The following is a 56,716-nucleotide window of genomic DNA, read 5'->3' as shown; positions in this document are numbered from 1 at the left end:
TTCCACCGCCCTTGGCGAGAGTTCTCCGGCGTCGCTCAGGGTGGCAGGCAGGTCTATGCCCCCGATCGGAGCGCCCGGAGGGGCGCGGGGGGCGCGCCCTATTCGCTGACGCAATGCAGGTTGACGCGGGCCACGGCGGGCTGTGCTGCGCGCATGTGCCGGGTGATTTCGGCCTCCAGCTGGCTTTGGCGGGGGCGGTCCGCGTCGCACAGATGCGCCACCAGATCGACGTTGATGCCCTCATCGAAATAGCCCAGGCGGATCTCGCGCAGGGTGATGGCCGGCCAGTGACGGCCAAGCAGGCCGCGCAGCGTCTGCTCGATTTCGGCGCGCAGGGGGGCGGCCATGGCGCCGAAGCCCTCGGCATGGCCGTCAGGCTCGATGTGCAGCACGATGTGATCCAGCGCGCGGATCGCCGCGACGGCGCGGGAATGGGCGGCCTCACTGATGCGGTGGCCTTCGGTCACGGTGATTTCGGGGTCTACCAGAAGGCTGGCATCGGCGGAAAGCGCGTTGCCATGCTGGCGCACGCGCAGCGCGCGCAGCCCCGTCACGCCGGGGGTGGCACGCAGGACACGGGCGATGGCGCGGGTGTCTTCCTCGGTCGCCTGGGTGTCGACAAGCTCGTGAACGGCGGGGCGCCCCTGGCTCCAGGCGACGCGCAAAAGCATCGCCGCGATCACCGCCGCTGCCAGCGGGTCGAACAGTGGCAACCCGGCCATGCCCCCGGCGATGCCCAGTGCCGCCACCACCGATGACAGCGCGTCCGAGCGATGATGCCAGGCATTGGCCACGACCAGCGCTGAGCCGCTGACCCGCCCGACCCGCACCGTGAGGTGATAGAGCGCCTCCTTGAGCAGCAGCGAAAGCCCCGCCACGGCCAGCGCCAGCAACGTGGGCGGCGGTGCGGGCGTCTGGGCGAGCAGCCGCGCCCCGGCATCGAACAGGATTCCCACGGCCGCCAGTGCCAGCGCTGCCGCCACGGCCAGGGTGGCCAGCGTCTCGAACCGGCCATGGCCATAGGGATGTTTGCTGTCGGGGCCGCGCGCCGAGTGTTTCAGCGCCCAGAGCACGGTCACATCCGAGGCCAGGTCGGCCAGCGAATGCACGCCATCTGCCACCAGCGCCTGACTACCCGCGGTCCAGCCCGTGACGATCTTGCCCAGCGCAAGCGGCAGGTTCACCAGAAGACCCACCCATGTGACCCGGCGCTTGGCGCGGGCCTGCGCGGCATCGGGCCGGGAGGATGGCAGTTCGGGCGTATCGGCTGTCGGGGTCATGGATGCGTCGTCAGTGCAAATGGGCGCGGCAGTGGAATCGGCCGCAGGGCCGGCGATAATGTCCCCCGGCGGGGGGCGGGTCAATTCGGGTGGCGGGCGCGCTTGTTTTCGCTGCGCCATCTGCCCTTGCCGGCCCCGTCGGCCCGGCCAGATGCGCGGCGCGTCATCGGCGCAAGCGGCGCGTGCATTTCGAGCCGCGCTTGTGTCGGGGGGCGTTGTTGCTAGAGTTGCGCGGGCAAGACCGCCCGGCAGGGCGTATCGAGGAAGAGCATGGTTGCACGCGTCATTCCGGTCGAACCTTTCGACCTGGTCATATTCGGGGCCACGGGCGACCTGGCGCGGCGCAAGATCCTGCCCGGCCTCTACCGCCGTTTCCGCGACGGGCAGATGCCGGATGACGCGCGGATCATCGGTGCCGCCCGCGGCAGGATGGACAGCGCAACCTACCGCCGCGAAGTGGCCGCCCTGCTGAACGAGTTGGTGCCTCCCGCCCGGCGCGACGCGCAAAGCTTGCGCGCCTTTTGCAGGCGGATCGAGTATGTTGCCCTCGACGCCGCCGGTGATGGGGGCTGGCCGCAACTGGCCGCGCTGCTGCGCGAGGATGTGGTGCGGGCGTTCTACTTCTCGGTCGCGCCCGCGCTGTTTGGCGAACTGGCCGCGCGGCTGCACGAACATGGCATCGCCAATGCCGACAGCCGGGTGGTGGTGGAAAAGCCCTTCGGCCACGATCAGGAAAGCGCGCGCGCGCTCAACGCGACCCTGGCGCGGCATTTTGACGAGGCGCAGATCTACCGGATCGACCATTACCTAGGCAAGGAAACCGTGCAGAACCTGATGGCGGTGCGTTTTGCCAACACCCTGTTCGAGCCGCTGTGGAACGCGCGCTTCGTCGACAACGTGCAGATCACCGTGGCCGAAACCGTCGGCGTGGAGGGGCGCGGCGCGTATTACGATGGCGCCGGCGCCATGCGCGACATGATGCAGAACCACCTGATGCAGCTTCTGTGCCTGATCGCGATGGAGCCGCCCTTCCGTTTCGAGCCGGACGCGGTGCGCGATGAAAAGCTCAAGGTGATCCGTGCGCTCGATCCGGTGGATGGCCGCGACGTGGTGCGCGGGCAGTATCGCGCGGGGCAGGGCCTGGCAGGGTATGCCGAGGATGCCGGCTGCGGCGCGAGCGACACCGAAACCTTCGTCGCGCTCAAGGTGCAGATATCGAACTGGCGCTGGAAGGGCACGCCCTTCTATCTGCGCACCGGCAAGCGGCTGAGCGCCCGCGCCAGCGAAATCGCCGTGACCTTCCGCGCGCCGCCGCATTCGATCTTCGGCGAAAGCGAGCGCTGGCAGGAAAACGTGCTGGTCATACGTCTGCAACCCGACGAGGGCATGAAGCTGCATGTGATGATCAAGGAGCCGGGGCCGGGCGGGATGCGGCTCAAGGATGTTCCGCTTGACATGTCATTCGCCGAGGCCTTGGGTGAAGAGGGGGCCGACATCCCCGATGCCTATGAGCGGCTCATCATGGATGTGATCCGGGGTAATCAGACGCTCTTCATGCGCGGCGACGAGGTGGAAGCCGCCTGGGCCTGGACCGACCCGGTGATTGCGGGATGGGCCGCTGCCGGGCCGCCGCACGGCTATGGGGCGGGCAGTGCCGGGCCGGAGGACGCAGAGCGCCTGCTGCACCGCGATGGCCGCCGCTGGAGGGAGATCGCGCCATGACATTCCAGGAATATCCTGACCGCGAGATGATGTTTCTGTCGCTGGCCGACCGGCTGGCGGGCGAGTTGAGCGATTTCCTGCGCCGGCAGGATCGCGTGACCTTTGCGGTGCCCGGCGGCACCACGCCGGGGCCAGTGTTCGACGTGCTTTCGGGGATCGAACTGGACTGGGAGCGCGTCACGGTGGTGCTGACCGATGAACGCTGGGTGCCTGCCGACGCGCCGCGCTCTAACACACGGCTGGTGCACAAGCGGCTGTTGCAGGGCAATGCGGCGCAGGCGCAGCTGGTGCCGATGATCGCAGACGACCCCACGCCGCAATCTGCCCTGCCGGGCCTGACCGAGGGGCTGACACCGTATCTGCCGCTGACCGTGCTGCTGGCGGGAATGGGCGGCGATCTGCACACGGCTTCGCTTTTTGCCGGCAGCGCGGAACTGGCCGAGGCGCTGGCAAGTGACGCGCCCCCGCTGGTGGCGACGCGCCCCGCCGGATCGGAGGAATGGCGCGTGACTCTCAGCGCGCCGGTGCTGCGCAAGGCGATGACGACCCATGTGGTGATCACCGGCCCGGAAAAGCGCGCGGCCCTTGAGCGCGCCGCCGACATGACGGTGGAAGAGGCGCCGATCCGGCTTTTGCTGGATCAGGCCACGGTGCACTGGGCCGAGTGAGGCAGCGCATGAACGAACAGGTGGAAACGATCTGGGCCGGTCTGGCGGCATATCACCGGACGGTGGCGGATCGGCCTCTGCGCGGGCTTTTCGAGGATGCGGGCGATCGTGCCGACGATTTCTCGGTGCGCTGCGGCGAGATGCTGTTCGACTACTCGAAAACCGGTCTCGACGGGTGGTCGCGGGCGCTTTTGCTGGACCTGGCGCGCGCGGCCGGCGTCGAGGCGCGGCGCGCGGCCATGTTCGACGGTCAACGCATCAATGTCACCGAAGGCCGCGCGGTGCTGCACACGGCCTTGCGCAACCCCGGCCGTGCGGTGCGGGTGGATGGCGAAGACGTCAGCCCCGGCATTCGCGAAACGCTGTCGCGGATGAAGGGCTTTGCCGAGGATCTGCGCGCGGGCTGGTTGGCGGGGCAGGGCGGGCCGATCACCGATGTGGTCAATATCGGCATTGGCGGCTCGGACCTCGGCCCGGCCATGGCAGTGGCGGCGCTGGCCCCATATCACGATGGGCCGCGCTGCCATTTCGTGTCCAACGTGGACGGCGCGCATATCCATGACACGCTGGCCGGGCTGGACCCGGTGCGCACGCTGGTGATCGTGGCCTCGAAAACCTTCACCACCGCCGAGACAATGGCCAATGCCCGGGCTGCGTGGGTGTGGATGGCCGCGCAGGCGGCCGACCCCGGCGCGCAGTTCGTCGCGCTATCCTCGTCGCCCGAACGCGCGGCGGAGTTCGGCATCGCGCCCGCGCGGGTGTTCGGCTTTGCCGATTGGGTGGGCGGGCGCTATTCGCTGTGGGGGCCGGTCGGGCTGAGCCTGATGCTGGCCATCGGGCCAGAGCAGTTCGAGGCGTTCCTTGCCGGCGGCGCGGCGATGGATGCGCATTTTCGCGAAACGCCGCTGGAAGACAACATGCCCGTGATGCTTGCGCTGGTGGGCATCTGGCACGCGCAGGTTTGCGGCTACCCGACCCGCGCGGTGTTGCCCTATGACCAGCGGCTGGCGCGGCTTCCGGCCTATCTGCAGCAACTCGAGATGGAGAGCAACGGCAAGCGCGTCGCGCTTGACGGCACGGCGCTTGAGCGCGACTCCGGCCCTATCATCTGGGGCGAGCCGGGCACCAACGGGCAACACGCTTTCATGCAGCTTGTGCATCAGGGCACGCGCGTGGTGCCTTGCGAGTTCCTGCTGGCCGCGCGGGGGCATGAGCCCGAGCTTGCCCATCAACACCGGATGCTGTTGGTCAATTGCCTGGCGCAGGCCGAGGCGCTCTTGCGTGGGCGCAGCCTTGAGGAGGCCCGCGCCCAGGCTGCTGCAGCCGGGTTCGAGGGCGCGGCACTGGAAACCCAGGCCCGCCACCGGGTGTTTCCCGGCAATCGCCCCTCCACCACGCTGATCTATCCGCAGCTTACCCCCGAAATGCTGGGCCGGATCATCGCGCTTTACGAGCACCGCGTGTTTGTCGAAGGGGTGATCCTGGGGATCAACTCCTTCGATCAATGGGGGGTGGAACTGGGCAAGGAACTGGCGCAGCGCCTGTTGCCCGCCGTGGAGGGCGGGCCGCTGCCCGAAACCGACGCCTCCACCCGCGCGCTGCTGCGGTATCTGCGCGCCCATGGCGGCAGCCCGGATCACCAGTTGTAGCGGGAGTTGACGGCAGGTGTTTAGGGGCTGCCGGGGGGCGTTGAAGTGACGCATCGGTTCAAGGCTGTCACGAGCCGCGCTTGACCATGGGGAACTGCTTTGCAGCGCGTGCGCCAGGCGGTTTGCCTCGCAAGCTCGAAAGAGCCGCCCATGGGCGCGATTACCACTGGTCGAATCATTGGCCAAAGATGCCCCGCCCGTGCCGCAAGCACGGGCAGCGCCCGACCGCCCCCCCGGGCGGGCGCTTCGCTTCCGCCCGCAGTCGGGCACTGCCCGCGCCATCATGCGGTGCGTTTCAAGCAGAGCCGGTCACGCCTGCGCCGTGAGCGCCTCAAGGCCAATGCGGCGCTTTGCCCGCGGTTGCAGCGCCTGTCGGTAACGGACCGGCCCGCCGTCACGTCACGCCATCAGCTTCGGGTGCCTTGCGACCAGCCACTCAGGCCGGCGAAAGCACGCGGACCGGCTCGCCCGCCTGCCATGCCTTGATCGCCTCGGCCGTCTGGCCGTAGAAGACGCGGAAGGTGGCTTCGGTCGTGTAGCCCAGATGCGGGGTCAGCAGCAGCTTTCCCTGGTCGATCAACGCGCGGTCGATCATCGGGTCATCGGCGGCCAGCGGCTCGCGGTCGAACACGTCGATCCCGGCCTTGGCCGGTTTGCCCGCGCGCAACCCCTCCAGGAGCGCGGCGCTGTCCACGATCGGCCCGCGCGAGGTGTTCACGAAGACCGCGCCGGGTTTCGCCGCCTCGAAAGCCTGCGCGCCGATCAGCCCGCGCGAACGCTCCGACAGGATCAGATGCACCGAAACCACATCCGATGTGGCCATCAGATCCTCAAGGCTGGCGCAGCGCTTCACGTCCAGCTCGGCACAGCGCGCCTCGGTCAGGTTCTGCGACCAGGCGGCGATGTTCATGCCGAAGGCCCGCCCCAGCCCGGCCATCTGCGCGCCGATGGAGCCAAGCCCCACCAGGCCCAGTGTCAGCCCGTTCAGGTCACGCCCCAGCCCGCTTTGCCAATTGCCGTCCTGAAGGCTTTGCGCCTCGGTCACGATCTGGCGGTTGAGCGCGAGGATCAGCGTCATTGCCAGTTCTGAGGTGGTGGTCTTGCGGGTTTCGGTGCCGCAAACGGGGATGCCGCGCGCCCGAGCCGCCGCCATGTCGATCGAGGCGTTGCGCGGCCCGGTGGTGACGATCAGCTTCAGGTTCGGCAGCGCCTCGATCACGCTGGCGGGCAGGGGGGTGCGCTCGCGCATGACGCAGACGATGTCGAAAGGCTGCAGGGCCTCGGTCACCTTCTCGGGGCCGCCGATGGGCTTGCTGAACACGGTGACTTCGCCCAGCCCGGACCAGTCGGCCAGGCTGGTCGCGACGCCTGCGTAATCATCAAGAATGGCAATTTTCATGGCTTTTTCCTCTGCTTGTGCTCCGTGGCTGGCAGGGTGGCCGCGCCGACGGGCGGTGTTCGCCGTGCAATGGAGGGCCTTTTGCCCCCGTTGCAAGAGTGGTCGTGAAGATCGCGCGCCCGTGCTTTCCGCTGGATCCGGGGCGCCCCGGCCGGGCGCCCGCGGATGCTGTTTTCCTTGCCGCGCGCCATCCGCCCGAGCGGGCAGGCGGGGCGGGCGGCCTCAGCCGATGATCCCGTTCAGCGTGGCCGAGGGGCGCATCACCTTTGCGACCTTGGCCGGGTCGGTCTTGAAATACCCGCCCAGATCGGCGGGTTTGCCTTGCGCGGCCAGAAGCTCGCCGGTGATCTTTTCCTCGTTCTCGGCCAGTGCCCTGGCGAGGGGCGCGAAATGCGCGGCCAGTTCGGCATCCTTGTCCTGCGCCGCCAGCGCCTGCGCCCAGTAGAGCGCGAAGTAGTAATGGCTGTCGCGGTTGTCGGGCTGGCCGACCTTGCGGCTGGGCGAGCGGCCCTGATCGAGAATGCCCTGCGTCGCGGCCTCGACCGCTTCGCCCAGCAGCGTGGCCTTCAGGTTCGACCGGCTGCGGCCCAGGAGCTTCAGGCTTTCGCCCAGGGCGCAGAACTCACCCAGGCTGTCCCAGCGCAGGTGGTTTTCCTCCATCAGCTGCTGGACATGCTTGGGCGCCGAGCCACCGGCGCCGGTCTCGAACATGCCGCCGCCATTCATCAGCTTGACGATGGAAAGCATCTTGGCCGAGGTGCCCAACTCCAGGATCGGGAAGAGGTCGGTCAGGTAGTCGCGCAGCACGTTGCCGGTGATGGCGATGGTGTTCTTGCCGGCGCGGATGGTTTCCAGTGAACGCCGCGTGGCCGCGCGCGGGTCGAGAATGAGGAACTTGTCGGCCACGCCTGCGGCCTCGAGCATCGGCTTGACCAGCGCGATCAGCTGCGCGTCATGGGCGCGCGTCTCGTCCAGCCAGAAGATGGCCTCGCAGCCCTCGGCGGCCTGACGTTCGATGGCCAGCTTTACCCAATCCTCGATGGGCGCCTTGCGGACGCTGGACGAACGCCAGATATCACCGGCCTCGACCGCGTGTTCGTGCAGGATGTCGCCATTGGCGGCGACCATGCGCACCACGCCGGCATGGGGCACCTCGAAGGTAGTCGGGTGCGAGCCGTACTCCTCGGCCTTTTGCGCCATCAGCCCGACATTCTGCAGCGCCCCGGCTGTGGTCGGATCGAGCGCGCCGGTTTCCTTGAAATACTCGATCGTCTCGTCGAACACCGGCGCATAGCAGTTGTCGGGGATCAGGCAGGTGGTGTCGGCGGCCTTGCCGTCGGGCCCCCAGCCCTTGCCTCCGGCGCGGATCAGCGCGGGCATCGAGGCATCGATGATCACGTCGGAGGGCACATGCAGGTTGCTGATGCCCTTGTCGGAATCAACCATGTACATCGGCGGCCGGTCACCCATGACGGCGTCGATGGCGGCCATGATCTCGGCCTTTTCGGGCATCTGCTCGATGCGCTCGAACATGTCGCGCAGGCCCGAGTTGGGGTTCACCCCGGCCGCCTTGAGCTGTGCGTCATACTTGTCGAAGACCGGCTTGAGGAAGGCCTTGACCGCATGGCCGAAGATGATCGGGTCGGAGACTTTCATCATCGTGGCCTTGAGGTGGAGCGAGAACAGCGTGCCATCCTTCTTGGTCTTCTCGATCTCCTCGGCGAGGAAATCGCCCAGCACACGCACCGACAGGTAGGTGGCATCCACCACCGTGCCCGCCGGGTAATCGACGCCATCCTTGAGCACGCTGACGCTGCCGTCATCCGCGACCAGCTCGATCCTGGCGGGGCCGGCCTGTGCGGCGCTCAGCGTGACCGATTTCTCGTTGGCGAAAAAGTCGTTGCCAGGCATCGAGGCCACGCGCGTCTTGCTGTCCGCCGACCATTCGCCCATCGAATGCGGGTTCTTGCGCGCGTAGTTCTTGACCGCCAGCGCGGCGCGGCGGTCGGAGTTGCCCTCGCGCAGGACGGGGTTCACCGCCGAGCCCTTGACGGCATCATAGCGCGCGCGAATGTCGCGTTCCTTGTCGGTTTGCGGGTCTTCCGGGTAATCGGGCAGGGCATAGCCCTTTTCGCGCAGTTCGCGCACCGCGGCCATCATCTGCGGCACCGAGGCCGAGATGTTGGGCAGCTTGATGACATTTGCCTCGGGGGTCTTGACCCATTCGCCCAGCGCGGCGAGGTCGTCGGTCTGGCGCTGGTCTTCGCTCAGCCATTCGGGGAAGGCCGCGATGATGCGCCCGGCCAACGAGATGTCGCGCATGCCGACCTCGACGCCGGCAGCCGAGGCGAAGCTGCGGATGATCGGTAGAAGCGAGGCCGAGGCGAGTTCGGGCGCTTCGTCGACCTGGGTGTAGACGATGTCGGGAAACTTCTGGTCTGCCATGTTTTTCAAGCCTTTCTTGCAACTGAATTGGCTATAGTCGACCCATGAGGGCGGGTCTAGCGAGTCAGCGCCGTCACCGGGCGCCGGGAAGAACGGGAGGCCGCGCGCCCGTTTCGGGCGGGGGCCTTCGGCGAGGATATTTTCGCCAAGAAGAAGCGCGGGAATGCCCATTTTGGCCGCCATGGGCGCGGGGTGCGGCGTGACGCCGGAGCACCAAGGCGGGAGGGTGTCAGGGCGGTCATTCGCGCAGGATGAAGGGCAGGGACTGCCGGGCCTGCCCCCCTTCGATGAGGATTTCCCAGCGGCCATGGGCGGTGAACTGGCCGGTGGCGCGCAACTGGCCGGGGGCGGGCTCGCTCAGGTCGGGGAGCACGGGCTGGCCGCCGCTTGCCGGGTGAACGAGTGCCACCTCGGGGCGCGCCGCCGAGGGCCGCAGGGTGATCAGGATGTCGAAACGGTACGAGCCGTCGAGCGAGACTTCGGCGCCCGCGGCAGGGCCGGGGCCTTCGGCAGCCAGTGTCACCGGCATCCGCGGCGAGGCGATGGGCAGCGGATCGCGCACGAAGAAGGTCACGCTGGCCATCACGGCGATCAGCCCGAGAAAGAAGACGGCAATCAGGATCGCGACGAATCTCTGGGTCATCGGTATCTCCGGATCGCGGGCACGGCGGGGGCGGAGCCGCAGGGTGCGGTCTGAACCCCGGCGCCTGCCATCGGGCGGCGCCGGGGCGGGGCGGGCGTTCATGCCCGGGTTTCAGGCCTTGCCCGCGGGGAGGGTGCGGGCCAAGGCCCATGCGGCAGGTGCGCCCCGGTGGCGGCCCGCCGCATGGGGCTTCAGGCGGCGGCCAGGTTGCGCAGCACGTATTGCAGCACGCCGCCATGGCGCAGGTAGTCCAGCTCGACCTCGGTATCGACGCGGCACTTGAGCGTGATCTCGGTCTTGGAGCCATCGGGGCGGGTAATCGTGCAGGGCACTTCCGACAGCGGCTTGAGATCGCCCTCGAGGCCGGTGATGTCGAAGGTCTCGTCACCGGTCAGCTTGAGCGACTTGCGGCAGTCGCCGCCGGTGAACTCGAACGGCACCACGCCCATGCCCACCAGGTTGGAGCGGTGGATGCGTTCGAACGACTCGGCGATGACCGCCTTGACGCCCAGCAGTGCCGTGCCCTTGGCCGCCCAGTCGCGCGAGGAGCCCGCGCCGTATTCCTGACCGGCGACGATCACCAGCGGCACGCCCTGATCCTGCCAGGCCATCGCGGCATCGAACATGGCCATTTGCGACCCGTCCGGCCCCTTGGTGAAGCCGCCCTCGACGCCATCAAGCATCTCGTTTCGGATGCGGATATTGGCGAAGGTGCCGCGCATCATCACCTCGTGGTTGCCGCGCCGCGCCCCGAAGGAGTTGAATTCGCGCGGGGCGACCTGGCGTTCGACCAGGTATCGGCCGGCCGGGGTGTTTTCCTTGAAGGAGCCTGCCGGGCTGATGTGGTCGGTGGTGATCATGTCGGCCAGCATCGCAAGCATCCGCGCGCCGGTGACATTCTCGATCTCGCCGGGTTCGGGCTTCATGCCGCGGAAATAGGGCGGGTTCTGCACATAGGTCGAGGTCGAGGGCCAGTCATAGGTGAGGCTGTCGGGCGTTTGCACGCCTTGCCATTTTTCGTCGCCCTTGAAGACATCGGCGTATTTCGACTGGAACGCCTCGCGGGTGACGGTCTTGTGCACCAGATCGGTGATCTCGGCGTTGGTGGGCCAGATGTCTTTCAGGTAGACGGGGTTGCCGTCCTTGTCGGTGCCCAGGGGGTCGCGGGCGATGTCGATGTTGAGATCGCCGGCGATCGCATAGGCCACCACCAGCGGCGGGGAGGCCAGGTAGTTGGCGCGCACGTCGGGGCTGATGCGGCCCTCGAAGTTGCGGTTGCCCGACAGGACTGCCGTGGCGATCAGGTCGTTGTCGTGGATGCATTTCGAGATCTCGGGCGCCAGCGGCCCGGAGTTGCCGATGCAGGTGGTGCAGCCATAGCCCACAAGGTTGAACCCGAGCGCGTCGAGGTCTTTCTGCAGATCGGCGGCCTCGAGGTATTCCGACACCACCTGGCTGCCCGGCGCGAGCGAGGTCTTGACCCAGGGCTTGGAGGTGAGGCCCAGCTCATGCGCCTTGCGCGCCACCAGGCCCGCGGCAATCATCACATAGGGGTTGGAGGTGTTGGTGCAGGACGTGATCGCGGCGATCACGATCGAGCCGTCATGCAGCGTGTAGTCCTGCCCTTCGACCTTGCCCATGCGGTGATGGCCGATATCGCCGGGGATGTCGTTGGGGGCGGGCTGGCCGCCCTCGCTGGCCCATTCGGACTTGTCGCCATTGTCGGCGCGCTTTTCCGGGCGCTGGCCCGAGATATATTCGCCGAACGCCTTGGAGGCCTGATCGAGCGCGATGTAGTCCTGCGGGCGCTTGGGGCCGGAGATTGCCGGCACGATGGTGCCCATGTCCAGGTGCAGCGTGTCGGTGTAGACCGGGCGATAACCCGCATCACGCCACATGCCGTTTTCCTTGGCATAGGCCTCGACCAGCGCGATGCGGTCCTTGTCGCGGCCGGTCTGCTCCAGATAGCGCAGGGTCTCGTCGTCGATGGGGAAGAAGCCGCAGGTGGCGCCATATTCGGGCGCCATGTTGGCGATGGTGGCACGGTCGGCCAGCGGCAGGTGATCGAGCCCTTCGCCGAAGAATTCGACGAACTTGCCCACCACGCCCTTCTTGCGCAGCATCTCCACCACTTTCAGCACCAGGTCGGTGCCGGTGGTGCCCTCGACCATCTGGCCGGTCAGCTCGAAGCCCACGACCTCGGGGATCAGCATCGAGATCGGCTGGCCCAGCATCGCGGCCTCGGCCTCGATGCCGCCCACGCCCCAGCCCAGCACGGCCAGGCCGTTGACCATGGTGGTGTGGCTGTCGGTGCCCACCAGCGTGTCGGGATAGGCGACTTCCTCGCCGTTCTGGTCGGTGTCGGTCCAGACGGTCTGGGCCAGGTATTCAAGGTTCACCTGGTGGCAGATGCCGGTGCCCGGCGGGACCACGCGGAAGTTGTTGAATGCGTTCTGCCCCCATTTAAGGAAGGTGTAGCGCTCCATGTTGCGCTGGTATTCGCGGTCCACGTTCATCTGGAACGCGCGCGGGTTGCCGAACTCGTCGATCATCACCGAGTGGTCGATCACCAGATCGACCGGGTTGAGCGGGTTGATCTTTTCGGCATCGCCGCCCAGCTCGATGATCGCGTCGCGCATCGCGGCCAGGTCGACCACGGCGGGAACACCGGTGAAGTCCTGCAGCAGCACGCGGGCCGGGCGATAGGCGATCTCGCGCGGGCTGCGGCCGCCGTTCTTGGCCCAGTCGGAGAAGGCCTTGATGTCATCGGTCTTGACGGTCTTGCCGTCTTCGAACCGCAGCATATTCTCGAGCACCACCTTCAGCGCGGCGGGCAGTTTCGAGAACTCGCCGAGCCCGGCCGCCTCGGCGGCGGGAATCGAGTAGTAGGCGACGCTTTTGTCGCCTACTTTCAGGGTCTTGCGCGCCTTGGCGCTGTCGTGTCCGGTAACGATGGGCATGGGTGTGGCCTCCCTCATGTGGCAACAGGGGTCTCGCTGGCCACGCTCATGCCCGATTGTGGGGATGCGTTCAAGGGGGAAGGAGAAAGTTTTGTATACCATAGTGCACTATACTGGCGGGGCAGGACGAAACGGACCGTAAACCGCCGGAAAGCCACACTTGACCAGGTAGTGTGGGGCGCGACCCTCGCAAAACCTTGATTGGCAAAGCGGTTATGGCATGTCTAAATCGCTGTCACCGCAACTGCGAAAGTCTGCCTCCATGCGTCACGTTCCGAGCGCCGCCCTTGCCTTTTTGCTGTGCCTCTTTGCCGCAGTGGGGGCCGCGCAGGTCAGCGCGCAGCAGAACGGGGCGCAGGCTGACGAGGGCGTTGTTGTCGAACTTTTCACCTCGCAGGGGTGTTCGGCCTGTCCACCTGCCGATGAGTTGCTGGCGCGTCTGGCGCAGCGCCCCGGCGTGATCGCGCTGGCGCTGCATGTCGATTACTGGGATTACATCGGCTGGCGCGACAGGTTTGCCAAACCCAAGTTCAGCGCCCGGCAAAAGGCCTATGCCCGTGCCGAGGGCAGCCGCAGTATCTACACTCCGCAGATGATCGTCGCCGGGACGCACCGGGTGGAGGGGCTGCGCCCGATGGACCTGGCCGACCTGATCCTGGAAGAGGGGCGTCGGCCGCCGCAGGTCGAATGGCAGCTGAAGCGGTCCGGGTCGATGCTGGAAATCCACATCGAGGCCGAGCCGCCGCTGGAAGGCGACGTGCTGGTGGAACTGGTGCGCTACCGCGAACGCGAGACAGTCGATATCCGCGCAGGCGAAAATGCGGGCCGGCGCGTGACCTACCATAATATCGTGACAGCCTGGACAACCCTGGGCGAGTGGAGCGGTTCGGGCACCATCGCCTTTCATGTGCGCGCCGAAGGCGAAGAGCCCATCGTCGTGCTGGTGCAGGAACCCGGACCGGGGCGCATCCTCTCGGCGGCGCGCCTGCGCTAGGGGGCTGACACAAGATACCCGTTGATGGTGTTGAGGCCGGAGCGGACGGTCGACCAATCCCAGGCGCTGCAGTTGCTGCCAGTCTGAGGCGGGACAAGGTATTTCGATGAAGGTTGACTAGAAACTACTGGAGATTTGAGCGACTGTTAGGTTCTCCGAGATTTCGACCGTAGCAGGGGTGCCAATGAGCCAGCAGGTATTTGTGGAAGAGTTCGACACACCGAAACACTCCAAGGAACATGAAGCCCTTCAAGCGCTTTCACTGTCACTTCATCGGGCCAATGTTGCATTGATCTTGGTGGGCGCAACAGAAGCCTCTGAAGAACGAAAGCAGTTGATTCGCGTCGCATCCACACACCTGCTTTCTGGGGTTAATACTTTAGTCTCCATCTTGTCTCTGACAAAAAAACTAAGTTTGAAAGTGAAAGAGGCGACCGCACTAACTCGGGGTTTTTATGAGACCTTGCTCGTAGCAGCCTTCACATGTGTTGGGGGACCCGAACGTGCGAGGCGTGCGGAACTTTATTCGGTCTACAAGACGTTTAGAAACCAGACCCAGGCGCATCAAGCAGGTAAATTTGTTCTTCGCGTTTCTCGTACCCCTCGTTTGTCAAGGAAAGACCCCCAAGTTGTCGCCGCATTGGAAATGTTCGGTGGAAGCTCGGGCATCCGTCCTTGCTTCGTTGAAAGTAGGGCAGAGATGCTGGAGCAGGTGGCAGCGTTTGACGCGAGAGCAGGACTGTTTTTTGGTGGTGTGGAAGGAATGATTCACGACGTGAGCTCTGAGATCATTCATGGTTCGTTTCACGGCTATGCTCTCTTTGCCTCGCGCCATAACGGCAAGCGTGAAATGATCGATAATTTGTCGGCCCACCACGAAATGGTATTCTTTTCTGTAAATCTATCGGTTGCTGCGCTGTCACGAGTCCTTGGAAAGACATTCGATACGCAAGATGCAATGGCAGACATTGAACGCTCCTGTGTTTCCTCGTTTATGCCATATGTCCCGGATGATATGGCGACGCAGTTGCGTGCTCTATATCCGGAGTAATATTGTTTTCCGAGGATTTCCGACGCTCAGGCCAGCCCATGCTGCAACCGTAGCGAACGCCCACCCCGCCCCGTAACCCGGTGTCTCGCAATGTCATCCATACAGGCAAAGCCGCGATGGAAGGGCAATGAGAACGATTTGTCAGGTGGCGAATGCCAGGGCTGAACATTCTGGTTGATGCGCCGCCATGTGCCGACGCGCGACAACGGCCCGACCCGCGCCCACGCCCCCGATCACCGCGCGGCTTGCAGTGCGCCCGCGCGCGGTCTATCAGGCGCGCGTCTCTTCCCAGCAAGTGAAAGGCCGCGCCCCATGATCCCGCGCTATTCCCGCCCCGAGATGGTCGCCATCTGGTCGGCCCAGACCAAGTTCCGCATCTGGTACGAGATCGAGGCCCATGCTTGCGACGCCCAGGCCGCGCTCGGTGTGATCCCCAAGGCCGACGCCGAAACCATCTGGAAGGCGCGCGATGCCGAGTTCGACGTGGCCCGCATCGACGAGATCGAGGCCGTCACCAAACACGACGTGATCGCCTTTCTGACCCATCTGGCCGAAATCATCGGCGACGATGCCTCGCGCTTCGTGCATCAGGGGATGACCTCGTCGGATGTGCTCGACACCACCTTCAACATCCAGCTTGTGCGCGCCGCCGACATCCTGCTGGCCGATCTGGATGCCCTGCTGGCCGCGCTCAAGCGCCGCGCGTTCGAGCATCGCGATACCGTCTGCATCGGCCGCAGCCACGGCATCCATGCCGAACCGGTGACAATGGGCCTGAAATTCGCCCGTTTCTACGCCGAGATGGACCGCAACCGCACCCGCCTCGCCGCCGCGCGCGACGAGGTCGCCACCGGCGCGATCTCGGGCGCGGTGGGCACATTCGCCAATATCGACCCGTCTGTCGAGGCGCATGTCTGCGAAAAGCTGGGCCTGCGCCCCGAGCCGATCAGCACCCAGGTCATCCCGCGCGACCGGCATGCGATGTTCTTTGCCACGCTGGCGGTGATTGCAAGCTCGGTCGAGAACGTCGCGACTGAAATCCGCCACCTGCAGCGCACCGAGGTGCTGGAGGCCGAGGAGTTCTTCTCCAAGGGGCAGAAGGGCTCCAGCGCGATGCCGCACAAGCGGAATCCGGTGCTGACCGAGAACCTCACCGGACTGGCGCGGCTGGTGCGCTCCATGGCGCTGCCCGCGATGGAGAACGTGGCGCTCTGGCACGAGCGCGACATCTCGCATTCCTCGGTCGAGCGCAACATCGGCCCCGACGCCACCGTGACGCTCGATTTCGCGCTGGCGCGGCTGACCGGGGTGATCGACAAGCTTGTCGTCTACCCCGAAAACATGGCCACCAACATGAACAAGTTCCGCGGGCTGATCCATTCGCAGCGGGTGATGCTGGCGCTGACGCAAAAGGGGGTCAGCCGCGAAGACTCCTATGCCATGGTGCAGCGCAACGCGATGAAGGTCTGGGAACAGGGCCGCGACTTCATGGAAGAGCTCAAGGCCGACACCGATGTATGCGCCGCGCTCAGCGAGGCCGAGATCGAGGCCAATTTCGACCTCGAGTATCACACCAAGCATGTTGGCACGATCTTCGCGCGGGTCTTCGGCGAAAGCTGAGCCTGCCGCGCTGCCCCTGCCATAAAGCCGCGCCGCCGCCGCCAGCTTGCGCCGGTGGGGTCCTCTCTCAACCCGTCATTAACCCGGCCCGCCGCATTCTGCGCCGGGGTCAGGCAACACGGGCGGAACGGATGAACGCGGGCGCGGCAGGTGAATTTGCGGGAACCGGCGCGGAAAGGGCCGAGATTCTGGATGCACAGCATCCGGGGCCGCGCCGGGCCAGCCAGTTGAGCGGGCGGCAGAAGGCCGCGATCGTCGTGCGGGTGCTGCTGGCCCATGGCGGGCGTCTGCCGCTGACCACGCTGCCCGAACATGTGCAGGCCGCGCTGACCGAACAGATCGGCACCATGCGCCTTGTCGACCGCGCCACCGTGCAGCAGGTGGTCGAGGAATTCATCGCCACGCTCGATGCGGCCGGGCTGGCCTTTCCCGGCGGCATCGATGGCGCGATCACGCTGCTCGACGGGCATATCAGCGCCTCGGCCGCCAGCCGTCTGCGGCGGCTGGCCGGGGTCGGCTCCAAGACCGACCCGTGGGAGCGGATCGCCCGCCTCGATGCCGAACGCCTTGCACCCTTCCTTGCCGAGGAAGGCGTCGAGGTGGGGGCGGTCATGCTTTCCAAGCTCAGCGTGGCGCGCGCGGCTGACCTGTTGGCCCGCCTGCCCGGCGAAAAGGCGCGCCGCATCGCCCATGCCATGGCGCGCACCGGCCGGATCGACCCGGAAACCGTGCGCCGCATCGGCCTGTCGCTGGCCGCGCAGATTGATGCCCAGGCCCATCGGGCCTTCGATGCCGGGCCGGGTGAGCGGGTCGGGGCGATTCTCAACTCTGCGCCCTCGCGCACCCGCGAAGACGTGTTGCGCGGCCTAGACGCGGATGCCCCCCGTTTCGCCGCCGAGGTGCGGCGCGCGATCTTCACCTTCGTCCATATCCCGGTGCGCATCGCCGCGCGCGATGTGCCCCGGATCGTGCGGCAGGTGGCAGACGATGTGTTGCTGCGCGCGCTTGCATCCGCCGGATCAGGCAGCGAGGCAGAGCGCGCCGCGGCCGAGTTTCTGCTGACCCATCTGCCGCAGCGCATGGCCCAGAACCTGCGCGACGAGGCCGAGGAACTCCCCGCGGTCAGCCCGCATGACGGCGAGGCCGCAATGAGCGAAGTGATCGCCGCGATTCGCGCGCTTGATGCCGAGGGCGAAATCACCATCGTCACCCCCGAGGACGCGGCGGCCTGAGCCTCCGCCACCGCGCCGCGCGTGCCTTGTGGCACCGGTCGGCGCGGCACCTGCGCCCCATGCCCCGCCCCCCGCGCGCCGCGAACCCGCGCGGATCGCGCCAGGCGCTCTGCGATCCGGCGCTTGAGCTTGCGCGGGGCGCGCACTATGACTGCGCCCGACCCTGGGCCGCGCCCGCCGCGCCGGCCCCTGCGACGCAACCGGCAAGAGGCAGGCGGTTTGGCCAGATTCCCGAAAATGCGGACCGTTCGCGACTATGTTTTCGCCCGGCTGGTGGCCGGGCTGCTCTGGGTGGGCTTCCGTCTGCCCTACAGAACCCGGCTGCGGCTGCTGGGGGCGATTGCAGGGCGCATCATCGCGCCTGCGGTGGGCTTTCGGCGGATCATCCGGCGCAACCTGGCGCTGGTGTGCCCGGACCTGCCCCGCGCCGAGGTCGCGCGCATCGCCCGCGAGGTGCCCGACAACGCCACCCGCACCCTGATCGAGATTTTCTCGGGCGAGGAGTTTCTGAAGGTTGCCGCCGCCGCCGAGATCCACGGGGCAGAGGGCCTTGCCGCCCTCGAGCAAGCCCATGCCAGCGGGCGGGGGGTGATTCTCGTTTCGGGGCATTTCGGCAATTACGACGTGCCGCGCGGCGTGCTCAGCCAGCGCGGCTTTCGCGTAGGCGGGCTTTACCGCCCGATGAGCAACCGGTTCTTCAACCCGCACTATGTCGCCGCAATCTCGCGCATCAGCCAGCCGGTGTTTCCGCGCAGCCGTCGCGGCCTGGCCCAGATGGTGCGCTTCCTGCGCGGCGGCGGCATGGTCGGGATGCTGATCGACCAGCGCATGCGGCATGGCGCGCCGCTGAAATTTTTTGGCCACACGGCCTATACCGCGCTCTCGGCGGCCGAGATGGCGCTGAAATACAATGCGCTCGTGGTGCCCGTCTACGGGCTGCGCCGCGCCGATGGCGTCAATTTCGACCTGCTGATCGAGCCGCCCATCGCCCATACCACGCCCGAGCAGATGACCCAGGAACTCAACGACAGCCTCGAGGCGCATGTGCGCCGCCACATGACCCAGTGGCTCTGGCTGCACAACCGCTGGAAGCCCGTGCATGCGCGCGACCGCAGGAAAAAGCGCGCCGCCACCTGACAGGGTGCGATCCGGGCGCGCCCGCCCGCTATTGGGCACAGGCCCGCCCCTTCACTGTGATGAAAATATCCACGACGCAACGTCGGCCAAAGGCGCGTGGCCGCGACAGGGGCGCGCCGATTTGCAGCAATTCGGATTTTCGTTGAAACACCGAATTTTCGCAGCTTCATGTTCTGGCGCAATGTTCGAGCCGTCAGGCCATTCCACCTGACTTGAAATTGCTCTAGCCGCCCGTGTGGCTCATGTGGCGGGTCATCTGGCCATCGACCTTCTGGCGCGAATAGTCGAAATCATGGCCCTTGGGCTTGCGCGCGATGGCGGCGCGGATGGCCTCTTCCAGTTGCCCGTCACCCTCGCTGGCGCGCAGCGGCGCGCGCAGGTCGGCCATGTCCTCCTGCCCCAGGCACATGTATAGTTCGCCGGTGCAGGTCAGCCGCACGCGGTTGCAGCTTTCGCAGAAATTATGGGTCAGCGGCGTGATGAAGCCGATCTTCTGCCCGGTCTCTTCAAGCTGCACATAGCGCGCCGGGCCGCCGGTGCGCTCGGCCAGGTCGTGCAGGGTGAAGCGTTCGGCCAGTCGGCCGCGCAGGTCCTTCAATGACCAGTACTGGTCCAACCGGTCCTCGTTGCCCAAATCGCCCATCGGCATGACCTCGATGAAGGTCAGGTCCATCCCGCGCTCGGCGCACCATTCCTGCAGGGTGAACAACTCGTCTTCGTTGAAGCCCTTGAGCGCGACGGTGTTGATCTTGATGCGCAGCCCGGCCTCCTGCGCGGCGTCGATTCCGTCGAGCACCTGCGCCAGCCGCCCCCAGCGGGTGATGTCGGCGAATTTCTTCTCGTCGAGCGTGTCGAGCGAGACATTGATGCGCCGCACCCCGCAATCGGCAAGCTGCCGCGCGAATCGGCGCAGTTGCGAGCCGTTGGTGGTGACCGTCAACTCCCGCAGCGCACCGCTTTCCAGATGCCGCGTCATCTTGGCGAAGAACGACATGATGTCGCGTCGCACCAGCGGCTCGCCGCCCGTTATCCGAAGCTTTTCGACCCCGAGTCGGACGAAGGTGGAGCACATGCGATCCAGTTCTTCGAGCGACAACAGTTCCTTCTTCGGCAGGAAGGTCATGTTTTCCGCCATGCAATAGACACAGCGGAAATCGCAACGGTCGGTCACCGAAACCCGAAGATAGTTGATCGGGCGGGCGAATGGGTCGATCAAAGGTGTGCTCATGCCTGAAACCTAGCCACGCGGATGTGTTCGGGCAAGTGCTGACCGTGCATTGATCGGGCAAAATTCGCGGGCTAAGCAGGAATCATGGCACCGATCCTGAAATATATGGCTTTGGCGGGCGGTCTTGTGCTGCTGAGCGGATGCGGTGCGTTCGATCGGTTTCAACGCGGCGGCGCTGGCGGCGCGGAGGTCGCGCTGGCCTCGCCCGTTGCCGATACTCCGCGGCCCGCGGCGCGGCCGGGCAGCGGGGGCGTGCGCCCGCCGTCCGGGGCACGCACCGCCGAGGCATTCGACACCACCACCCAGGCCGAGCGTGTCGCGGCGCTGGCTGCGCCGGCGGCGCAGGGGCGGGAGCTGGGGCGCACCACGGCCAGCCTCGGCCCGCCGGGCGAGCCGGGCTTCTGGCTGCGCACCGGGCTGGTCACGCAAGCGGCCGAGGGGCGTGTGCTGCATGCGCCCAGCGGCGCCTCGGTTCAGGTGGAGCTGCGCCCCTCCGGTGCGGCGCCGGGTTCGGGCAGCCAGCTTTCGCTGGCCGCGTTCCGCGCGCTGGAACTGCCGCTTACCGCGCTGCCCGACCTGATAGTATTTGCGCAGTAGCACGGCGCGCTGCCAGGCCTTTTGCGGTCACTCCACCGTGACCGATTTCGCCAGGTTCCTGGGCTGGTCCACATCGGTGCCCTTGGCGACCGCAGTGTGATAGGCGATCATCTGTGCGGGCAGGGCATAGAGAATGGGCGCGGTGAGGGCAGGGGCCTCGGGCATCCTGACCGATTTCCAGACCGCGCTGCCTGCCTCCGCAATGCCCTCGGCATCCGAGATCAGAACCACCGGCCCGTGCCGTGCCATGACCTCCTGCATGTTCGAGACGGTCTTGGCAAACAGCGCATCGCGCGGTGCCATGACGATGGTGGGCACCTGGGTGTCGATCAGTGCGATTGGGCCGTGCTTGAGTTCGCCAGCTGCGTAAGCTTCAGCATGTATATAGCTGATTTCCTTCAGCTTTAGAGCACCCTCCAGGGCAAGGGGATACATCGTTCCGCGGCCCAAGAACAGCACATCGCGATAGCCGGCCAGCGCCTCGGCCAAGTCGGCGATCGTCTCGTTTAGGCCCAAGGCGCTGTTCATCAGCCCCGGAAGCGCGCGCAGGGCGGTCGTGTGTTCGGCCAGCGCCGTCTGATCCAGCCTGCCACGCTGCTGCCCGGCCCGCAGCGCCATCAGCGCCAGCACGCCAAGCTGCGCGGTGAAGGCCTTGGTCGAGGCCACGCCGATTTCCGGCCCGGCATGGATGGGCAGCACCAGATCGGCCTCGCGCGCGATCGAGGATGTGGGCACATTGACCACCGCGACCACCTGTTTCACGCGGTCCTTCACATGGCGCAGCGCGGCCAGCGTGTCGGCGGTCTCGCCCGACTGGCTGACGAAAATGGCAATCTCGCGCGGGCTGGTGACCGGGTCGCGGTAGCGAAACTCGCTGGCGATGTCGATCTCGCAGGGCAGCCCGGCAAGCTGGCCGAACCAGTATTTGGCGACATGGCAGGCATAATGCGCAGTGCCGCAGGCCACCAGCGTGACGCGGTCGCAATCGGTGAAATCCAGCGCCTCGGGCAGGGCGATGCGGGCTGCCTCGTCTGCGGGCAGGTAATGTTCCAGCAGCCCGGCCATGACGCGCGGCTGCTCGGCGATCTCCTTGGCCATGAAATGCCGGTAGCCCGATTTCTCGACGCGCGCGGCGTCCATCTCGATGCGCTGAACCGCGCGGTTCACACGGCGGCCTTCGGCGTCGAATATCTCGGCGCCCGCGCGGGTGATGACGGCGCGGTCGCCCTCTTCGAGATAGGTGATGCGGTCGCTCAGGGGGGCGAGCGCGATCGCGTCTGAGCCGACATACATCTCGCCGTCGCCATGCCCGATGGCCAGCGGCGAGCCCTGCCGCGCGACGAACAGCAGATCGTCCTCGCCTTCGAACAGCAGGGCCAGCGCAAAGGCACCTTCGAGCTGCCCCAGTGTGGCCTCGGCGGCGTCGCGGGGGCTGGCGCCCTTTTCCAGCTCGCGCCGGACCAGCAGCGCGATGGTCTCGGTGTCGGTTTGGGTGGTGAAGCCGACCCCTTCGGCGGCCAGCTCTTCGCGCAGCGCCGCGAAATTCTCGATGATGCCGTTATGCACCACCGCGACCGGCCCCGCGCGGTGGGGGTGGGCGTTTTCCAGCGTGGCCGCGCCATGGGTCGCCCAGCGGGTGTGGCCGATGCCCGCGCGCCCGCGTAGCGGCTCGTGCACCAGAAGGTCCGAGAGGTTGACCAGCTTGCCCACGGCGCGGCGGCGTTCCAGCCGCCCGTCCTGCACGGTGGCGATCCCGGCGCTGTCATAGCCCCGGTATTCCAGCCGCCGCAACGCCTCAAGGATGACCGGCGCCACCTCGTGACGGCCCAGAATGCCGACGATGCCACACATGATCTGCCTCGATCCCTTCGATCTGCCCGTGATGCGGTGCGGTGCAGCCGCGAAATCGCCGGCGCGCCGCGCAGCCAGCGAAAGACAAGCCGCCCGCGAACGGGCTTAACATTGCTTGCAGGCCGTTTTACTTAGACAGTGGCCGGCTGCAATAGCCGCATGAGTCACTATTGATTTCGCAGCCGTAATATCCGCCGCACTGGCGGAAACCCGCCGGGAGGGCCGATGCGCACGGTGATTTTCGATCTCGACGGCACGCTGGTCGATACCGGCGCCGACCTTATCGCGGCGGCGAATGCCTGTTTCCGCGTGCTCGGGCATGGCGACATGCTTCACCCTGTCGGCGATTGCACGGCGGCCTTCGCGGGGGGGCGGGCAATGCTGCGGCTGGGGTTCGAGCGGCTGGGCCGCCCCTGGAGCGATGCCGATATCGATGCGCAGTATCCCTTCCTGCTGGAGTCCTATGCCGCCAATATCGACCGGCACAGCCGGGTCTACCCGGGCGCCGAGGCGGCGGTGGAGCGGCTGCGCGCGGCGGGTTACGCGGTGGCGATCTGCACCAACAAGCCCGCGCGCCTGGCCGAATTGCTGCTGTTCCGCCTGGGGTTTCGCGATGCTTTCGGCGCGCTGGTGGGGGCCGATACGCTGCCCGTGCGCAAACCCGACCCGGCACCGCTGCGCGAGGCCGTCCGCCTGGCGGGGGGCGATCCGCGCCGCGTGCTGATGGTGGGCGACACGATCACCGACCGTGACACTGCGCGCGCCGCCGGGGTGCCCGTGGCGCTGGTCACCTTCGGCCCCGAGGGGCGCGGGGTGGAGCGTCTTCAGCCCGACGCGCTGCTCGACAGCTACGAGGCGCTTTACGACCTGGCCGAACGACTCACCTGAGCCCAGGGCGGGCGTTAGCGGTCACAGGAGCACGTGTCGCTTGTGCGGCCTGCGCGCTGCGGTGCGGCAAATGCGGGCTTGCCGTTGCGAAACCCGCCATTTCCGCGCTTTCGGGCAGGGGGCTTTGGTTGACCCTGCCCCAAGGCAGGAGTAAACCCGCTGCAAGTGCGAGCGTGCATTTCAGAGCCAGCCGAGGAGCCGACCGTGGACGCCCTTCTCAGAGAGTATCTGCCCATCATCATCTTTCTCGGGATCGCCGTGGCGCTTGGCCTCGTGCTGCTGCTTGCGGCGGTGGTGATCGCGGTGCGCAACCCGGACCCCGAGAAGGTCTCGACCTATGAATGCGGGTTCAACGCCTTCGACGATGCGCGCATGAAGTTCGATGTGCGGTTCTACCTGGTGGCAATCCTGTTCATCATCTTCGATCTCGAAGTTGCGTTCCTGTTCCCCTGGGCGGTCGCCTTCGGGGAAATATCTATGCTTGGGTTCTGGTCGATGATGGTCTTTCTGCTGATCCTGACCGTCGGCTTTGCCTATGAGTGGAAGAAAGGTGGCCTGGAATGGGAGTGAGCACGAGCACCAACGCCGCCGGCCCCGACCGCGAGGTCGCGACGCAGGAGTTGAACCGCGAGTTGCAGGACAAGGGGTTCCTCCTGACCGCGACCGAGGACATCATCAACTGGGCGCGCAACGGCTCGCTGCACTGGATGACCTTCGGCCTGGCCTGCTGCGCCGTCGAGATGATGCAGACCTCCATGCCGCGCTACGACCTGGAGCGTTTCGGCACCGCGCCGCGGGCAAGTCCGCGACAGTCGGACCTGATGATCGTGGCCGGCACGCTGACCAACAAGATGGCGCCGGCGCTGCGCAAGGTCTATGATCAGATGCCCGAGCCGCGTTATGTGATCTCGATGGGTTCCTGCGCCAATGGGGGCGGGTATTACCACTACAGCTATTCGGTTGTCCGTGGATGCGATCGGATCGTGCCGGTCGATATCTATGTGCCCGGCTGCCCGCCGACCGCCGAGGCGCTGCTTTACGGAATCCTGCAGTTGCAGCGGAAGATCCGCCGCACCGGCACCCTGGTTCGATAAGGAGGCGCGTCAATGACCGAGGCCCTGAGCCAGCTGGCCGCACATATCGGCCTGAAAAGGCCCGACCTGGCCGAGGATGCCTGCAGCATCGCCCATGACGAGCTGACCGTGAAGATCGGCCTGTCCGATCTGTTCGAGTTCGTCCGCTTCCTCAAGGCCGATCCGGCCTGCCAGTTTACCACGCTGGTGGATATCACGGCGGTGGATCACCCCGAGCGGGTCAAGCGCTTCGACATGGTCTATCATTTCCTGTCGATGTGGCAGAACCAGCGCATCCGCGTGAAGTTCGAGCTGCGCGAGGATGAAATGGTGCCCTCCATCACCGAACTGCACCCATCGGCCGGCTGGTTCGAGCGCGAGGTGTTCGACATGTTCGGCATCCTGTTCTCCGGCCACCCGGACCTGCGGCGCATCCTCACCGATTACGGCTTTCGCGGGCATCCGCTGCGCAAGGATTTCCCCACCACCGGCTATACCGAGGTGCGCTATGACGAGGCGCTCAAGCGCGTGGTCTACGAGCCGGTCAACCTGGTGCAGGAATACCGGCAATTCGATTTCATGTCGCCCTGGGAAGGGGCCGAATACATCCTGCCCGGCGACGACAAGGCGCAGGGCGAAAAGGGCGGGGGGCAGTAAGCCGATGGCGCAGGCCACGCTCATGTTCGGGCTGGGGGCGACGCGGGCGGGCACAAGCTGGCTCAACCGTTACCTCACCGACCACCCCGAGTGCCACCTGCGCGAGGTGAAGGAAGCGCATTACTTCGACACGCTCGAACGCGGCAGCCATGACTGGCGGATCAGGCAGCTATTGACGCGCCGTGCTGAACTGGCCGCGCGGCTACGCGATGCGGGCGCCGCCGCGCAACGCGCCCGGCTGGAGCGCAACATCGCCGCCCATGACGCGCTGATCGCGCTGTTCGAGCGGCGGCAGGCCGATCATGCGGCCTATTTGGCCTATCTGGAGAACGGGCGCGCGGCAGAGGCGCGCGTGATCGGAGAGATCACCCCCGCCTACAGCCTGCTGCCCGAGCCCCGCCTGCACGAGATGCGCCGCCTCGCGCCGGTCGTGCGCTTCTTCTATGTGCTGCGCGACCCGGTGGCGCGGCTGTGGTCGAACATACGGCAGACGGCGCCGACGCGCCCCGAGGGCCGCGCCGATCCGGCCGGCGCCGCGCGGGCGATGATGGATCGCTGGCTTGCGGGCGGCGAGGCCGAAATCGACCGCCGCTGCGACTATCGCGGCGCGCTTGAGCGCATCTTTGCCGCGATCCCGGCGGGCGAGCGGCTGATCCTGTTTTACGAGACGCTGTTTTCCGAGGCGTCAATCCGCCGCCTGACGGGGTTCCTGGGCATCGGCTATGTCGTGCCCGACACCGCCCGGCGGGTCTATGAGGGGGTGTCGCTGGCGCTCGACCCGGCCCTGGCCGCGGCGGCGCGCGAGAAACTTGCCCCGCAATATGCTTATGTGCGCGACACGTTCGGCGAGCTTCCGCCGGGCTGGGCCGCGCAACAACCCGAGGTCTGACATGATGGACGGCAGTGCAAGCGGCGATGTTCTGACCAAGGAGCAGAAGATCCGCAACTTCAACATCAACTTCGGCCCGCAACACCCTGCGGCGCATGGTGTTTTGCGTATGGTGCTTGAGCTTGACGGCGAGGTGGTCGAACGCGCCGATCCGCATATCGGGCTTTTGCATCGCGGCACCGAAAAGCTGATGGAAAGCCGCACCTACCTGCAGAACCTGCCCTATTTCGACCGGCTCGATTATGTCGCGCCGATGAACCAGGAACACGCCTGGTGCCTCGCGATCGAGCGTCTGGCCGGGATCGAGGTGCCGCGCCGGGGCTCCATGATCCGGGTGCTCTATTCCGAGATCGGGCGCGTGCTGAACCATCTGCTCAATGTCACCACCCAGGCGATGGACGTGGGCGCGCTGACCCCGCCGCTCTGGGGGTTCGAAGAGCGCGAAAAGCTGATGATCTTCTACGAGCGCGCCTGCGGGGCGCGGCTCCATTCGGCCTATTTCCGCCCCGGCGGCGTGCATCAGGATCTGCCGCCCGACCTGATCGACGACATTGAGGCCTGGACCGAGACCTTCCCCAGGGTGCTGGACGATATCGATACGCTGCTGACCGAGAACCGCATCTTCAAGCAGCGCAACGCCGATATCGGCGTCGTCACCGAGGAAGACATCCAGAACTGGGCGTTTTCCGGGGTGATGGTGCGCGGCTCGGGCCTGGCCTGGGACCTGCGGCGCGCCCAGCCCTATGAATGCTATAACGAGTTCGACTTCCAGATCCCGGTGGGCAAGAACGGCGATTGCTACGATCGTTACCTCTGCCGCATGGCCGAGATGCGCGAGAGCACGAAGATCATCCGCCAGGCCATCGAGAAGCTGCGCCGCGAGCCCGGCGACGTGCTGGCACGCGGCAAGGTCGCGCCGCCGCCCCGCGCCGAGATGAAGACCTCGATGGAGGCGTTGATCCATCACTTCAAGCTTTACACCGAGGGCTTCCGCGTGCCCGCGGGCGAAATCTACGCCGCCGTCGAGGCGCCCAAGGGCGAATTCGGCGTTTACCTGGTGGCCGATGGCACCAACAAACCCTATCGCGCCAAGATCCGCGCGCCGGGCTATCTGCACCTGCAGGCGATGGACCATGTGGCCAAGGGGCATCTGCTGGCCGATGTGGCCGCCATCATCGGCACCATGGATATCGTTTTCGGGGAGGTTGACAGATGAAGCGTATTGCAATCGCGAGCCTTGTTGCGGCGTGCCTGCCTTTCGGGGCGCAGGCGCTGGAGCCGGAAATCTCGGAGTTCCGCCATCTCGGAGAGCTGGCCGCCGATGGGTTCGAGCCTTTTGCCACATCGGGTGTTGGCTACGCGCTGTTCGGGATGCGCAAGGAGGCCGAGATGTATCTCTGCTTCATCGCCGATACCGAGGAGGCGCTGGAGCGGCGCCAAGCCGTGCTGCTCGATGAAATCCTGCATGGCGGAGCCGAAAGCCGCGATGTGCCCAATATCCCCGTGATCTGCATATTGACCCAGTAGGACCGAGAATGCTTCGCCGTTTGCACCACGAACAGCCCGAAAGCTTCGCCTTCACGCCGGCCAACCAGGCCTGGGCCGAGGCGCAGATCACCAAGTATCCCGAAGGGCGTCAGGCCAGCGCGATCATCCCGCTGCTGTGGCGCGCGCAGGAACAGGAGGGCTGGCTGAGCCGCCCGGCGATCGAGCATGTCGCCGACATGCTGGGCATGGCGTATATTCGCGCGCTTGAAGTTGCGACATTCTACTTCATGTTTCAGCTTCAACCCGTTGGTTCTGTTGCGCATATTCAGGTTTGCGGAACAACTACCTGCATGATTTGCGGGGCCGAGGATCTGGTCGCCGTGTGTCGCGAAAAAATCGCGCCGCATGCGCATCAACTGTCCGAAGACGGCAAGTTCAGCTGGGAAGAGGTGGAATGCCTGGGCGCCTGCGCCAACGCGCCGATGGCCCAGATCGGCAAGGATTACTACGAGGATCTGACCGCCGAGCGACTGGCCGGGATCATCGACGAACTGGCCGCCGGCCGGGTGCCGCAGGCGGGGCCGCAGAACGGGCGCTATGCCAGCGAACCGGCAGGCGCGCTGACCAGCCTGACCGCGCACGAGCAGGGCCGGGCCGAACATAACGCCTCGGTTGCGCTGGCGGTTGCGCAGGGCGACACGATCAAGCGGATCAACGGCAGCGAGGTGCCGCTGATCACGCCCTGGCAAGGCAAGGTCAGCCCGGCGCAAGGCAAGCAGAAAGAGCCGAAACCCGCCGCGGGCAAGCCCGTCGACGGCACCGGCGTGAGCGTGCAGCAGGCGCGCGCCGCAAAGGCCGCCGTGCCGGCCGCAAGCGCAAAAGGCGCCGAGGCCGTCCCCGGCCACGCGCCGGAAATGCTCAAGGCGCCGCGCAAGGGCGGCGCCGACGATCTCAAGCAGATCAGCGGGTTGGGGCCGAAACTTGAGGCATCGCTCAACGCGATGGGGGTTTTCCATTTTAACCAGATCGCCGCCTGGGACGAGGCCGAACTCGACTGGATCGAGGCCAATGTTGCAGGGCTGCGGGGCCGCGCGCGCCGCGACGACTGGCCGGGTCAGGCAAAGGCTCTGGCCGGGATAAAGGGTGACAAGGGCAAGAGCTGAGAGCAGCGTTAGGGAGACGAGAGCAACCAGAATCGCCACGAAAAGGAGCCACATCATGAGCAACAACCTGGAATCCATGAGCTGCGAGATGAAATCGTGGCTGATCGCCGCGGCGGTCGGGGTGGTTGCGTTCATCCTGATGGCCGGCCTCTGGGGCTGGGGATGGTTCTTTTCGGCCCTCCTGGGGCTTGCCGTGGCCGGGGTGCTGGGCTTTCTGATCGTTCAGTTCCTTTGCGATGCCGCCGGCGCCGCGGTTTCGGCGCCGCCCGAGGAAAAGCCCGCACCCACCGCCGCGCCGACGCCGCAGAACGCGCAGGCTGGCGCGCAGGCCGCCGGGGTACAACCCGAGGAAAAGCCTGCACCCACGGCCACCCCGACACCCGCCGAGGGCGAAACCAGCGCCGCGCCCGCCACCGGCGACCATCCCGCGGGCGCGCAGCCGGATGCCACGCAGGCGCCCGCCGTGCTGGACGCGCCGCGCGGGGGGGCAGCCGATGACCTGAAGAAGATCAAGGGCCTCGGCCCCAAGCTTGAGGAAAAGCTGAACGCGCTGGGTATCTGGCATTACGACCAGATCGCCGGCTGGACCGGAGCGCAGGTCGCCTGGGCCGATGAACAGCTTGGCGCGCGTGGCCGGATCGAACGCGATGACTGGGTGGGTCAGGCGCGTGAGCTGGCGAACGAAGGTGGCGCCTGATGCGTGATCCTGACCGCGATCGCCGATTGCAGCGACAGGGCCGGATCGCCGCACTGGTCATTGCGGTCTCCGGGCTGGCTGCGATCTTCGCGCCGTTGCTCGTGCAGGTCGCCGGGCTGCCGGTGCGGTTCGAGTTCCTGATCTATCTTCTTGCGCTGGCGGGCTTTGCCTGGGCGCTGATCGTGACATTCCAGATCTGGCGCGCGCGCCAGGACAACTGAACGGATAAGGCAGATGCTGAAGGACGAAGACCGGATTTTCACAAATCTCTACGGCATGGCCGACCGCAGCCTGAAGGGCGCGCGCGCGCGCGGGCACTGGGATGGCACGGCGGGAATCATTGCCAAGGGCCGCGACTGGATCGTGGACGAGATGAAGCAGTCGGGCCTGCGCGGGCGCGGCGGCGCGGGCTTTCCCACCGGGCTGAAATGGTCGTTCATGCCCAAGGAAAGCGACGGGCGCCCGGCCTATCTGGTGGTCAATGCCGACGAGTCCGAGCCCGGCACCTGCAAGGACCGCGAGATCATGCGCCACGATCCGCACACGCTGATCGAAGGCTGCCTGATCGCCAGCTTCGCGATGGGGGCACATGCCTGCTACATCTACATCCGCGGCGAATACATCCGCGAGCGTGAGGCGCTGCAGGCGGCCATCGATGAGGCCTATGAGGCCGGGCTTCTGGGCAAGAACGCCGCCAAATCCGGCTGGGATTTCGACCTTTACCTGCATCACGGCGCCGGCGCCTATATCTGCGGCGAGGAAACCGCGCTGCTGGAGAGCCTCGAGGGCAAGAAGGGGATGCCGCGGATGAAGCCGCCCTTTCCGGCGGGCGCAGGGCTTTATGGCTGCCCGACCACGGTGAATAACGTCGAATCCATCGCCGTAGTGCCCACCATCCTGCGGCGCGGGGCCTCGTGGTTCGCCGGTTTCGGCCGGCCCAACAACGCGGGCACCAAGATCTTTGCCATCTCGGGCCATGTGAACCGGCCCTGTGTGGTTGAAGAGGAAATGTCTATTCCCTTCGAGGAACTGATCGAGCGGCACTGCGGCGGCATTCGCGGCGGCTGGGACAACCTCAAGGCTGTGATTCCCGGCGGCTCTTCGGTGCCCTGCGTGCGCGGCGAGAACATGCGCGACGCGATCATGGATTACGACCACCTGCAAAAAGAGCTGCGCTCGGGCCTCGGCACGGCAGCGGTGATCGTGATGGATCAGCAGACCGACATCATCAAGGCGATCTGGCGGCTGGCCAAGTTCTACAAACACGAAAGCTGCGGCCAGTGCACGCCCTGCCGTGAAGGCACCGGCTGGATGATGCGGGTGATGGAGCGGCTGGTGCGCGGCGAGGCCGAGATCGAGGAAATCGACATGCTGTTCGACGTGAGCAAGCAGGTCGAGGGGCACACCATCTGCGCGCTGGGCGATGCCGCGGCCTGGCCGATCCAGGGGCTGATCCGCAACTTCCGCGACGAGATCGAAGACCGCATCAAGGCCAACCGTGCCGGTCGCGCAAGCGCCGTTGCCGCCGAGTGATGGAGAGAGCCATGCGCATCCTGACCCTGTCTGCCGCGCTGAGTGTCGCGATGGCGCTGGCCGCACCGGCGGCGCCGTCCGACACCAACACGGCGCTGCGCAGTAACGAGCGAATCTATAACGGCCTTTTCGCAATCGCGGTGGCCGACCAGGTGCGCAAGAATTGCGACGAGATCGCCCCGCGTCTGCTGCGCGCCTACAGTTTCCTGCATTCGCTGCGCGCCCATGCCAATGCGCTTGGGTTCTCGGATGAGGAGATCACCAATTTCATCGAGGACCGCGCCGAGAAGGATCTGATGCGCGCCCATGTGATGCGTTATTTCGACGCCAATGGCGTCGTCGAGAACAAGCCCGAAACCTATTGCGCCCTTGGCCATGCGGAAATCGCCGCAGGCAGCCAGGCCGGCGCGCTTCTGAGAGCCAGGTGAGCATATGACCGATCTGCGCAAGATCATCATCGACGACACCGAGATCGAGGTCGATCCGGCGATGACCCTGATCCAGGCCTGTGAACTGGCCGGCAAGGAAATCCCGCGGTTTTGCTATCACGAGCGGCTGTCGATCGCGGGCAATTGCCGGATGTGCCTGGTCGAGGTGGTGGGCGGCCCGCCCAAGCCCGCCGCATCCTGCGCGATGCAGGTGCGCGATCTGCGCCCCGGCCCCGAAGGCGCGCCGCCGGTGGTGCGCACCAACAGCCCGATGGTGAAGAAGGCGCGCGAGGGGGTGATGGAGTTCCTGCTCATCAATCACCCGCTGGACTGCCCGATCTGCGACCAGGGCGGCGAATGCGACCTGCAGGATCAGGCCATGGCCTACGGTGTTGATTTCTCGCGCTTTCGCGAAGCCAAGCGCGCGACCGATGATCTGGATCTTGGCCCGCTGATCGAGACCCACATGACGCGCTGCATCTCGTGCACGCGCTGCGTGCGCTTCACCACCGAGGTGGCGGGCCAGACGGTAATGGGCCAGACCGGCCGCGGCGAGGATGCCGAGATCACCACCTATCTGGGTGCGCTGATCGACAGCGAGCTTTCGGGCAACATCATCGACCTGTGCCCGGTGGGCGCGCTGGTTTCCAAGCCCTATGCCTTCACCGCGCGCCCCTGGGAGCTGAAAAAGACCGAGACCATCGACGTGATGGATGCGCTGGGCTCGAACATTCGGGTCGATACCAAGGGCCGCGAGGTCATGCGCATGCTGCCGCGCAACCATGATGGCGTGAACGAGGAATGGATTTCCGACAAGACGCGCTTTGTCTGGGACGGGCTGCGCCGCCAGCGGCTCGACCGCCCCTATATCCGCGAGAACGGCAAACTGCGCCCTGCCACCTGGCCCGAGGCGCTGGCAGCGGCAGCGCAGGCCGTTAAGGCCGCGAAGAAGCTTGCCGGGCTGGTGGGCGATCTGGCCCCAGTCGAAGCGGCGTTCGCGCTCAAGCAACTGGTCGAGGGGCAGGGCGGCGTGGTCGAGTGCCGTGTGGACGGCGCCAGGCTGCCTGCAGGCAGCCGTTCGGCCTATGTCGGCACGGCGGCGATCGAGGATATCGACAGCGCCAAGACCATCTACCTTGTCGGCACCAATCCGCGCGCCGAGGCGCCGGTGCTCAACGCACGCATCCGCAAGGCCTGGCTGGCGGGCGCCGAGGTGCACCGTTTCGGCGCAGCCGTCGATCTGACCTATGACGTGACCGAGCATGGTGACGATCGCGCCGCGCTGGCCGGTCTCGCGGCCGGGGCGCAGGCCAGCGATACGCCCGGCCTGGTGATCGTGGGGCAGGGCGCGCTGACCGGTGCTGATGGCGAGGCCGTGCTGGCGCAGGCGATGAAACTGGCCGAGGTGAGCGGCGCGGGCCTGCTGGTGCTGCACAGCGCCGCCGGCCGCGTGGGGGCGATGGATGTCGGCGCCACCTGCGAGGGCGGCATCGAGGCCGCGCTCGACCGTGCCGACGTGGTCTACGCGCTGGGTGTCGACGAAGTCGACCTGCCCGAAGGCCCGCTGGTGATCTATCAGGGCAGCCATGGTGACCGGGGCGCGCATCGCGCCGACATCATCCTGCCGGCTGCTGCCTGGACCGAAGAGCCGGGGCTGTTCGTCAATACCGAGGGGCGCCCGCAGATTGCCCTGCGCTGCGGATTCCCGCCGGGCGACGCGCGCGAGAACTGGGCGATCCTGCGCGCGCTATCGGGCGAGCTGGGCGCGCCGCTGGCTTACGACTCGGTCGCGGCGCTGCGCCGGGCGCTGGTCGCGGCGGTACCGCATCTGGGCGAGATCGATGAACTGCCGGTCAATGACTGGCAACCCCTGCCGGCGGCCCGGCCCGAAAGCGGCCCCTTTGGCAGCGCGGTCAGCGATTTCTACCTGACCAACCCGATTGCGCGGGCGTCTGAGAAGATGGCCGAACTGAGTGCGCTGGCCCATGCGCGGCGTATCGCGCCGCTGGCGGCAGAGTGATACGGCATGGTGGCACGCGGCAGCCTTTTCGGCCTGGTCCTTGCGGGGCTTGTGCTGGTCGGCTGCAACGCGCCGCCGCGCGGCAACGGCGCGGAATTCGCGCCGGAATACCTGGGGATCGAGACGCGGCTGATGGATGGTGAACTGGTGAATTTTCAGGTGGCGATGCGCGGCGCGCGTGACAATGCCGACGTGGCGGATTATGCACGCTGCGCTGCAGCGCGTTACTCGCTGATCCGTGGCTACGGTTTCGCGCGTCACGTGCGGACGAATGTGCGCCGCGAGGGTGGTATCTGGCGCGGAGATGCTGTTTACACCATCTCGTCGGCACTGCCGCGCGGCGCATTGACGATCGACGCCGAGGTCACGGTGGCCGATTGCGAAGAACAGGGCATACCGACGGTCTGAGGGTAAGGACAAGATGGCTGAGTTTCTCAACACAGGGTTCGGCACGTTTCTTCTGATCGTGGCCCAGAGCCTGCTGGTCGTCGGCTTCGTCATGATTTCGCTGCTGTTTCTGGTCTATGCCGACCGCAAGGTCTGGGCGGCGGTGCAGATGCGGCGCGGGCCGAACGTGGTTGGCCCCTGGGGGATCCTGCAATCGGTGGCCGATGCGCTGAAATATGTGGTGAAAGAGGTCGTCGTGCCCGCCGGCGTGGACCGGCCGGTGTATTTTCTGGCGCCGCTTCTGTCGTTCGTGCTGGCGGTGACTGCCTGGGCGGTGATTCCGTTCAACGATGGCTGGGTGCTGGCCGATATCAACGTGGCGATCCTGTTCGTCTTTGCCGTGTCGTCGCTCGAGGTCTACGGCGTGATCATGGGCGGCTGGGCGTCGAACTCGAAATACGCTTTCCTCGGTAGCCTGCGTTCGGCGGCGCAGATGATTTCCTATGAGGTGTCGCTGGGGCTGATCATCATCGGGGTGATCATCACCACCGGGTCGCTCAATTTCGGGCAGATCGTGGCCGCGCAGGATGGCGCTTATGGCCTGTTCTCGTGGTACTGGCTGCCGCATCTGCCGATGGTGGTTCTGTTCTTCATCTCGGCACTGGCCGAGACCAACCGCCCGCCATTTGATTTGCCCGAGGCCGAGTCGGAACTGGTGGCGGGCTTCATGGTCGAATACGGCTCCACGCCGTATCTGCTGTTCATGGCGGGCGAATACATCGCCATCTTCCTGATGTGCGCGCTGATGAGCCTGCTGTTCTTCGGCGGCTGGCTGTCGCCCATTCCGGGGCTGCCCGACGGGTTCCACTGGATGTTCCTGAAGATGGCGTTCTTCTTCTTCATGTTCGCCATGGTGAAGGCCATCGTGCCGCGCTACCGCTATGACCAGCTGATGCGGATCGGCTGGAAAGTGTTCCTGCCGCTGTCGCTGGGCTGGGTCGTGCTGGTGGCCTTCTTCGCGAAATTCGAGCTGTTCGGCGGGGCCTATGCCCGCTGGGCGATTGGGGGCTGAGATGGGCATCGATATCCGGCGTGCCGTCAAATACTTCCTGCTGGTCGACTTCCTGAAAGGGTTCGGGCTGGGGATGCGCTATTTCGTGGCGCCCAAGCCGACGCTGAACTACCCGCATGAGAAGGGCTATCTCTCGCCGCGTTTTCGGGGCGAACATGCATTGCGGCGTTACCCGAACGGCGAGGAACGCTGCATCGCCTGCAAACTGTGCGAGGCGATCTGCCCGGCGCAGGCCATCACCATCGATGCCGAGCCGCGCGAGGACGGCTCGCGCCGCACCACGCGCTATGACATCGACATGACCAAGTGCATCTATTGCGGCTTTTGCCAGGAGGCCTGCCCGGTGGATGCCATCGTCGAGGGGCCGAATTTCGAATTCGCCACCGAAACCCGCGAAGAGCTTTTCTACAACAAGGAAAAGCTGCTGGAGAACGGCGATCGGTGGGAGGCGGAAATTGCCCGCAACCTGGAAATCGACGCGCCCTATCGCTGAGGCGCCAAAGCGACAGCCGGGCCAACACGCGGCCCGAGGAAAGGGAAAAAGCCAATGGGTGTTGCCGATTACGCCTTTTACGCCTTCGCCATCGTGGTGGTCGCGGCCGGCTTTCTGGTGGTTGTCTCGCGCAACCCGGTGCATTCGGTGCTGTGGCTGATCCTGGCTTTCCTGTCCTCGGCGGGGCTGTTCGTGCTGCTGGGGGCCGAGTTCATCGCGATGCTGCTGATCATCGTCTATGTGGGCGCGGTGGCGGTGCTGTTCTTGTTCGTGGTGATGATGCTGGACGTGGATTTCGCAGCACTCAAGGCGGGGATGGCGCGCTACATGCCGCTGGCCTCGCTGATCGCCGTGGTGATCCTGATGCAGATGGCGCTGGCTTATGGCGCCTGGGTCACCGCCGATGGCGCGATGGGGCTGCGTCAGGCCGTAACCCCCGACATGGCCGAGGTGCACAACACCAAGGCGCTGGGGCTGCTGATCTATGACCAATATGTGTATCTGTTCCAAGCGGCGGGGCTGATCCTGCTGGTGGCGATGATCGGGGCGATCGTGCTGACGTTGCGCCACCGCGAAGGGGTGAAGCGCCAGGACGTGCTGGCGCAGATGTATCGCGACCCGGCCAAGGCGATGGAATTGAAGGATGTGAAACCGGGGCAGGGGCTGCGCTGAGTCGTGCGCCGGGGCCGGTGAAACGCAAGGTATAAGGGCGCGGCCGGCAAGGGCCGCGCGTGCCGGAAGCAAACGAGGGACGGCATGGTTGGACTGGAACATTACCTGACGGTGGCGGCGGTGCTGTTCGTCATCGGGATCTTCGGCATCTTCCTCAATCGGAAGAATGTCATCGTGATCCTGATGTCGATCGAGCTGATGCTGCTGTCGGTCAACATCAACCTGGTGGCCTTCTCCAGCCATCTGGGCGATCTGGTGGGGCAGGTCTTCACCATGTTCATCCTGACCGTGGCCGCGGCCGAGGCGGCGATCGGGCTGGCGATCCTGGTCTGTTTCTTCCGCAACCGTGGCACCATCGACGTCGAAGACGTCAATGTGATGAAGGGCTGAGGGCATGGCGCAGATCGTTCTTTTCGCACCGCTTATCGGCGCGCTGATCTGCGGCTTCGGCTGGCGGATCACCGGCGAGCGCGCAGGCATGATCCTGACGACGGGGCTGCTGTTTCTGGCCGCCTTCCTGTCCTGGGTGATTTTCCTGACCTTCGATGGCGACACGCAGCAGATCCAGATCCTGCGCTGGGTGGACTCCGGCACGCTGACGGCCGACTGGGCGATCCGGTTGGACCGGCTGACGGCGGTGATGCTGGTGGTGGTGACCACTGTGTCGGCGCTCGTCCATCTCTACAGCTTCGGCTACATGGCGCATGACGAGAACTGGCGCGAGGGCGAGCCCTACCGCGCGCGGTTCTTCGCGTATCTGTCCTTTTTCACCTTTGCGATGCTGATGCTGGTGACGGCCGACAACCTGCTGCAGCTTTTCTTCGGCTGGGAAGGGGTCGGCGTGGCCTCGTATCTGCTGATCGGCTTCTACTATCGCAAACCTTCGGCCAACGCGGCGGCAATCAAGGCATTTGTCGTCAACCGGGTGGGCGATTTCGGGTTCCTGCTGGGGATCGCGGCGCTGTACTTCCTGGTGGATTCGATCAGCTTCGACGTGATCTTCGCCAGCGGCGCGGAGCTTTCGGAGACCACGCTCACCTTCCTGTGGACGGAATGGAACGCGGTGAACCTGATCGCCTTCCTGCTGTTCATCGGCGCGATGGGCAAATCGGCGCAGCTTTTCCTGCACACCTGGCTACCCGACGCGATGGAAGGCCCGACCCCGGTTTCGGCGCTCATCCACGCCGCCACGATGGTCACCGCAGGCGTGTTCCTGGTGGCGCGCATGTCGCCGATCATGGAATACGCCGACACTGCCATGCTGTTCGTGACCGCCATCGGCGCCTTCACCGCTTTTTTCGCGGCAAGCGTCGGGCTGGTGCAGAACGACATCAAGCGGGTGATCGCCTATTCCACCTGTTCGCAGCTGGGCTTCATGTTCGTGGCGGCGGGTGTGGGCGTCTATTCGGTGGCGATCTTCCACCTGTTCACACACGCCTTCTTCAAGGCGCTCTTGTTTCTTGGCGCGGGCTCGGTCATCACCGGGATGCATCACGAGCAGGACATGCGCAACTATGGCGGGCTGCGCAAGAAATTTCCCGTCACCTTCTGGGCGATGATGATCGGCACGCTGGCGATCACCGGCGTGGGCATTCCGCTGACGATGTATGGCTTTGCCGGGTTCGTCTCCAAGGATGCGATCATCGAAAGCACCTATGCCGCCGGGGCGGAGTATGCCTTCTGGATCCTGGTGGTGGGCGCGGCGATGACCTCGTTCTATTCCTGGCGGCTGATGTTCATGACCTTCTGGGGCGAGCCGCGCGGCAACCGCAAGACCCATGAGCACGCCCATGAAAGCCCGCAGGTGATGACCATCCCGCTGATCGTGCTGTCGGTGGGCGCGGTGCTGGCCGGGATGGTCTGGTACGGGCCGTTCTTCGGCTCGATCGAGCAGGTGAACGAGTGGTTCGCCGGCGCCATCTTCATGGCCGAGGGCAACACCGTGCTGGACGATGCGCATTACGTGCCCGACTGGGTCAAGGCCGCGCCCTTTGTGGCCATGCTGCTGGGCCTGGCGCTGGCGTATCAGTTCTATATCCGCCGGCCCGACCTGCCCGGCAAGCTGGCCGAAAGCCAGTGGCCGCTCTACCAGTTCCTGCTGAACAAGTGGTATTTCGATGAAATCTACGACTGGGTTTTCGTGCGCCCGGCAAAGGCGCTTGGCCGCTTCCTGTGGAAGAAGGGTGATGGCACGGTGATCGACGGGGCCATCAACGGGCTGGCCATGGGGGTCGTGCCCTACCTGACGCGGCTCGCCGGGCGGGCGCAGTCGGGCTACATCTTCCATTATGTGTTCGCCATGGTGATCGGGATCGCGATCCTTGTCACCTGGGTCACGCTGAGCGGGGGGGCGCAGTGATGGCGAACCTGCTTTCCATCATCACCTTCACTCCGCTGGTGGCCGCGCTGATCCTGGCCTTCTTCCTGCGCGGCGATGACGCGGCGGCGCAGCGCAACGCCAAATGGCTGGCCTTCATCGCCACCTCGGCCACGTTCCTGATCTCGCTGATCCTTCTGTTCGGGTTCGACCCCTCGGATACGGGCTTTCAGTTCGTCGAGGAACGCGACTGGATCATGGGGCTGACCTACCGGCTGGGGGTGGACGGCATCTCGGTGCTGTTCGTGATGCTCACCACCTTCCTGATGCCGATCACCATCGCGGCGTGCTGGAATGTCACCCACCGGGTCAAGGAATACATGATCGCCTTCCTGGTGCTGGAAACCCTGATGATCGGGGTGTTCGTGGCGCTGGACCTGGTGCTGTTCTACCTGTTCTTCGAGGCAGGCCTCATTCCGATGTTCCTGATCATCGGCATCTGGGGCGGCAAGGCGCGCATTTATGCTGCGTTCAAGTTCTTCCTCTACACCTTCCTCGGCTCGGTGCTGATGCTGGTGGCGATGATCGCTATGTATGTCGATGCCGGCACCACCGACATGATCCATCTGCTCAATGAGCACAGCTTCTCGGCGGGCACGATCGAGCTGGCGGGCTGGCAGATCGTGGGCGGGATGCAGACGCTGCTGTTCCTGGCGTTCTTTGCCAGCTTCGCGGTCAAGATGCCGATGTGGCCGGTGCATACCTGGCTGCCCGATGCGCATGTGCAGGCACCCACGGCAGGCTCGGTGGTGCTGGCGGCGGTGCTGCTGAAGATGGGCGGCTACGGCTTCCTGCGCTTCAGCCTGCCGATGTTTCCCGTGGCCTCGGACATGCTGGCGCCGCTGGTGCTGTGGCTCTCGGCCATTGCCATCGTCTACACCAGCCTTGTCGCGCTGATGCAGGAGGACATGAAGAAGCTCATCGCCTATTCATCGGTGGCGCATATGGGCTTTGTCACCATGGGCATCTTTGCCGCCAACCAGCAGGGCGTTGATGGCGCGATCTTCCAGATGATCAGCCACGGCTTCATCTCGGGGGCGCTGTTCCTGTGTGTCGGCGTGATCTACGACCGGATGCACACGCGCGAGATCGCCGCCTACGGCGGGCTGGTCAACCGGATGCCCGTCTATGCGCTGATCTTCATGCTGTTCACCATGGCCAATGTCGGGCTGCCGGGCACCAGCGGTTTCGTGGGCGAGTTCCTGACCATCATGGGGGTTTTCCAGGTCAATACCTGGGTGGCGGTGGTGGCCGCGACTGGGGTGATCCTGGCGGCGTCCTATGCGCTGTGGCTCTATCGCCGGGTGGTGTTTGGTGAGCTGATGAAGGAAAGCCTGAAGACCATCACCGACATGAACCGCCGCGAGCGCGCGATCTTCGCGCCGCTGGTGGTGATGACGCTGCTCCTGGGCATCTATCCCGCGCTGGTGATCGACATCATCGGGCCGTCGGTCGAGGCGCTGGTGGCCAATTACGAACTGGCGCTTGCCGAATTCGACCGCGCCGTGCGGCTGGCACAGAATTGAGGACCGGAACATGATAACCGCCGATCTCTCTACCGCCCTGCCGGAAATCCTGCTTGCCGTCTATGCGATGGCGGCCCTGATGTTCGGGGTTTTCACGGGCAAGGACCGTGTCGCGCAATTGCTTGTCTGGGTGACAGCAGGGGTGTTCGTTGCCCTGGCCTTCTGGATCGCGGCCATGCCCGCCGGCAGCGCGACGGCCTTCAACGGCATGTTCGTCAACGATGCCTTCGCGCGTTTTGCCAAGGTGCTGGTGCTGGGCGCGGCGGCGGCGGTGCTGCTGATGGGGCAGGATTTCATGCTGCGGCGGAACATCCTGCGGTTCGAGTATCCGGTGCTGGTGGCACTGGCGGTGCTGGGCATGATGATGATGGTCTCCTCGGGGGATCTGATCGCGCTCTACATGGGGCTCGAGCTGCAGTCGCTGTCGCTTTACGTCATTGCCGCGATGCGCCGCGACAATCTGAAATCGACCGAGGCGGGGTTGAAATACTTCATCCTTGGTGCGCTGGCTTCGGGGCTGCTGCTGTATGGGGCCTCGCTGATCTACGGTTTTGCTGGCACGACGCTGTTTTCCGGCATCATCACCACCGTGGCCGAGGGCGAGATGCCGCTGGGCGTGCTGTTCGGGCTGGTGTTCCTGCTGGCGGGGCTGGCGTTCAAGATTTCGGCGGTGCCCTTCCACATGTGGACCCCGGATGTCTATGAGGGGGCGCCGACACCGGTTACCGCCTTCTTCGCCACCGCTCCCAAGGTGGCGGCGATGGCGCTGCTGGCGCGGGTGCTCTATGATGCTTTCGGCACCGCGCCGGGCGACTGGGGGCAGATCATCGCCTTCCTCGCGGTGGCATCGATGTTCCTGGGGGCGATCGCCGCGATCGGCCAGCGCGACATCAAGCGGCTGATGGCCTATTCCTCGATCTCGCATATGGGCTTTGCGCTGGTCGGCCTGTCGGCCGGCACCGAGCAGGGCCTGCAGGCGATGCTGGTCTACATGGCCATTTACGTGACGATGAATGTCGGCGTCTTCGCCTTCATCCTTTCCATGGAGCGTGACGGCCGCCATGTGACCGACATCACCAGCCTGAACCAGTATGCCCGGGCCGAACCGACCAAGGCGCTGGCGATGCTGGTGCTTCTGTTCAGTCTGGCGGGCGTGCCGCCGCTGGTGGGCTTCTTCGGCAAGTTCTATGTGCTCTGGGCCGCGGTCGAGGCCGGCATGACCTGGCTGGCCATCGCCGGGGTGATCGCCAGCGTGATCGGCGCCTTCTACTACCTGCGGATCGTCTACTACATGTATTTCGGCGAAGAGGGCGAGGCGCTCGACGGCGCAATGCCGCCGGTGCAATACGCGCTGCTGCTGGCCTCGGCGGTGATCATGGTGGTCGGTGTCGTGAATCTCTTCGGGGTCGAGGGCTTCGCGGCGATCGCGGCGGATTCCCTTGCCCGCTGATCCGGCATGGCCGCGGGGCGTCGACCGGGTCATCCTGGACGAGATCGACAGCACCAATGCCGAGGCCGCGCGCCGCGCGGGCAGCTACGCCGGGCCGGTCTGGATACTTGCGCGGCGTCAGACGGCCGGGCGCGGGCGCCGCGGGCGCCCCTGGGTTGATCCGGAAGGCAATTTCGCCGCGACGCTGCTCTGCCGCCCCGATGGCCCGCCCGATCAGGTTGCGCTGCGCTCGTTCGTGGCTGCGCTGGCCCTGTTTGACGCGCTGGTCACGGTGACGGGCGAGGCCGGGCAATTCGCGTTGAAATGGCCCAATGACGTGCTGCTGAACGACGGCAAGCTTGCCGGGATCCTGCTGGAGAACTTCGCGGCGGGGGCCGGGGGCGCGCGCTGTCTCGCGGTGGGCGTGGGGGTCAACCTGCGCAATGCCCCGCCGCCTGATCCGCACCCGCCGGTGCAACCGGCGCCGCCGCGCCCGGTCAGCCTGAAGGGTGAAACCGGGCACGAGGTGACGCCCGAAGCCTTTCTCGACCTGCTCGCGCCGGCCCATGCCCGCTGGGAGGCGCAGCTTGAACAGTTCGGGTTCGCCCATGTCCGCACCGCCTGGCTGGCGCGCGCAGCGCGGCTGGGCCAGCCCTTGACGGCGCGCGCGGGCAACGACACCTTTACCGGCACTTTCGAAACGCTCGACGACAGCGGCGCGCTGGTGCTGAACACGCCGCAGGGGCGACGCCACATCCCTGCGGCGGATGTGTTCTTTACCTGATCGGAAAGGTCCGGCCATGCTCTTGTGTGTCGATTGCGGAAATACCAACACGGTCTTCTCGATCTGGGACGGCGCGCGCTTTGTCGCCACATGGCGCGCCTCGACCGAGCATCAGCGCACTGCCGATCAGTATTACGTCTGGCTTTCGTCGCTGATGGCGTTGCGCAAGATCGACGCAAAGATCACCGAGGTGATCATTTCCTCGACCGTGCCGCGCGTGGTGTTCAACCTGCGGGTGCTGTGCAACCGTTACTTCGACTGTCGCCCGCTTGTGGTGGGCAAGCCCGAATGCCGCCTGCCGGTAGATGTGCGCGTGGATCCCGGCACCCTGGTCGGGCCCGACCGGCTGGTCAACACGGTGGCGGGGAATGACCTGCACGGCGGCGACCTGATCATTGTCGATTTCGGCACGGCGACTACTTTCGATGTGGTGGACATAGACGGCGCATATATCGGCGGGGTGATCGCGCCGGGGGTGAACCTGTCGATGGAGGCGCTGCACATGGCCGCCGCCGCGTTGCCGCATGTCGATGTGACACGACCCGAACAGGTGATCGGGCGCAACACGGTGGCCTGTATGCAGGCGGGGATATTCTGGGGCTATATCGGCCTTGTCGGTGGCATCTGCGCGCGCATCCGCGCCGAACACGGCCGCCCGATGAAGGTGATCGGCACCGGCGGGCTGGCACCGCTTTTTGCCACCGGCGAAGACCTTTTCGACACGATAGAAGAAGACCTGACCATACACGGACTCAGGATTATCAACGACTACAACAAGGACATCACATGAGCAGTGAAAGATTGATCTACCTGCCGCTTGGCGGCGCCGGCGAAGTGGGCATGAACGCCTATGTCTACGGCTACGGCGCCCCCGGCAAGGAGCGGCTGATCCTGGTCGATCTGGGCGTCACCTTCCCCGATATGGACAGCACACCGGGGGTTGACCTCATCCTGCCCGACATAAGCTGGCTGGCCGACAATATCGACCGGCTCGAGGCGATCTTCATCACCCATGCCCACGAAGATCATGTCGGCGCGCTCGGGCATCTCTGGTCGCGGTTGCGCAAGCCGGTTTACGCGCGCAACTTCACCGCCCGCATCGCGCGGCTGAAGTTCGAGGAACACGGCCTTCCCATCGAGGAGATCAACACAGTCGGCGCGCGGCCCGAAACGGTCGAGGCGGGGCCGTTCCGCGTTCAGTTCGTGCCGATCAGCCACTCGATCCCCGAAACCTCGGTGATGGTGATCGATACGCCGGGCGGCCGCATCGTTCATGCCGCCGATTTCAAGCTCGACACCGACCCGGTGGTGGGCGAGCCCTTCGATGCCGCGCTTTTCGAGGCGATCGGGGACGAGGGCGTCAAGGCGCTGATCTGCGATTCGACCAATGTCTTCGTGCCCGATCCGGGCCGGTCGGAAAGCACGCTGGCCAAGCCCATTTCGGAACTGGTCGCCGATGCGCGGGGCATGGTGGTGGCGACGACCTTCGCGTCGAACGTGGCACGGGTGAAGACGCTGGCCGAGGCCGGGCGCGCCGCGGGGCGGTCCGTCTGCCTGCTGGGGCGCGCGATGAAGCGCATGGTCGGCGTCGCCGAGGAAGCCGGCGTGCTGGGCGATTTCCCTTCGCTGATCGCCCCGGAAGAGGCGGCCAAACTGCCGCGCGGCGATGTCATGCTGATCGTCACCGGCAGCCAGGGCGAACGCCGGGCGGCCTCGGCGCAGCTTTCGCGCGGCAAGTATCTGGGGATGGAGTTGCGGGAAGGTGACACCTTCCTGTTCTCGTCCAAGACCATTCCGGGCAATGAACGCGGCGTGCTGCGGGTGATCAATGCATTTTCTGAGATCGGTGTCGATGTGATCGACGATTCGACCTCGCGCTATCATGTCTCGGGCCATGCCAACCGGCCCGATCTGGCGCGGGTGCACGGGCTGCTGCGCCCTGATATGATCCTGCCCAATCACGGCGAACACCGGATGCTGCGCGAACATGCCAAGCTGGCCGCCGAGGCCGGCATCGCCAGCATCGTGCCCACCAACGGCATGGTCGTGGATGTTTCGGGCGAGGTGCCCGAGCCTGTCGAATATGTCGATGCCGGCCGGGTCTATGTCGATGGGGCGGTCATGGTCGGTGCGCTGGACGGGGTGGTGCGCAACCGCATCCGCATGGCGCTGAACGGGCTGGTGATGGTGAATCTGCTGATCGAAGAGAACGAGGCCCTCGGCGAACCCTGGTGCGAGTTGATGGGCCTTTCCGAAAAGGGGCGCAGCGGCGCGCCGCTGGCCGATCTGATCGAGGGGGAACTGGCCCAGTTCATCGACCGCTCGAGCCGCAAGGTGCTGGCCGATGATGACAAACTGGAAGAGGGCGTCCGCCGCGTCGTGCGGCAGGTCGCCATGGAAGAGATCGGCAAGAAGCCCGAAGTGATCGTGGTGATCAGTCGCCTGCAGGAGGATTGAAGCCGCGCAGCAGGAAGTCGGGCACATGGTCACCCATGCCGACGACCTGCTCGCCGCCGCCCCTGCGGGGGCTGCGGGGCTGCTCGTCACGCCGGCTGTCGCGCTTCACATCCTTGCGGGCGCTGCGCACCGGTTCTGCCGGAGCGGCCTCTGCGGGTTCGGCGGGCTGCGGCGCGGGTTCTGCGGCGGTCTCGATCGGCTTCTTTCCGCGCGGCGCACGCCGGGGCTTTTCGGTGGCGGGTTCGCTCACCGGCGCGGGCTGGACGGTATCCGACGTCGTCGGCTGGGCGGCCTGATCCTGCGGGGCATCGCCCTTCTTGCTGCGCGAGACGCTGCGGCTGCGGCTGCGGCGTGGCGCGGGTTCTGCTGTTTCTTCGGCCACCTCGCGCCGTTCGGGCGACGGGGGCGGGGCCAGATCGGCGGCGTCGGCGCGCGGGATCGTCGTTTGCAGCAGGTGCTCGATCGCGTCGAGGTATTTTTCATCGGATGGCGAGGCCAGCGTGAACGCCCGGCCCTTGAGCCCGGCGCGGCCGGTGCGCCCGATCCGGTGCACATAATCCTCGGCGTGGCTGGGCACGTCGAAATTGAACACATGGCTCACCGCGGGAATGTCGAGCCCGCGCGCCGCCACGTCCGAGGCCACGAGAAAGCGCAGCGACCCGTCGCGGAACCCTTCCAGCGTTTTCGTGCGCAGGGACTGGTCCAGATCGCCGTGAATCGGCGCGGCATCGAAACCGTGCTTGCGCAACGATTTGGCCAGTGTATCCACGTCAATCTTGCGGTTGCAGAAGATGATGGCGTTCTTGCAGGCCTCCGCCTCGCGCCGGATCAGTGCGCGCAGAAGCTCGCGCTTTTCCTTGAAGGTGCGGTCCTTGCGCGACGGCTTGAACTGGTAGAGCCGCTGCTCGATCGTTTCCGACGTGGTCGCCTGGCGGGCCACTTCGATGCGTGCGGGCGCCTGCAGGAAGGTGTTGGTGATCCGCTCGATCTCGGGCGCCATGGTGGCCGAGTAGAAGAAGGTTTGACGCGTGAAGGGCGTAAGCGAAAAGATGCGCTCGATATCGGGGATGAACCCCATGTCGAGCATCCGGTCGGCCTCGTCCACCACCATGATCTGCACGCCGGTGAGCAAGAGCTTGCCACGCTCGAAATGATCGAGCAGGCGGCCCGGCGTGGCGATCAGCACATCGACGCCCTTGTCGATCAGCTTGTCCTGTTCGCCAAAACTGACCCCGCCGATCAGCAAGGCCTTGGTCAGTTTGGTGTATTTGGCGTAGATGTCGAAATTCTCGGCAACCTGCGCGGCCAGTTCGCGCGTTGGCGCCAGCACCAGGCTGCGGGGCATCCGTGCCCGCGCCCGCCCGCGCCCCAGAAGGGTGATCAGCGGTAGCGTGAACGAGGCCGTCTTGCCCGTGCCCGTCTGGGCGATGCCCAGCACGTCGCGCCCTTCGAGCGCATAGGGGATCGCCTCGGCCTGGATGGGCGTCGGTGTCTCGTAGCCGGCTTCAGCGACGGCTTTCAGGACCTTAGGGTCCAGCTTCAGGTCAGAAAATTTGGTCATTTGCGTCCGTATGTTACGGCATCGGGCCGTAAGGGTGAGGGGACGCTGAATTCCGGGCGTCCCGGCGGATGGGGCGCGCGATGGTCGCGCACAGGCAGCGGGGTAGCTGAAATCTGCCCGAAGGTCAATCAATGCTGCGTATCGTCGGGCTGCGCCGCGATGCCGGAGCCGGGCCGGGCGTTCGCCAGGCGTTCGGCCTATGGCATTCACACATCTTTTTGGACTGGGCGCGGGGGCATAGACATCGCACGCCCGGCGGCACCGCCGGGCTGCGCCTGCCTGCCCCCCGGCAGGCGCATTCAACCTCACAACCTGTTGACAAGCTCTGTAATTTTCAGAGCCCTCGCCGATTTTTCCGTCTCGAGTATGCGCCCGCCCAGGCAGGCGCAGCCCTCCGCTCCACCGGCCCGGCCCGTCATGCAGAGGGCTTTCCAAGCGATGTTGAATCGCGACGCTTTACGCCATCCCCGCGCCATACCTCCGCCACGTGGGGTCCGGCGATCCGACTCCGACCATGTGAGGCCGCGCCGTCAAGCCCTTTCATCCTGCATCGCCCGCGCATAGCATGGCCGTGCAGGGCCGGCGCCGGGCGCCGGCCGGAAACGCGCAACACAGGAGAATGCAATGATTAGTTCCAACTCGGCCCAGGCCGTCTGGTCGGGCGATATAAAATCCGGCAAGGGCAACATCTCGGCCGCTTCGGGCGCGATCGAGGCGCTGGCCTACGATTTCGGCAAGCGCTTCGCCGGTGAGCCGGGCACCAACCCCGAAGAACTGATCGCCGCCGCCCATGCGGGCTGTTTCTCGATGGCGCTGTCGGGACAGCTCACCAATGCCGGCCACCCCCCCGAGGAGATCGAAACCAAGGCCACCGTCACGCTTGAGCGGGTCGATGAAAAGCCCACCGTGACCAAGGTGCACCTGGACGTGCGCGCCAAGGTGCCCGGCGCGACCGAAGAGGCATTCCAGACCGCGGCCGGCAACGCCAAGGCCGGCTGCCCGATCTCGCGGCTGCTGAACACCGAGATCACCATGGATGCCAAGCTGGCCTGATAGGCTGAGTATCCTGCCCCCGCCGCGCATGGTTTCTGGTTGCGCGGCGGGTCCGGGGCAATCGGGGGGGCGCGCCGGTTGTCGCGGCGGCGTGATCGGCATAATGTGCGGCCCGCACCATTCCGGACGGGTAAGCGATGAGCGAAACGCCTGCGATTCCAAACCATTCCAGCCAAGTCTTCGACGCCGGTGACATCGTCGTGACTTCGGGCGCGAATCTGGGCGACGGGCTTGACCTGATCGAAGAGGTCTGCCCGGGCGATATCTATCAGTTGTTGCCCGATGCCGCGCCGCTGCGCCTTGAGATGCTGCACGAGGATCATGCCTGCGCCCGTGGCGAGAAACAGGCCGATTCCCGCCGGATGCTGGTGGCGAAGGGCTCCGAGATCGGCGTGCCCGGCGACAGGGTGGTGCTGCGCGCGCGGCTGACGCTGATGGCCGCCGATGGCAACCGGGTGGAGCTGCTGGCGCTCGATCATTGCCCCGCCGACCGGCCGCATGATGTGCGGACCTGCCTGTTGCCGCTGTCGCCGATGGCCCCGCGCACCGATTACACCCTGCTCGCCATCGACGAAAAGCCGCGGGCGGTGCGGCTTTCCGATATCGTCTGTGTCTCGCTGGGGCGGGGCACCCGGATCAGCCTGCATGACGGGCGCCAGGTCGCCATTGAAAACCTCTCTCCCGGCGACCGGGTGCTCACCCGCGATCACGGCGCGCAGCCGGTGCGCTGGGTCGGCCGGGCGACGCTGCGCGCGGCGGGCAGTTTCGCGCCGGTCGTCATCACCGCGGGCGCGATGGGCAATGCCGGCGATCTGATCGTCAGTCAGCACCACCGGATGTTCCTCTATCAGCGCCGTCGCAGCGACCTGCTGGAAACCTCAGAGCTTCTGGTGCAGGCCAAGCACCTGGTCGACGGCAGCCGGATATTCCTGCGCGAAGGCGGTTATGTCGATTACTTCAGCCTTGTCTTCGACCGCCACGAGATCATCTATGCCGAGGGCATCCCCGCCGAAAGCCTGCTGGTGAATGCCGCGACCGTGGCACACCTGCCCGAAGCGCTGGCGCGCGAGGTCACCGCGCGCTTTCCGCAGCTTTCGCAGAACCAGCATTTCGGCACCGAGGCCGGCCAGAACCTGGTCCAGGCGATCGGCCGCGAGGCGCTTCTGGGCGCGATCCGCAAGGATTGAGCGCCCGCGCCACCATCACGGGGGTTTGAAACGGGCGCGATTGCGCATAGAAACCTTGTCAGCGGCACCCGGCCTGCGCGACCCACGAGGAGGGCGAGAGGATGGCAACCATCATCGCGGCAAGCGACCTGAGCGAACGATCGCAGGAGGTTCTGGGCCGCGCCCTTGTGCTGGGCTCCGATCTCGGCGCGCGCGTCATCTTCGTGCATATCACCAGCCCCGGCGCCCCGGCGATGCGCAACGAAGACGCCCGCCAGCGGATGCGCCGCCAGGTCGAGGAAACCCCGCTGCCCGGCGGCACCGAGCCGGAAATCAGGGTGCTCAACGGGCGCCCCGAACTGGCCATTCCCGCCCTTGCCGCCGAGGAAGGCGCCGATCTGGTGGTGCTGGGGCTGCACCGTATCCGGCCGGTGCTGGACATGCTGCGCATGACCACGATGGAACGCATCGTGCTGCGTTGCGACATGCCGGTGCTGATCGCCCATATCCCGGCCAGCCGCCCCTATCGCACGGTGCTTTCGGCGACCGATTTCGCGCCGGCCTGCGCGGCGGCCCTGGCGGCGGCGGCACGGCTGGCGCCAGGGGCCGAGTTCCATGCGATCCATGCGCTCAGGATGCCCCTGCGCGAACGCATCGGCAGCGATGACGACCCCACCCGCAGCAGCGCCTATACCATGGCCGAATCCCTGCGCGATGCCTTCTGCCGGATGCGCGGCGTGCCCGAAACCCTGCACACGCCCGAGATCGTCCCCGGCGGCGTGCACGAGGTGCTGAGCTTCCGCCTCGACGAACTCGAGCCCGACCTGCTCACCATCGGCAGTCATTCCGGCCGCGACCCGATGACGCTGGGCAATTTCGCGCGCGACCTGATGCGCGAGCCGCCGGTGGATGTCCTGGTGTCCAAGCCGCCGCGCGGCTGAACCGCCCGCCCGCAAATGCCGCCGCCCGCAAATGCCGCCGCCCGCGTTGCACCCCGTCGCGCGCCCCCATCTTCTTGGCAAAAATATCCCCGCCGGAGGCATCCGCGACAGGCCGCGCGCTGTGCCTTGCGGGCAGCGTGCGCGGCGGCAAGGAGCGCACGACCCCGCAGGCCACACCTTCCGTTGCGCGCTGGGGGATGCTATCGCAGGGCAGCACGGGTCAAAGGGAGAGCATGACATGGATCTGGGAATTCGCGGCCGGCGCGCGCTGGTCTGCGCCTCGTCGAAGGGGCTGGGGCGGGGCTGCGCCGAGGCGCTGGCCGCCGCAGGGGTCGATCTGGTGCTGAACGCGCGCGGCGCCGAGGCGCTGGCCGAAACCGCCGCCGCCATCCGCAAGGCCCATGGCGTCGACGTCATCGAGGTGGCCGCCGATGTCACCGCCGAGGCCGGCCGCGCGCAGGTGCTCGAGGCCGCGGGCGAGGTGGACATCCTCGTTACCAACGCAGGCGGTCCGCCGCCGGGGATGTGGCATGACTGGGAGCGCGAGGATTTCATCACGGCGCTTGACGCCAACATGCTGACGCCCATCGCGCTGATGAAAGCACTTCTGCCGGGCATGATGGAGCGCGGCTGGGGCCGGGTGGTGAACATCACCTCCGGTTCGGTCAAGGCGCCGATCGCGGTTCTGGGGCTGTCGAACAGCGCGCGCGCGGGGCTGACGGGCTATGTTGCCGGCACCGCGCGGCAGGTGGCCGGCAAGGGGGTGACGATAAACAACCTTCTCCCCGGCATCCACGATACCGACCGCGCCGCCGCGCTCGATGCCGGGGTGGCGCAGCGCGAAGGGCTGTCGCGGGAAGAGGCGCGCGCAAAGCGCGAGGCGACCATCCCAGTTGGCCGCTATGGCACCGCAGGGGAATTCGGCACGACTTGCGCCTTCCTGTGCTCGGCGCATGCGGGCTTCATCGTGGGGCAGAACATCCTGCTTGATGGTGGCGCCATCAACGCGACATTGTGAGCCCGCGCGTGCCTTGTTCTGACGCGCATGTGCAAAAAATCCGGCCCCGGCGGCGTATTGGGGCTTTGATACGCCGCTGCGAGGTCATAAATGTTGACACAGTGCAGGTTGAGGGGGCAACTGCGCCCCCTGAAGGGAGATGGACATGCTGAACAATATTGGCCTTCCGGGGCTTTTGCTGCTTGTCGTTGTCGTGCTGGTACTGTTCGGTCGCGGCAAGATCGCCTCGATGATGGGCGAGGTCGGCAAGGGAATCACCGCCTTCAAGCGTGGCGTGAAGGACGGCACCGAAGACGCCGAGCGCAGCCTCGAGGAAGCGCGCGACGTCACGCCGGAAACAGACCAGTCCACCGACAAGGAAAAGGACAAGGTCTGATTTGTGCCGATGCGCCGGGCCTGCCTGCGGGCATGACGGCGCTCTGGGGATGATTGCCCATGCTTGATATCGGCTGGACCGAGCTTCTGGTGATCGGCATTGTTGCGCTCATCGTGGTCGGGCCCAAGGATCTGCCCGCGATGTTTCGCAAACTGGGCCAGTTCACCGCCCGTGCCCGCGGCATGGCGCGCGAGTTTCAGCGCGCGATGGAAGCGGCTGCCGACGATTCCGGCATCAAGGATGTCGCGCGCGACCTGAAGGACTCCGCCTCGGGCAGGGATATGGGCCTCGACGAGTTCCGCGATATTGCGAAGGGGCCGAAATCCTGGGCCAAGGACAAGGTCATGGGCGGCAAGACCGCGCGCGGCACCGATGATGCCGGCGAGGCCGCCGCCGATGCGGCCGATGCCGCTGATGCGGGGGCTGCGAAAGCGAAGCCGAAAGCAGCCAAACCCGCTGCGTCTGCGCGCTCGAAGACCCCCACGCAAACCAAGACCGGCGCGCAATCCAAGGCTGGCACAGCATCAAAGCCCGCGCCGAAACCTACCGGCACCAGCGCTGGCACCCGCAAGCCGGCGACAAGCAAGCCTGCTGCGGGCAATACCGGTGCCGTCACGAGGGGTGGCACGCGCAAACCGGCCACGGCCCCGGCGAAGAAGGCCACGCCTGCTTCCGCGGCAAGGGCAGAAAGTGCTGCGAAAACAACGCGAACGACCAAAACCAAGACCGCCGCGCGCGGCGCCGCAAAACCGGGGGATGAATGAGCGCGCGAGACGAGGACGAGATCGAGGACAAGTCGGCGCCGCTGATCGAGCACCTGGCCGAGTTGCGCACCCGCCTCATCCGGGCGCTGCTGGCCTTCGTGGTGGGCATGGTGCTTTGCTTCGTGGTGGCCGAGCCGATCCTCGTCTTCCTGACCGAACCGATCGCCGATGTGCTGCGTGCGCGCGGCGAAGACCCGCGGCTGATCTTCACCGCGCCGCAGGAAAAGTTCTTCGTGCTGATCCGCATCTCGATGATCTTCGGGTTGGCGCTCAGCTTTCCGATGATCGCCTACCAGCTCTGGATGTTCGTGGCGCCGGGGCTTTACCGGTCCGAGAAAGGCGCCTTCCTGCCCTTCATCGTGGCGTCGCCTGCGCTGTTCATGCTGGGCGCGGCATTCGCGCATTACATCGTCACGCCGCTGGCGATGAACTTCTTCATCGGGTTTTCCGATGCGATCCCGGCGCTGGCCAATATCATCGTGGGAGAGGCCCCCGATGTCACCGCCGGCCCTGCCGATGCCGAGATGCGCACCTATTTCCTCGGCTCGGTCCGGGAATCGCTCGATCTGTCGCTCAAGTTCATCTTCGCCTTCGGGCTGAGCTTCCAGCTGCCGGTTCTGATGACGCTGATGGGCAAGGCGGGGCTCGTGTCGGCCAAGGGGCTGGGCGATGTGCGCAAATACGCGATGGTGGCGATCCTGACGCTGGCGGCGCTGATCACCCCGCCCGATGTCATCACCCAGCTTATCCTGTTCACGGCCGTCTACGGGCTTTACGAGGTGTCGATCCTGCTGGTCCGCTACGTTGAGCACAAACGCAACCAACGACTGCGCGAAGAGGGCATCCTGGACGAGGACGAGGAGCTGGACGACATATGACCGAGGCGGTTCTGGAACGTATAGCCGAGGCACTCGAGCGGATGCACCCCGCGCCGATGTCCGTGCCCGATTTCGACGCGGCCGAGGCCTTCGTCTGGCATGTCGGCCCCGACCGGCTTGTGCCGGTGCCCAGGGTCAACCGGGTGCCGCTGGAGCGGCTGGTGGCGATCGATCGCGCGCGCGATACGTTACTGGCCAACACGCTTCAGTTCGCGCGCGGTCTGCCGGCCAACAATGCACTCCTGTGGGGCGCGCGCGGCATGGGGAAATCGAGCCTCGTCAAGGCGGTGCACGCCGAGGCGGCGGCGACCCTGCCCGAGGCGCGCCAGACCCTGAAGCTGATCGAGATTCAGCGCGAGGATCTGCCCGCCATCGGCCGGCTGCTGGATTACCTGCGCCACAGCGACCGGCGGTTCATCCTGTTTTGCGACGATCTTTCCTTCAGCCATGACGACCAGCATTACAAGTCGCTCAAGGCGGTGCTCGACGGCGGCGTCGAGGGGCGGCCCGAGAATGTGCTCTTCTACGCCACCTCGAACCGGCGCCACCTGATGCCGCGCGACATGATCGAGAACGAGCGCTCCTCGGCCATCAACCCCTCCGAGTCGGTCGAGGAAAAGGTCTCGCTCAGCGATCGCTTCGGGCTGTGGCTGGGCTTTCACCCCTGCAGCCAGGACGAGTTCCTGGCGATGGTGCGCGGCTATTGTGCGGCGGCGGGGCTGGAGATCGGCGAAGAACGCCTGCGCGCCGAGGCCATCGAATGGGCCGCCACGCGCGGCGCGCGCTCGGGGCGGGTCGCCTGGCAGTTCTTCTGCGACCTGGCCGGGCGCGAGGGCGTGCGGCTTTAGGCGTCCAGTCCTGTCTGCCGTCCGGCTCCTCCCGGCGCGCCCCCCGCCGCCCCGCGCCACGCCCATCCCTTCACTGTGAAAAAAATATCCGCGCCGCAGGCCCCCGCACGCCACAAGGCGCGCGGCCTGCGCATTTTGCAAAAGCCTGCCAAACACCTGCCCGGCCGGCCGCAGCATGATGCCTGAAAATTGTGCAGCCCCGCCCCGCATTGTGCCCTGTTCCGCAAGGAATCGCTTTTCCCCGGCCGGACAAGCCGATTAACCTGAGTCCAGGACCGGCAGGAGCAGGAATGGAAAACCGTTATTTCAACGAGATGTATGAAAACGGGGCAATCCGCCCGCCTTACCGCCGTCTGGCCGAATGGACCGAAACCATGCCGGCCGAGTTGCGCAACCTCAAGCAGGCCGAGGCCGAAGAGCTGTTTCGCCGCATCGGCATCACCTTCGCCGTTTATGGCGAGGGCGGCGATCCCGACAGGCTGATCCCTTTCGACATGTTCCCGCGCGTTTTCACGCAACGCGAATGGCGGCGACTGGAGCGCGGCATCAAGCAACGCGCGCGCGCGCTCAACGCGTTTCTGGTGGATGTCTACAACCGCGCCGAAATCGTGCGCGCCGGGCGCATTCCGTCGTCGCTGGTCTACCGCAACGAGGCATTCGAGACCGCAGTCGCCGGCTTCACCCCGCCGCGCGGGGTGTTCAGCCATATCATCGGCGTCGATCTGGTGCGCACCGGTCCGGACGAATTCTTCGTTCTGGAAGACAATTGCCGCACCCCTTCGGGCGTGTCTTACATGCTGGAAAACCGCGAAATCATGATGCGGATGTTCCCCGAACTTTTCCGCGGCGACCGGATCGAGCCGGTCGATGGCTATTCCGATGCGCTGCGGCGCACCATGGCATCGGTTGCGCCGGCCAAATGCGACCGCGAGCCCACCGTCGTGATCCTCACGCCGGGGCCGCTCAATTCGGCCTATTACGAGCACAGCTTTCTGGCCGATCTGATGGGGGTCGAGCTGGTCGAGGGGCAGGATCTGTTCGTCGAGGGCGAATTCGTCTGGATGCGCACCACGCAAGGGCCGCAGCGGGTGGATGTGATCTATCGCCGTGTCGATGATGCCTTCATCGATCCGCTGTGTTTCCGCCCCGAGTCGATGCTGGGCGTGCCGGGGCTGATGGATGTCTATCGCTCGGGCGGGGTGACGATTGCCTCGGCGCCGGGGGCGGGGGTGGCCGATGACAAGGCGATCTACTGTTTCGTGCCCGAGATGGTGCGCTTCTACCTGGGCGAGGAGCCGATCCTGCAAAACGTGCCCACCTGGCAATGCGGCCGCGCCGAGGATCTGAAATACGTGCTCGACCATCTGCCCGAACTGGTGGTCAAGGAGGTGCACGGCTCGGGTGGCTACGGGATGCTCGTGGGGCCGCGTTCCACTGCCGAGCAGGTCGCCGCCTTTCGCGACAAGATCCTCGCCGCGCCCGGCAACTACATCGCCCAGCCGACGCTGGCGCTTTCGACCTGCCCGACCTTCGTCGAGGACGGGATCGCGCCGCGCCATGTCGATCTGCGACCCTATTGCCTGGTGGGAGAGCGCATCGAGCTGGTGCCCGGCGGGCTGACGCGCGTTGCGCTGACCGAGGGCAGCCTGGTGGTGAATTCCAGCCAGGGCGGCGGCGTCAAGGACACCTGGGTGCTGGCGGAGTGATGCGATGCTGAGCCGGACCGCCGAAAACCTCTACTGGATCGCCCGCTACATGGAGCGGGCCGAGACCGCTGCGCGCTTTCTGGAAGTGGGCGCGCGGATCTCGCTGATGCCCGGCGCGGGGGACGGGTTTCGCAGCGAATGGGATTCGCTTCTGCGCGCGGCCGGAATTGCAGAAGGGTTCGCGCATAAATACGGCGACCCGGTGCAGCGCAATATCGAAAGCTACATGTTTTTTGATACCGACAACCCCTCGTCGGTGGCCTCGTGCATCGGGCGGGCGCGCGAGAACGGGCGCATCGTGCGCACCGCGCTGACCAGCCAGGTCTGGGACGCGCTCAACACCGCCTACCAGGAGCTGCGCGCGCTTGAACGCAGGCCGCGCTCCGAGCTGCCGCTGAGCCAGCTCACCGACTGGACCTTGCGCCATTGCGCGCAACTGCGCGGCGCGATCGACGCGTCGCTTCTGCGCAACGACGGCTATGATTTCCTGCATCTGGGCTATTTCCTGGAGCGCGCCGACAACACCGCGCGGCTTCTGGATGTGAAATACTTCGTCCTGCTGCCGCGGATCGAATTCGTGGGCTCCGGCCTCGACAACTACCAATGGACGACGCTCTTGCGCGCGCTTTCCGCGCATCGGGCCTTTCACTGGGCCTATGGCGGCGAGGTGACGGCGGGCAAGATCGCGCATTTCCTGATCCTCAACCTGCAATGCCCGCGCTCGCTGGTTGCCTGCACCCAGGCCCTGAACGACCATCTGGACCGGCTGGCGCGCGGGTATGGCCGCTCCTCCGGCGTGCAGAGCCGGGCGCGCGCCCTGCTGGGCGAGCTTGCCGAGCTGACGGTCGAGGATATCTTCGACGAAGGGCTGCACGAGTTTCTTACCCGTTTCATTCGCGAAACGGAGCAACTGGGCGGGCTGATTGCCAATTCCTATCTCAGCGGGGATCTGCGATGAGACCAATTGCACATAACCTGCCGCCAGCCGCCGGCAGCACCCGAGACCGGGCTGCGGGGCAGGGTGGCAGCATGGCGCGGCCCTGGCGCCTGGGCGGCCATCGGCCGGGAGGAGAGGGGCCATGCTGCTGATTGTGGAACATAGGTCGCGCTACCACTACGACCAGCCCGTGCGCGGCGTTGTGCAAAGCCATCGCCTGACGCCTTCGCGCTTCGACGGGCAGCGAGTGATCGACTGGAAGATCGAGACCTCGGACGGAATCGCAGGTGGAGCCTTCCGCGACGGTGCGGGCGATTGGGTGAGCAGCCACTCTGCGCGCGGACCGCTGAGCGAGATCACCGTCACCGTCACCGGCCGGGTCGAAACCGCCGATCTGGCCGGGGTGCTGCGCAATCACCGCGAGATCGTGCCGCCCGAGGCTTACCTGCGCGACACCCTGCCCACGCGCGCCGATATCGCGTTGACCGAACTGGGCCGCGAGGCCGTGGCAGGTAGCGAGGACCGGCTGGAGCGCGCGCATCAGCTGGCCGCGGCCGTGGGGCAGGCCATCGCCTTTCGTCCCGGCACGACCCATGCCCACACCACCGCCGCCGAGGCGCTGGCGCAAGGCGAAGGGGTTTGCCAGGATCACGCCCACGCATTGATTTCGGCCGCGCGCAGCCAGGAAATTCCGGCGCGCTATGTCTCGGGCTATCTGCATGCCACGCAAGACGGCACGCCCCATGATGCCGCCCATGCCTGGGCCGAGCTTTGGGTCGAGGGGCTGGGCTGGGTCGGGTTTGACGCGGCCAATGCTTGCTGCCCCGATGAGCGCTACATCCGCCTCGGTTCGGGCCTGGATGCGCGCGCGGCAGCGCCGATCCGGGGGGTGGCGCGCGGCAACGGGGCCGAGCATCTGGAAGTCGCTGTTGCGGTCGGCGCGGCGCAGCAATAGACCG

Annotated in this window: 52 protein-coding genes; 44 read left to right on the top strand and 8 right to left on the bottom strand. The window is 65.9% G+C overall.

Features of this window, described 5'->3' with window-relative positions; genetic code table 11:
- Window positions 1-98: 98 nt before the first annotated feature.
- Window positions 99-1,280 (bottom strand): cation diffusion facilitator family transporter, encoded by a 1,182-nt coding sequence (locus DQ229_RS13570; RefSeq protein WP_162300875.1) that lies wholly within the window; start codon window positions 1,278-1,280, stop codon window positions 99-101.
- Window positions 1,281-1,550: 270 nt separating this feature from the next.
- Here DQ229_RS13570 and zwf point away from each other — a divergent pair, with 270 nt between their 5' ends.
- The 3 genes from zwf to pgi are packed head-to-tail and all read left to right on the top strand — an operon-like array spanning window position 1,551 to window position 5,319.
- Complete coding sequence (zwf, locus tag DQ229_RS13565; RefSeq protein ID WP_114966798.1) at window positions 1,551-3,002, top strand: glucose-6-phosphate dehydrogenase; 1,452 nt, start codon at window positions 1,551-1,553, stop codon at window positions 3,000-3,002.
- Entirely contained in the window at window positions 2,999-3,670 is a 672-nt protein-coding gene (gene pgl / locus DQ229_RS13560; protein WP_114966797.1) for a 6-phosphogluconolactonase, read from the top strand. Before zwf ends, pgl begins: the two co-directional genes overlap by 4 nt.
- Before the next feature lie 8 nt (window positions 3,671-3,678).
- A complete protein-coding gene (gene pgi / locus DQ229_RS13555) occupies window positions 3,679-5,319 on the top strand; it encodes a glucose-6-phosphate isomerase (RefSeq protein WP_274378848.1) in 1,641 nt (546 codons plus the stop codon).
- A gap of 436 nt (window positions 5,320-5,755) precedes the next feature.
- Here the strand turns inward: pgi and DQ229_RS13550 are convergent, their stop codons facing one another.
- The 4 genes from DQ229_RS13550 to acnA all read right to left on the bottom strand — a co-directional run bounded on the left by DQ229_RS13550 (window position 5,756) and on the right by acnA (window position 12,766).
- Window positions 5,756-6,718: a D-2-hydroxyacid dehydrogenase family protein gene (locus DQ229_RS13550; protein ID WP_114966796.1), complete on the bottom strand. Its 963-nt coding sequence runs from the start codon at window positions 6,716-6,718 to the stop codon at window positions 5,756-5,758.
- 222 nt (window positions 6,719-6,940) lie between these two features.
- Window positions 6,941-9,163 (bottom strand): NADP-dependent isocitrate dehydrogenase, encoded by a 2,223-nt coding sequence (locus DQ229_RS13545; protein WP_114966825.1) that lies wholly within the window; start codon window positions 9,161-9,163, stop codon window positions 6,941-6,943.
- Between the two features lie 238 nt (window positions 9,164-9,401).
- Window positions 9,402-9,806 carry a hypothetical protein gene (locus DQ229_RS13540; RefSeq protein ID WP_155326530.1) on the bottom strand — a complete coding sequence of 135 codons (405 nt, stop codon included), beginning with the start codon at window positions 9,804-9,806 and terminating at the stop codon, window positions 9,402-9,404.
- A gap of 191 nt (window positions 9,807-9,997) precedes the next feature.
- The gene (gene acnA / locus DQ229_RS13535) at window positions 9,998-12,766 is read right to left on the bottom strand and encodes an aconitate hydratase AcnA (protein WP_114966794.1); all 2,769 of its coding nucleotides are present in this window, start codon (window positions 12,764-12,766) and stop codon (window positions 9,998-10,000) included.
- A gap of 262 nt (window positions 12,767-13,028) precedes the next feature.
- Here acnA and DQ229_RS13530 point away from each other — a divergent pair, with 262 nt between their 5' ends.
- From DQ229_RS13530 to DQ229_RS13510, 5 genes are all read left to right on the top strand, one after another.
- A complete protein-coding gene (locus tag DQ229_RS13530; protein WP_114966793.1) occupies window positions 13,029-13,760 on the top strand; it encodes a DUF1223 domain-containing protein in 732 nt (243 codons plus the stop codon).
- A 184-nt stretch (window positions 13,761-13,944) separates the two neighbouring features.
- Window positions 13,945-14,811 carry a hypothetical protein gene (locus DQ229_RS16395; protein WP_155326529.1) on the top strand — a complete coding sequence of 289 codons (867 nt, stop codon included), beginning with the start codon at window positions 13,945-13,947 and terminating at the stop codon, window positions 14,809-14,811.
- Window positions 14,812-15,123: 312 nt separating this feature from the next.
- A complete protein-coding gene (gene purB, locus DQ229_RS13520; RefSeq protein ID WP_114966791.1) occupies window positions 15,124-16,431 on the top strand; it encodes an adenylosuccinate lyase in 1,308 nt (435 codons plus the stop codon).
- Window positions 16,432-16,562: 131 nt separating this feature from the next.
- Window positions 16,563-17,663 carry a flagellar motor switch protein FliG gene (locus DQ229_RS13515; RefSeq protein ID WP_114966790.1) on the top strand — a complete coding sequence of 367 codons (1,101 nt, stop codon included), beginning with the start codon at window positions 16,563-16,565 and terminating at the stop codon, window positions 17,661-17,663.
- A 237-nt stretch (window positions 17,664-17,900) separates the two neighbouring features.
- Entirely contained in the window at window positions 17,901-18,800 is a 900-nt protein-coding gene (locus DQ229_RS13510; protein ID WP_114966789.1) for a lysophospholipid acyltransferase family protein, read from the top strand.
- A gap of 223 nt (window positions 18,801-19,023) precedes the next feature.
- Here the strand turns inward: DQ229_RS13510 and moaA are convergent, their stop codons facing one another.
- Window positions 19,024-20,028, bottom strand: coding sequence for a GTP 3',8-cyclase MoaA (gene moaA, locus DQ229_RS13505; protein ID WP_114966788.1), 1,005 nt, complete (start codon window positions 20,026-20,028; stop codon window positions 19,024-19,026).
- Between the two features lie 84 nt (window positions 20,029-20,112).
- Between moaA and DQ229_RS13500 the strand changes: the two genes are divergently transcribed.
- A complete protein-coding gene (locus DQ229_RS13500) occupies window positions 20,113-20,625 on the top strand; it encodes a hypothetical protein (protein WP_238381084.1) in 513 nt (170 codons plus the stop codon).
- A gap of 27 nt (window positions 20,626-20,652) precedes the next feature.
- Here DQ229_RS13500 and glmS read toward each other — a convergent pair whose 3' ends face one another.
- Window positions 20,653-22,476: a glutamine--fructose-6-phosphate transaminase (isomerizing) gene (glmS, locus tag DQ229_RS13495; RefSeq protein ID WP_114966787.1), complete on the bottom strand. Its 1,824-nt coding sequence runs from the start codon at window positions 22,474-22,476 to the stop codon at window positions 20,653-20,655.
- 225 nt (window positions 22,477-22,701) lie between these two features.
- On the opposite strand from glmS, the gene DQ229_RS13490 reads away from it, so the two are divergent.
- The 24 genes from DQ229_RS13490 (at window position 22,702) to DQ229_RS13375 (ending at window position 44,509) form a co-directional block, all read left to right on the top strand.
- Entirely contained in the window at window positions 22,702-23,364 is a 663-nt protein-coding gene (locus tag DQ229_RS13490; protein ID WP_114966786.1) for an HAD-IA family hydrolase, read from the top strand.
- A gap of 204 nt (window positions 23,365-23,568) precedes the next feature.
- Window positions 23,569-23,934 carry an NADH-quinone oxidoreductase subunit A gene (locus DQ229_RS13485; protein ID WP_114966785.1) on the top strand — a complete coding sequence of 122 codons (366 nt, stop codon included), beginning with the start codon at window positions 23,569-23,571 and terminating at the stop codon, window positions 23,932-23,934.
- Window positions 23,925-24,458 carry a NuoB/complex I 20 kDa subunit family protein gene (locus DQ229_RS13480; RefSeq protein ID WP_114966784.1) on the top strand — a complete coding sequence of 178 codons (534 nt, stop codon included), beginning with the start codon at window positions 23,925-23,927 and terminating at the stop codon, window positions 24,456-24,458. Before DQ229_RS13485 ends, DQ229_RS13480 begins: the two co-directional genes overlap by 10 nt.
- A gap of 12 nt (window positions 24,459-24,470) precedes the next feature.
- Window positions 24,471-25,094: an NADH-quinone oxidoreductase subunit C gene (locus DQ229_RS13475; RefSeq protein WP_114966783.1), complete on the top strand. Its 624-nt coding sequence runs from the start codon at window positions 24,471-24,473 to the stop codon at window positions 25,092-25,094.
- A gap of 4 nt (window positions 25,095-25,098) precedes the next feature.
- Window positions 25,099-25,983 carry a sulfotransferase gene (locus DQ229_RS13470; RefSeq protein ID WP_114966782.1) on the top strand — a complete coding sequence of 295 codons (885 nt, stop codon included), beginning with the start codon at window positions 25,099-25,101 and terminating at the stop codon, window positions 25,981-25,983.
- 4 nt (window positions 25,984-25,987) lie between these two features.
- Window positions 25,988-27,199 (top strand): NADH-quinone oxidoreductase subunit D, encoded by a 1,212-nt coding sequence (locus tag DQ229_RS13465; protein ID WP_114966823.1) that lies wholly within the window; start codon window positions 25,988-25,990, stop codon window positions 27,197-27,199.
- A complete protein-coding gene (locus DQ229_RS13460; RefSeq protein WP_114966781.1) occupies window positions 27,196-27,510 on the top strand; it encodes a hypothetical protein in 315 nt (104 codons plus the stop codon). The genes DQ229_RS13465 and DQ229_RS13460 overlap by 4 nt, the downstream gene beginning before the upstream one ends.
- An 8-nt stretch (window positions 27,511-27,518) precedes the next feature.
- Entirely contained in the window at window positions 27,519-28,634 is a 1,116-nt protein-coding gene (locus tag DQ229_RS13455; RefSeq protein ID WP_114966780.1) for an NADH-quinone oxidoreductase subunit E, read from the top strand.
- Window positions 28,635-28,689: 55 nt separating this feature from the next.
- A complete protein-coding gene (locus DQ229_RS13450; protein ID WP_114966779.1) occupies window positions 28,690-29,331 on the top strand; it encodes an NADH:ubiquinone oxidoreductase in 642 nt (213 codons plus the stop codon).
- On the top strand, window positions 29,331-29,552 hold the full coding sequence (locus tag DQ229_RS13445; protein WP_114966778.1) for a DUF5337 domain-containing protein: 222 nt from the start codon (window positions 29,331-29,333) through the stop codon (window positions 29,550-29,552). Before DQ229_RS13450 ends, DQ229_RS13445 begins: the two co-directional genes overlap by 1 nt.
- 13 nt (window positions 29,553-29,565) lie before the next feature.
- On the top strand, window positions 29,566-30,864 hold the full coding sequence (gene nuoF, locus DQ229_RS13440) for an NADH-quinone oxidoreductase subunit NuoF (RefSeq protein WP_114966777.1): 1,299 nt from the start codon (window positions 29,566-29,568) through the stop codon (window positions 30,862-30,864).
- A gap of 11 nt (window positions 30,865-30,875) precedes the next feature.
- The gene (locus DQ229_RS13435) at window positions 30,876-31,292 is read left to right on the top strand and encodes a DUF5333 domain-containing protein (protein WP_114966776.1); all 417 of its coding nucleotides are present in this window, start codon (window positions 30,876-30,878) and stop codon (window positions 31,290-31,292) included.
- 4 nt (window positions 31,293-31,296) lie between these two features.
- Window positions 31,297-33,312 (top strand): NADH-quinone oxidoreductase subunit NuoG, encoded by a 2,016-nt coding sequence (gene nuoG, locus DQ229_RS13430; protein WP_114966775.1) that lies wholly within the window; start codon window positions 31,297-31,299, stop codon window positions 33,310-33,312.
- A 6-nt stretch (window positions 33,313-33,318) separates the two neighbouring features.
- On the top strand, window positions 33,319-33,720 hold the full coding sequence (locus tag DQ229_RS13425; RefSeq protein WP_114966774.1) for a hypothetical protein: 402 nt from the start codon (window positions 33,319-33,321) through the stop codon (window positions 33,718-33,720).
- Window positions 33,721-33,733: 13 nt separating this feature from the next.
- The gene (gene nuoH, locus DQ229_RS13420; protein WP_114966773.1) at window positions 33,734-34,771 is read left to right on the top strand and encodes an NADH-quinone oxidoreductase subunit NuoH; all 1,038 of its coding nucleotides are present in this window, start codon (window positions 33,734-33,736) and stop codon (window positions 34,769-34,771) included.
- Between the two features lies 1 nt (window position 34,772).
- Window positions 34,773-35,264, top strand: coding sequence for an NADH-quinone oxidoreductase subunit NuoI (gene nuoI, locus DQ229_RS13415; protein WP_114966772.1), 492 nt, complete (start codon window positions 34,773-34,775; stop codon window positions 35,262-35,264).
- A gap of 54 nt (window positions 35,265-35,318) precedes the next feature.
- Entirely contained in the window at window positions 35,319-35,936 is a 618-nt protein-coding gene (locus DQ229_RS13410) for an NADH-quinone oxidoreductase subunit J (RefSeq protein WP_114966771.1), read from the top strand.
- Between the two features lie 84 nt (window positions 35,937-36,020).
- The gene (gene nuoK, locus DQ229_RS13405; protein WP_114966770.1) at window positions 36,021-36,326 is read left to right on the top strand and encodes an NADH-quinone oxidoreductase subunit NuoK; all 306 of its coding nucleotides are present in this window, start codon (window positions 36,021-36,023) and stop codon (window positions 36,324-36,326) included.
- A 4-nt stretch (window positions 36,327-36,330) separates the two neighbouring features.
- Window positions 36,331-38,295, top strand: coding sequence for an NADH-quinone oxidoreductase subunit L (gene nuoL, locus DQ229_RS13400; RefSeq protein WP_114966769.1), 1,965 nt, complete (start codon window positions 36,331-36,333; stop codon window positions 38,293-38,295).
- Window positions 38,295-39,839 (top strand): NADH-quinone oxidoreductase subunit M, encoded by a 1,545-nt coding sequence (locus DQ229_RS13395; protein ID WP_114966768.1) that lies wholly within the window; start codon window positions 38,295-38,297, stop codon window positions 39,837-39,839. The genes nuoL and DQ229_RS13395 overlap by 1 nt, the downstream gene beginning before the upstream one ends.
- 10 nt (window positions 39,840-39,849) lie before the next feature.
- Window positions 39,850-41,289 carry an NADH-quinone oxidoreductase subunit NuoN gene (nuoN, locus tag DQ229_RS13390; protein WP_114966767.1) on the top strand — a complete coding sequence of 480 codons (1,440 nt, stop codon included), beginning with the start codon at window positions 39,850-39,852 and terminating at the stop codon, window positions 41,287-41,289.
- Window positions 41,279-42,052, top strand: coding sequence for a biotin--[acetyl-CoA-carboxylase] ligase (locus DQ229_RS13385; protein WP_114966766.1), 774 nt, complete (start codon window positions 41,279-41,281; stop codon window positions 42,050-42,052). Before nuoN ends, DQ229_RS13385 begins: the two co-directional genes overlap by 11 nt.
- A 16-nt stretch (window positions 42,053-42,068) precedes the next feature.
- On the top strand, window positions 42,069-42,842 hold the full coding sequence (locus DQ229_RS13380) for a type III pantothenate kinase (RefSeq protein WP_114966765.1): 774 nt from the start codon (window positions 42,069-42,071) through the stop codon (window positions 42,840-42,842).
- A complete protein-coding gene (locus tag DQ229_RS13375) occupies window positions 42,839-44,509 on the top strand; it encodes a ribonuclease J (protein WP_114966764.1) in 1,671 nt (556 codons plus the stop codon). The genes DQ229_RS13380 and DQ229_RS13375 overlap by 4 nt, the downstream gene beginning before the upstream one ends.
- Here DQ229_RS13375 and DQ229_RS13370 read toward each other — a convergent pair.
- Window positions 44,487-46,070, bottom strand: a complete 1,584-nt coding sequence (locus tag DQ229_RS13370) for a DEAD/DEAH box helicase (protein ID WP_114966763.1) — start codon at window positions 46,068-46,070, stop codon at window positions 44,487-44,489. The two genes, DQ229_RS13375 and DQ229_RS13370, sit on opposite strands and share 23 nt — an antisense overlap.
- 624 nt (window positions 46,071-46,694) lie before the next feature.
- Between DQ229_RS13370 and DQ229_RS13365 the strand changes: the two genes are divergently transcribed.
- The 11 genes from DQ229_RS13365 to DQ229_RS13315 all read left to right on the top strand — a co-directional run bounded on the left by DQ229_RS13365 (window position 46,695) and on the right by DQ229_RS13315 (window position 56,712).
- Entirely contained in the window at window positions 46,695-47,123 is a 429-nt protein-coding gene (locus DQ229_RS13365) for an OsmC family protein (RefSeq protein ID WP_114966762.1), read from the top strand.
- A 137-nt stretch (window positions 47,124-47,260) separates the two neighbouring features.
- Window positions 47,261-48,310 (top strand): Hint domain-containing protein, encoded by a 1,050-nt coding sequence (locus DQ229_RS13360; RefSeq protein WP_114966761.1) that lies wholly within the window; start codon window positions 47,261-47,263, stop codon window positions 48,308-48,310.
- 101 nt (window positions 48,311-48,411) lie between these two features.
- A complete protein-coding gene (locus DQ229_RS13355) occupies window positions 48,412-49,230 on the top strand; it encodes a universal stress protein (protein WP_114966760.1) in 819 nt (272 codons plus the stop codon).
- A 238-nt stretch (window positions 49,231-49,468) separates the two neighbouring features.
- Entirely contained in the window at window positions 49,469-50,248 is a 780-nt protein-coding gene (locus DQ229_RS13350; RefSeq protein WP_114966759.1) for an SDR family oxidoreductase, read from the top strand.
- A 145-nt stretch (window positions 50,249-50,393) separates the two neighbouring features.
- Window positions 50,394-50,624 (top strand): twin-arginine translocase TatA/TatE family subunit, encoded by a 231-nt coding sequence (locus DQ229_RS13345; RefSeq protein ID WP_114966822.1) that lies wholly within the window; start codon window positions 50,394-50,396, stop codon window positions 50,622-50,624.
- A gap of 59 nt (window positions 50,625-50,683) precedes the next feature.
- Window positions 50,684-51,388, top strand: coding sequence for a Sec-independent protein translocase protein TatB (tatB, locus tag DQ229_RS13340; RefSeq protein WP_114966758.1), 705 nt, complete (start codon window positions 50,684-50,686; stop codon window positions 51,386-51,388).
- Window positions 51,385-52,266, top strand: a complete 882-nt coding sequence (tatC, locus tag DQ229_RS13335; protein ID WP_114966757.1) for a twin-arginine translocase subunit TatC — start codon at window positions 51,385-51,387, stop codon at window positions 52,264-52,266. The genes tatB and tatC overlap by 4 nt, the downstream gene beginning before the upstream one ends.
- Window positions 52,263-53,114 carry an ATP-binding protein gene (locus DQ229_RS13330; RefSeq protein WP_114966756.1) on the top strand — a complete coding sequence of 284 codons (852 nt, stop codon included), beginning with the start codon at window positions 52,263-52,265 and terminating at the stop codon, window positions 53,112-53,114. Before tatC ends, DQ229_RS13330 begins: the two co-directional genes overlap by 4 nt.
- A gap of 290 nt (window positions 53,115-53,404) precedes the next feature.
- On the top strand, window positions 53,405-54,820 hold the full coding sequence (locus tag DQ229_RS13325; RefSeq protein WP_114966755.1) for a circularly permuted type 2 ATP-grasp protein: 1,416 nt from the start codon (window positions 53,405-53,407) through the stop codon (window positions 54,818-54,820).
- Window positions 54,821-54,824: 4 nt separating this feature from the next.
- Window positions 54,825-55,778 (top strand): alpha-E domain-containing protein, encoded by a 954-nt coding sequence (locus tag DQ229_RS13320; protein ID WP_114966754.1) that lies wholly within the window; start codon window positions 54,825-54,827, stop codon window positions 55,776-55,778.
- Window positions 55,779-55,899: 121 nt separating this feature from the next.
- Window positions 55,900-56,712 carry a transglutaminase family protein gene (locus DQ229_RS13315; protein WP_114966753.1) on the top strand — a complete coding sequence of 271 codons (813 nt, stop codon included), beginning with the start codon at window positions 55,900-55,902 and terminating at the stop codon, window positions 56,710-56,712.
- The last annotated feature ends 4 nt before the right edge of the window (window positions 56,713-56,716 follow it).

Source organism: Alkalilacustris brevis (assembly GCF_003350345.1).
GTDB classification, from domain to species: Bacteria; Pseudomonadota; Alphaproteobacteria; order Rhodobacterales; family Rhodobacteraceae; genus Alkalilacustris; species Alkalilacustris brevis.
Note: the sequence above shows the minus strand (reverse complement) of the source record. Positions and strands in the feature narration are given on the sequence as shown.

Bases quoted from the DNA above. Each gene is read 5' to 3' on its own strand.
- DQ229_RS13570 (WP_162300875.1), bottom strand. From the start codon at position 1,280: ATGACCCCGACAGCCGATACGCCCGAACTGCCATCCTCCCGGCCCGAT.
- zwf (WP_114966798.1), top strand. From the start codon at position 1,551: ATGGTTGCACGCGTCATTCCGGTCGAACCTTTCGACCTGGTCATATTC.
- pgl (WP_114966797.1), top strand. From the start codon at position 2,999: ATGACATTCCAGGAATATCCTGACCGCGAGATGATGTTTCTGTCGCTG.
- pgi (WP_274378848.1), top strand. From the start codon at position 3,679: ATGAACGAACAGGTGGAAACGATCTGGGCCGGTCTGGCGGCATATCAC.
- DQ229_RS13550 (WP_114966796.1), bottom strand. From the start codon at position 6,718: ATGAAAATTGCCATTCTTGATGATTACGCAGGCGTCGCGACCAGCCTG.
- DQ229_RS13545 (WP_114966825.1), bottom strand. From the start codon at position 9,163: ATGGCAGACCAGAAGTTTCCCGACATCGTCTACACCCAGGTCGACGAA.
- DQ229_RS13540 (WP_155326530.1), bottom strand. From the start codon at position 9,806: ATGACCCAGAGATTCGTCGCGATCCTGATTGCCGTCTTCTTTCTCGGG.
- acnA (WP_114966794.1), bottom strand. From the start codon at position 12,766: ATGCCCATCGTTACCGGACACGACAGCGCCAAGGCGCGCAAGACCCTG.
- DQ229_RS13530 (WP_114966793.1), top strand. From the start codon at position 13,029: ATGCGTCACGTTCCGAGCGCCGCCCTTGCCTTTTTGCTGTGCCTCTTT.
- DQ229_RS16395 (WP_155326529.1), top strand. From the start codon at position 13,945: ATGAGCCAGCAGGTATTTGTGGAAGAGTTCGACACACCGAAACACTCC.
- purB (WP_114966791.1), top strand. From the start codon at position 15,124: ATGATCCCGCGCTATTCCCGCCCCGAGATGGTCGCCATCTGGTCGGCC.
- DQ229_RS13515 (WP_114966790.1), top strand. From the start codon at position 16,563: ATGAACGCGGGCGCGGCAGGTGAATTTGCGGGAACCGGCGCGGAAAGG.
- DQ229_RS13510 (WP_114966789.1), top strand. From the start codon at position 17,901: ATGCGGACCGTTCGCGACTATGTTTTCGCCCGGCTGGTGGCCGGGCTG.
- moaA (WP_114966788.1), bottom strand. From the start codon at position 20,028: ATGAGCACACCTTTGATCGACCCATTCGCCCGCCCGATCAACTATCTT.
- DQ229_RS13500 (WP_238381084.1), top strand. From the start codon at position 20,113: ATGGCACCGATCCTGAAATATATGGCTTTGGCGGGCGGTCTTGTGCTG.
- glmS (WP_114966787.1), bottom strand. From the start codon at position 22,476: ATGTGTGGCATCGTCGGCATTCTGGGCCGTCACGAGGTGGCGCCGGTC.
- DQ229_RS13490 (WP_114966786.1), top strand. From the start codon at position 22,702: ATGCGCACGGTGATTTTCGATCTCGACGGCACGCTGGTCGATACCGGC.
- DQ229_RS13480 (WP_114966784.1), top strand. From the start codon at position 23,925: ATGGGAGTGAGCACGAGCACCAACGCCGCCGGCCCCGACCGCGAGGTC.
- DQ229_RS13475 (WP_114966783.1), top strand. From the start codon at position 24,471: ATGACCGAGGCCCTGAGCCAGCTGGCCGCACATATCGGCCTGAAAAGG.
- DQ229_RS13470 (WP_114966782.1), top strand. From the start codon at position 25,099: ATGGCGCAGGCCACGCTCATGTTCGGGCTGGGGGCGACGCGGGCGGGC.
- DQ229_RS13465 (WP_114966823.1), top strand. From the start codon at position 25,988: ATGGACGGCAGTGCAAGCGGCGATGTTCTGACCAAGGAGCAGAAGATC.
- DQ229_RS13460 (WP_114966781.1), top strand. From the start codon at position 27,196: ATGAAGCGTATTGCAATCGCGAGCCTTGTTGCGGCGTGCCTGCCTTTC.
- DQ229_RS13455 (WP_114966780.1), top strand. From the start codon at position 27,519: ATGCTTCGCCGTTTGCACCACGAACAGCCCGAAAGCTTCGCCTTCACG.
- DQ229_RS13450 (WP_114966779.1), top strand. From the start codon at position 28,690: ATGAGCAACAACCTGGAATCCATGAGCTGCGAGATGAAATCGTGGCTG.
- DQ229_RS13445 (WP_114966778.1), top strand. From the start codon at position 29,331: ATGCGTGATCCTGACCGCGATCGCCGATTGCAGCGACAGGGCCGGATC.
- nuoF (WP_114966777.1), top strand. From the start codon at position 29,566: ATGCTGAAGGACGAAGACCGGATTTTCACAAATCTCTACGGCATGGCC.
- DQ229_RS13435 (WP_114966776.1), top strand. From the start codon at position 30,876: ATGCGCATCCTGACCCTGTCTGCCGCGCTGAGTGTCGCGATGGCGCTG.
- nuoG (WP_114966775.1), top strand. From the start codon at position 31,297: ATGACCGATCTGCGCAAGATCATCATCGACGACACCGAGATCGAGGTC.
- DQ229_RS13425 (WP_114966774.1), top strand. From the start codon at position 33,319: ATGGTGGCACGCGGCAGCCTTTTCGGCCTGGTCCTTGCGGGGCTTGTG.
- nuoH (WP_114966773.1), top strand. From the start codon at position 33,734: ATGGCTGAGTTTCTCAACACAGGGTTCGGCACGTTTCTTCTGATCGTG.
- nuoI (WP_114966772.1), top strand. From the start codon at position 34,773: ATGGGCATCGATATCCGGCGTGCCGTCAAATACTTCCTGCTGGTCGAC.
- DQ229_RS13410 (WP_114966771.1), top strand. From the start codon at position 35,319: ATGGGTGTTGCCGATTACGCCTTTTACGCCTTCGCCATCGTGGTGGTC.
- nuoK (WP_114966770.1), top strand. From the start codon at position 36,021: ATGGTTGGACTGGAACATTACCTGACGGTGGCGGCGGTGCTGTTCGTC.
- nuoL (WP_114966769.1), top strand. From the start codon at position 36,331: ATGGCGCAGATCGTTCTTTTCGCACCGCTTATCGGCGCGCTGATCTGC.
- DQ229_RS13395 (WP_114966768.1), top strand. From the start codon at position 38,295: ATGGCGAACCTGCTTTCCATCATCACCTTCACTCCGCTGGTGGCCGCG.
- nuoN (WP_114966767.1), top strand. From the start codon at position 39,850: ATGATAACCGCCGATCTCTCTACCGCCCTGCCGGAAATCCTGCTTGCC.
- DQ229_RS13380 (WP_114966765.1), top strand. From the start codon at position 42,069: ATGCTCTTGTGTGTCGATTGCGGAAATACCAACACGGTCTTCTCGATC.
- DQ229_RS13375 (WP_114966764.1), top strand. From the start codon at position 42,839: ATGAGCAGTGAAAGATTGATCTACCTGCCGCTTGGCGGCGCCGGCGAA.
- DQ229_RS13370 (WP_114966763.1), bottom strand. From the start codon at position 46,070: ATGACCAAATTTTCTGACCTGAAGCTGGACCCTAAGGTCCTGAAAGCC.
- DQ229_RS13365 (WP_114966762.1), top strand. From the start codon at position 46,695: ATGATTAGTTCCAACTCGGCCCAGGCCGTCTGGTCGGGCGATATAAAA.
- DQ229_RS13360 (WP_114966761.1), top strand. From the start codon at position 47,261: ATGAGCGAAACGCCTGCGATTCCAAACCATTCCAGCCAAGTCTTCGAC.
- DQ229_RS13355 (WP_114966760.1), top strand. From the start codon at position 48,412: ATGGCAACCATCATCGCGGCAAGCGACCTGAGCGAACGATCGCAGGAG.
- DQ229_RS13350 (WP_114966759.1), top strand. From the start codon at position 49,469: ATGGATCTGGGAATTCGCGGCCGGCGCGCGCTGGTCTGCGCCTCGTCG.
- DQ229_RS13345 (WP_114966822.1), top strand. From the start codon at position 50,394: ATGCTGAACAATATTGGCCTTCCGGGGCTTTTGCTGCTTGTCGTTGTC.
- tatB (WP_114966758.1), top strand. From the start codon at position 50,684: ATGCTTGATATCGGCTGGACCGAGCTTCTGGTGATCGGCATTGTTGCG.
- tatC (WP_114966757.1), top strand. From the start codon at position 51,385: ATGAGCGCGCGAGACGAGGACGAGATCGAGGACAAGTCGGCGCCGCTG.
- DQ229_RS13330 (WP_114966756.1), top strand. From the start codon at position 52,263: ATGACCGAGGCGGTTCTGGAACGTATAGCCGAGGCACTCGAGCGGATG.
- DQ229_RS13325 (WP_114966755.1), top strand. From the start codon at position 53,405: ATGGAAAACCGTTATTTCAACGAGATGTATGAAAACGGGGCAATCCGC.
- DQ229_RS13320 (WP_114966754.1), top strand. From the start codon at position 54,825: ATGCTGAGCCGGACCGCCGAAAACCTCTACTGGATCGCCCGCTACATG.
- DQ229_RS13315 (WP_114966753.1), top strand. From the start codon at position 55,900: ATGCTGCTGATTGTGGAACATAGGTCGCGCTACCACTACGACCAGCCC.